Genomic DNA, 55,696 nt, shown 5'->3' on the forward strand with positions numbered 1-55,696 from the left:
CGGCGCTGCGCGGCACCGGCCTTACCACATCAATGACGCCGACGATGCAGGTGGGGAACGCATACGCCCACGTAGACTGACGTCCAACCACTGAAGCCACTTAACCGGCTGACACCCCGCAATCTGCTCTTCGCCTGGCGGCTCATCGCCGACCTACTGCACGAACCGGAGTGCCATGCTCGTCATTCTGCTTGCCCACGCGGTCGCGACCGCGTTGGCTCCCCTGCTCGTCCACCGGTGGGGTCGGCTGGCGTTCTACCCACTGGCTCTCGTGCCGCTGGCTTCTTTGGTCTGGGTGGTCTTGAACTGGCCGGCGGCCGGTGGGGCGCGGACGGCTGAGGTGTCCTGGGTGCCCGAGCTGTCGATGGACATCTCGCTGCGCTTCGATGCGCTCGCCGCGATCATGAGCGTGTTGGTGCTCGGCATCGGCGCTCTGGTGCTGTTCTACTGCGCCGACTACTTCCATCATCACGACGGGCATACCGAGAAGCGCCTGCCCAGCTTCGCCGCCGAACTGGTCGCCTTCTCCGGTGCGATGTTCGGTCTTGTCACGAGCGACAACATGCTGGTGCTCTACGTGTTCTGGGAGCTCACCACGGTGTTGTCGTTCCTGTTGGTGGGCCACTATGCCGAGCGCGCCACCAGCAGGCGGGCGGCCACCCAGGCGCTGTTGGTGACGACGTTCGGCGGCCTCGCGATGCTGGTCGGAATCATCGTGCTGGGCAACATGGCGGGCACCTACATGTTGTCGGAGCTCATCTCCGCGCCACCGACGGGCGCGGCCGCATCGGTCGGTGTGGTGCTGGTGCTCGTCGGCGCGCTGTCCAAGTCCGCGATCGTTCCCATGCACTTCTGGCTGCCCGGCGCGATGGCCGCACCGACGCCCGTCAGTGCGTATCTGCATGCCGCGGCGATGGTCAAGGCCGGCGTCTACCTCATTGCGCGGCTGACTCCGGGATTCGCCGACCTGCCACCGTGGCGCCCGACGGTGATCACGCTCGGCGTGCTGACCATGTTGCTGGCGGGGTGGCGTGCGATACGCGAATACGACCTGAAGTTGATCCTGGCGTTCGGCACCGTCAGCCAGTTGGGACTGATCACGGTGATGGTCGGCGCGGGCGGCAAGGACATGATGCTGGCCGGACTTGCGATGCTGTGCGCGCACGCGATGTTCAAAGCCGCGCTGTTCATGGTGGTCGGCATCATCGACCACGCCACAGGAACTCGTGACATCCGACGGTTGGCGTGGCTCGGCACTCGCAGCCCCGCGCTCTACGTCATCGCCATTGGGGCCGTCGCGAGCCTGGCGGCACTGCCGCCCTTCCTCGGGTTCGTCGCCAAGGAGGCCGACTTCGAAACCGTTCTGCATAGCCCGACGCTCGGCGCAGCGGCACCGTTCGTGCTCGCCGCGATCGCCGTGGGCTCGGTGTTCACCACCGTTTACAGCTTGCGGGTACTCGTAGGTGCCTTCGGCCGCAAAGGCTTACCAAAACCCAGCAGGCGCGTCGCCGAGATGCATCGGATACCGACAGGGTTCTTCGCCGCACCTGCGATCCTCGCCGCCGCCGGGCTTGTCTTCGGGTTGTGGCCCGACCGCCTCGACAGCATGCTCGACGGCTACGCGGACACGGTGCCGGGTGGCGAGGAGTACCACCTCGCCCTGTGGCACGGGCTGGGCCTTCCACTGCTGCTGTCCGTAGTCGTGCTCGCCGCAGGCACCGCGATGTTCTTCGGCCGGGCACGGCTCCGACGGTGGCGCACGGTGCGTCAACCCCTTGGCAACGCCGATCACATCTACGACGCGGCGGTGCGCAAGCTGGATCTGTTGTCGGTACGGCTGACCGCGATCACCCAGCGCGGCTCAATACCAGCCACCCAGTCGGCGATCCTGACGACTCTCGTGGTGGTACCGGCGATCGCCCTCGCGCTTGGCGCGCGCAACAATCCCGACCTGGCACTGTGGGATTCGCCGCTGCAGGTGGTGGTCGGGCTGGTGATCCTCGCGGCCGCGCTGGGCGCAATGGTGATGCGCAACCGGCTGGCGGCCGTGCTGCTGGTGGGCGTCACGGGCTATGGCTGCGGCGCCATCTTCGCTTTCCACGGAGCACCTGATCTGGCGCTGACCCAATTCCTGGTCGAGACGCTCATGCTGGTGATCTTCGTGCTGGTGCTGCGGACCCTGCCCGCCGAGGCCGATCGCACGCATATCCGGCGTTACCGGTGGCCGCGCGCCGTGCTGGCGTTGGCCGTCGGCGCGACGGTCACCACCCTCGGGGTGTACGCCATGGCCGCCCGCTCGGGTAACCCGATCGCCGCACTGATTCCCGACGCGGCCTATGAACGCGGTCACGGCGCCAACGCGGTAAACGTACTGCTCGTGGACATCCGCGCGTGGGACACCATGGGCGAGATCATGGTGCTACTCGTCGCCGCGACAGGTGTGGCGTCAATGGTGTTCCGGCACAGACGGTTCGGCATCGCGCCCAGAGTCTCCGACGTCGGGCAGCCCGACGTCGGACGGCTGCCGGCCAGTCTCAACAACAGTCCGGGAATCGGTGACATCACCTGGCTGCGAGGCAGCGAACTGCGCGATCCGCGGCACCGATCGCTGGTGCTGGAAGTCGCAACGCGCATCATCTTCCCGTTGATCATGGTGCTGTCGGCCTACTTCTTCTTCGCCGGGCACAACACTCCCGGTGGCGGGTTCGCAGGCGGCCTGACCGCCGGGCTTGCGCTGGTGCTGCGTTATCTGGCCGGCGGTCGCTACGAACTCGGCGAAACCCTGCCGCTGGACGCAGGCAAGATTCTGGGCGCAGGTCTATGCCTATCGGCAGGAACCGCGTTGGCCTCGCTGCTGGTGGGGGCGCCTGCGTTGTCATCGGCGCTGATCGAGATCGACGTCCCGGTGCTCGGCACCGTCAAATTCGTCACCGCGCTCTTGTTCGATCTCGGCGTGTACCTGGTCGTCGTCGGTCTCGTCCTGGACGTTCTTCGAAGCCTGGGAGCTCGCATCGACGTCGAAATGGCCCCGAAAGCAGACACGGTGAGAGCTCGATGACGACTTATCTCGTTCCGCTCGTCCTGGTCGGAGGCCTCACCAGCGCGGGGGTCTATCTGCTACTGGAACGCAACCTCACTCGAATGCTGTTGGGGCTGTTGCTCATCGGCAATGCGATCAACCTACTGCTCTTGATGGTCGGCGGGCCGTCGGGCAACCCGCCGGTCCGGGGACGCACGAGCAACGGTGGATCCGCCACCGCAGACCCGTTGGCGCAGGGCATGATCCTGACGGCCATCGTCATCACCATGGGCGTTGCCGCGTTCGTACTGGCGATGGCCTACCGGTCGTATCGGTTGACCACCGAAGAGGAAGTCGGCAACGACCCCGAGGATGCGAAGGTCTCTGAGAAGGCCGCGAAAGACGCCGCCGCCGTCGAGGAGGATCGACCTCAACACGTACCGGAACGCGACACCGACCAGGCCGACGAGCTGGACGCCCTGCCGGGATACGAGGGCTCCAAGTGACTCTCGCCTCGGTACTGACGCCACTGCCCGTGCTGATCCCGACCATCGCCGCCGCGGTGACGCTGTTCGCTGGCCGCAAACCCCGGTTGCAGCGCGCCCTGGCTCTGGCTGCGCTGTCCTTCGTCGTGGTGGTGTGCGGTGTGCTGCTCTACCTCGCCGACCGGGACGGCACCCTCGTCCTGCACGTCGGCGGATGGGGCCAGTCGGTGGCCGGCATGGGGCCGCTAGGCATCACCTTGGTGGTCGATCGGTTGTCGGCGTTGATGCTCGTGGTGTCATCGGTCGTGCTGCTGGCCGTGGTCTTCTACGCGATCGGCCAGGGTATCCGGGACGGGGACGAACGCCAGCCCGTCTCGATATTTCTGCCGACGTATCTAGTCCTGTCGGCGGGCGTCTGCACCGCGTTCCTGGCCGGTGACCTGTTCAACCTGTTCGTCGGGTTCGAGGTGCTGTTGTCAGCCAGCTTCGTCCTGCTCACCATCGGCGCAAGCAAGGACCGCGTGCGCGCGGGCATCTCGTACGTGATGGTGTCGATGGTGTCGTCGATGGTGTTCCTGTTCGGCATCGCGCTCGTCTACGCCGCCGCCGGAACGCTGAACATGGCCGAATTGGCGGTCCGACTCGACGACGTGCCGGCCGGCACACGTTCAGCCCTGTTCGCGGTGCTGCTGGTGGCGTTCGGCATCAAGGCGGCAGTCTTCCCGCTGTCGGCCTGGCTGCCGGACTCCTACCCCACCGCACCGGCACCCGTGACCGCGGTGTTCGCCGGCCTGCTGACGAAAGTCGGTGTGTACGCGATTATCCGGGCACATTCCCTACTGTTTCCCAGCGGCGGTCTGGACCCGTTGTTGTTGGTGGCGGCTCTGCTGACCATGCTCATCGGAATCCTCGGCGCCATTGCGCAGAGCGACATCAAGCGACTGTTGTCGTTCACCTTGGTCAGCCACATCGGCTACATGGTGTTCGGCATCGCACTGTCGAGCCAGCTCGGCATGTCCGGTGCGATTTACTACGTGGCCCATCACATCTTGGTGCAGACGACACTGTTCCTGGTCGTCGGACTCATCGAACGTCAAGCCGGAGCGTCGACAATGCAACGGCTGGGCGGGCTGGCTGCGGCCAGTCCTCTGCTCGCGTTCGTCTTCGTCGTGCCCGCCCTCAATCTCGGTGGCATACCGCCCTTCTCCGGCTTCATCGGCAAAGTCGCGCTACTGGAGGCGGGCGCGCAGAACGGCTCCGCGCTGGCCTGGGTGCTGGTCGGCGGGGGCGTGCTCACCAGCCTGCTGACGCTGTACGTCGTGACCCGGGTGTGGACCACGGCATTCTGGCGATCCCGGGAGGACGCACCCGAGGGCCACCTTTCGGCCGCGGTGCCCTCGGCGCTGCTGCACGAGCCCGAGGACATCCAGTTCGTGGACCGCGACAACGTGGGCCGCATGCCGATAGGGATGGTGGCACCGACCGGCGCTCTGATCCTCGTGGGCCTGGCGCTGACCATCTTCGCCGGCCCGATCGTCGCCTACAGCGAGCGCGCCGCCAGTGAGGTCCTCGACCGCGACCAGTACATCTCCGCGGTGGTGGGCCCACGATGAGAGCCGTCGCGCTACGGGCCTGGGTGCTCTGCTGGCTGGTGCTGGTGTGGATCTTGTTGTGGGGCACCTTCTCTGCGGCCAACATCCTGTCCGGCTTCGTGATCGCGCTGATGATCACGAAGCTCCTGCCGCTTCCCGCGGTGCCCGTCGAGGGCAGGGTGCATGTCCTATCGCTGCTGCGGTTGATCCTGACGGTCCTATACCGCCTGATCCTGTCATCGGTGCAAGTCGCGGTCCTGGCGGTCCGGCCGGGACCTCCGCCGCTGTCCGCCGTGCTGCGCGCCCACCTGGCGGTCCAATCCGACCTCGTGCTGGCGCTGGCGGTCAACATCTTCAACCTGGTCCCCGGATCGATCGTGCTGGAGATCGACCAGGCCCGCCGGCTGCTCTACATGCATGTGATCGATGTCGGCTCGGAGCGGGCAGTCAATCGGTTCTACCGTCAGGTGACCGAGGTGGAACGACTGCTGGTCGCGACTTTCGAACGGGAACGCGACTGGCGGCCTTCGGCTTTCAAGGAGACCGAATGACAGCCGTGTGGATCATCGCCGCAATCATGCTCACGACCGCCGCCGTCTTCACGATGTTCCGGCTGCTGTCGGGCCCGAGCACCCTGGATCGACTGGTTGCGCTCGACACGCTCGTCGCCGTGACGATGTGTGGGATCGGCACCTGGGCAGCGTTCAGTCTGGACACCACGGTGACGTACGCATTGACCGCGCTCGCGCTGATCAGCTTTGTGGGCTCGGTCAGTGTGGCGCGTTTCCGCGTTCCGGACATCGAAGAGCCGGGGCGCAGCGCATGACGAACACCCTCGACATCATCACCGGTGTGCTCGTCCTCGGCGGCTCGACGCTGGCGCTCACCGCCGCGATCGGGGTAGTCCGTTTCCCCGACACATTGACAAGAATGCACGCGGCATCCAAGCCACAGGTGCTGGGCCTGCTGCTGGTGCTGGCCGGCGCTGCGATCCGGTTGCGGGGAAATATCGACGTCGGCATGCTGATCCTTGCCGGCTTGTTCACCGTCATCACTGCGCCGGTGATCGCCAACCGTGTGGGTCAGCTCGCGTATCGAGAGCGCAGCATTCGCGACGACCTGCTGACCCGGGACGAAATGCATGAGTTCACCATCGACGGGGAATCCGGTAACAGTGGTTAGAACCGAGGACGACAGCTGGGACATCACCGAGAGCGTGGGGGCCACCGCACTCGGGGTCGCGTGGTCGCGCGCCCAGGAAGCGACGTCGGAGTGCCCGTTGTTCACCGACCCGTACGCGCAGATGTTCGTCGACGCGGCGGTCGAGCGGGGCTGGCAACTGCCGCCCGCGTACGTCGTCGAGCGAATCCGGTCGATCGGGGGCTATGCCGCCTCACGGACCAAGTTCTTCGACGAGTTCTTCATCGCTGCGGGCGCCAACGGGATCGAGCAAGCTGTCATCCTGGCCGCCGGACTGGACGCCAGGGCGTGGCGGCTGCCGTGGGTGAACCGCAGCGTCGTATACGAGATCGATCAGCCGAAAGTCTTGGCATTCAAAGCAGATACGCTTCGCGCAAAGAACGCCGAGCCCGCCACCAAATACGTGCGGGTCCCCGTCGATCTGCGCCAGGACTGGCCCGCGGCGCTGCGGGATGCGGGGTTCGACCCCTCGGAGCCGGTGGCGTGGGCCGCTGAGGGGCTGCTGCCGTATCTGCCCGCGGAAGGGCAGGATCTGTTGTTCGAGCGGATTCACGGCCTCAGCGCCGGTGGCAGCCGGATCGCGGTCGAGTCCTTCGGCGCCGGGTTCTTCGATGAGGAGTATCTGGCCAGCCGCCGTGAGCAACTGCGTCAACTGCGCGAGGAGAACGGCGCCGGTGATGACAAGGATGCCTTCGACGTCGAGCACCTGTGGTACATCGAGGACCGTACTGACGTCGCGGAATGGCTCGGTGATCGCGGCTGGGAGGTGACGTCGGTCGAGGCGATGGATCTCATGAACCGCTACGGCCGCTGCGGGTCGGAAGATGCCGAGAACGTCGCACCCCGAACGGTGTTCGTGGAGGCGCACCGGGTCTGTTACTCGGCCTTGAGCTGAAACTCCACCATGGCGGTGACGGTTTCGACGGCATCGCTGAGCGCAGCGATGCGCTCGGCGACGGTGGGTGCCGCCAGAATCGCGTAGCGGTCTGCCTGCCCCATGGGTAGCCGAGCCGTCAATCCGTACAACCACATTCCGGCATCAGGGACGTCGTCGGCGCCTGCGACGATGTCGCGTGCGTCCACCTGCGCGCCGCGTGCCGCGGCGATACGCTCGAACAGCGCGACCATCCGGTCCTCGATGTCGCGGATCGCGTCGAGGTCGATCGGATCTCCCGGTTCGTCGGGCCACACCTCGACCGCCGCGCGCGGATATGGGTTGTCTGGATGCCATTCCAGCACCCGGATCCGCTCTGCCATCACACACTTCAGCCGGTAGCGCCCGTCGCCGAAGTCCGCGCATTCGGCGATGTGGGCCAGTGCGCCCACGTCGCTACGGGTGTCACCGCCGCCGACCTCGCGACCCGCCTCGATCAATACGACGCCGAAGGCGGGATCGTCCATCGCCAGGCAGTCTTTCACCATCGCGGTGTAGCGCGGTTCGAAGATCCTCAGGGGCAGTTCCTCGCCGGGCAACATCGCCACCTGGAGGGGGAACATCGGCACGACGGCCACGCTCAGATGTCCAGTTCGGCCGTGAGCGCATCCACTACCGCGCGCAGATCGCCGTCGTGCTCCTCGGCGACGCGGCGTTGCCGTTGATAGGACGCCCCTCGGTGGTAGATATCGGCGACATTGGCAAGCTCGTCGGCACAATGCAGCGACGTGGCCACCGGCTCGAGTCGGTTGAGCAGATCGTCGAGGTCCTCGGTCACAAGCCGCTCGTTGCTGTCGGCGTCCTGGATGATCACCGCGTCGAGACCATAACGCGCTGCGCGCCACTTGTTTTCCTGCACATGCCATGGCGGCATGGTCGGCAGGGACTCCCCGGCATCGAGGCGGCGGTCCAGGTCGACGATCAAGCAGTGCGTCAACGCGACCAGCGCGCCCAGTTCGCGCAAGTTGGACACGCCGTCGAAGATCCGCACCTCGACGGTTCCTATGTGTGGTGAAGGCCGGATATCCCAACGGATCTCGTTCATGTGGTCGATGATGCCGGTCTTCTTCTGATCGTCGACGAAACCTTCCCACTCAGCCCATGTCTGAAAGTGGAACGGCAGACCGGCGGTGGGCAGCTGCTGGAACATCATCGCCCGGTTGGACGCGTAACCGGTGTCCTCGCCGTCCCAGAACGGCGACGACGCCGACAGGGCCAGCAGATGCGGATAGTAGTTGAGCAGTGAGGTGTTGATCGCCATCACCTTGTGCGACGACGAAATCCCCACGTGCACATGCACGCCCCAGATGAGCATTTGCCTGCCCCACCACTGGGTGCGCTTGATCAGTTCGGCGTAACGGGGCGCGTCGGTCAGGCTTCCCGGCGACCACTTCGCGAACGGATGCGTGCCCGCACAGAACAACTCCATGCCGCGATTGCGGACGATCTGACGAGCGGTCACCAGCGTGGAGCGCAGATCATCCATCGCATCAGGGACGGAATCACAGATGCCGGTGACGATTTCGACCGTATTGCGCAGAAGCTCTTTGTGTACGTGCGGATTGTTCTCGCCGAGTTCCTCGATGACGCCTGCAGCCTCGTTGCTCAGGGCACGCGTTTCGGCGTCGACCAAGGCGAACTCCCACTCAACCCCGACCGTCGGGCGGGGTGAGCCCTTGAAGTTTATGCGGCTGCCAGCCGATGCCTTACTCGGCGGAAATGACACCGCAGGCCACGCGCTTTCCGGCATCGCCGGTGGACAGCGTCGCCTCGTCGGGCGGCGGGTTGCCATTCACCTGCTGGTAGCGCTCCGGCGGGATGTTGGCGAAGTTGTCGGCCTTCTCGTGAATGATGATCGCTGTCTTGGCCTCGCCCGTCAGATCCTCGGCGGTGAACGCGTCGGTGGTCGTCACCAACATCGCCGAGCCGTCCTCGCGGACCTGCAGCGAGGTCAGGTCGCCGCTGGCGGGGTGCCCGCTGTGGCCGGCAACCTGGAAATGTCCACCGGCGGAGTTGAAGTCACCGGGCGCGCCACCGGTCGGTGCCACCGAGCTGGCCTCACATTTGCCGACCGAGTGAATGTGGATTCCGTGGAATCCCGGCGTCAGCTGGCCCGAAGCGGTAGTCCGCACGGTGACGGTGGCGTACCCGTTGGCAAACGCGATCTCGGCGGTGGCCACCGATGTCCCGTCCGGGGACTTCAGATCGGCGGTCAGCGTTTCGCCACCACCCTCCCCTTCGGCGGGTGCCGCGGCTTGTCCCTCTTCACCGGCCGGCGCCGCAGGCTCCGGGGAGCCGGTCCAGATCGACGGCGTGGTGCCCGTCGTGCTGGCGGGCTCTTCGGGTGCGGAGCAAGCGCTCAACGCAAGAGCGGGAACGGCGAACAAGGCAGCGGCAGCGGCAGTCTTGAGCATGAGCAAGAGCCTAGCCGGTGACCACCACGACCACGCCGGGCGGCTGGTCGGCGACTTCGGGGACCCGCGGCTCGACCGGCGCGTCCAGCAACCGGCCGACGTCCTCGGCTGCTTCCCGTTCGCCGGGAGCGTCGCTGAAGTACACCGTCGTGGCGGTGACGTCCGGGAGCTCTAGGTTGCCGGTGTCGGCGACGTTCCAACCGTCCTCACGAAGCCGGTTGGCCGCGCCTTCTGCGGCGCCCTGCACCGTTGAGATGTTGAAGACGCGCACCTCGGGACGCGCGGGCGCGGCGGATTCGGCAGGTTTCGCGGCTGTGGTGGTGGCTGTCGTGGCGATCGGCGCCTGTTCGCTGTCGTCGTCGCCGTCTGAGCCCAGTGCCTGCAAGCCGACCAGCAGAAACACGACTCCCAGAAAGAGGAGCACCATCACGATGGCGCGAAGGGGAAGGCCGGTCGAGTTCCGCTGGTTCATTGCGCCCACTGTATCGAGCGGTACCCGAAAGACCTCAGGTGACGTCGAAACCGAGACGGCGCGCCGCACGCGCCTTCTGCCGGCTGGCGCGCAGCCGTCGGAGCCGCTTCACCAGCATCGGGTCCGCTGCCAGCGCCTCGGGACGGTCCACCAGCGCATTCAGCACCTGGTAGTAACGCGTGGCCGACATCGAGAAGAGCTCTTTGATCGCGTCCTCTTTCGAGCCGGCGTACTTCCACCACTGACGCTCGAACGCCAAGATGTCGTGCTCTCGTCGGGTCAGGCCATCGGTGAGCTCAGAGTCGTCCCCGGATTGCTCAGTCCGCGCAATCGCGCCGTCCATTTCGCTCCTGGACCCTTCCGACACTCGAATGACATCGCTGTGGTTCGGCGCTCATTCAACCACGGGTTTGGAGGGTCAGGCGTCCGACATGCCCGCGAGTCGGCGCATTAGCTTGCCGACTTAAGCTTGCCCGATGGCTGTCGTACCCATCCGCATCGTGGGAGATCCCGTCCTGCACACCGCGACCGAACCGGTGCCGGTGGCGCAGGATGGTTCGCTGCCCGCCGATTTGGCGGAGCTGATTGCCGATCTGTACGACACGATGGACGCCGCGAACGGTGTCGGGTTGGCCGCCAACCAGATCGGTGTCGCGAAACGAGTCTTCGTATACGACTGCGCCGACGAGCGCGGCCGCACCACCCGGCGGCGCGGTGTCATCGTCAATCCGGTGCTGGAAACTTCCGAGGTGCCCGAGACCATGCCCGACCCCGACAACGATGATGAGGGCTGCCTGTCGGTGCCGGGCGAGTCGTTCCCGACCGGGCGCGCGGAGTGGGCGCGGGTGACGGGGCTGGACGCCGACGGCGCACCGATAACGCTCGAGGGCACCGGCCTCTTCGCGCGAATGCTGCAGCACGAGACCGGCCATCTCGACGGATTCCTCTATCTGGACCGGCTGGTCGGCCGGCACGCGCGTGGCGCCAAGCGTGCGGTGAAGTCGCACGGCTGGGGCGTGCCCGGGCTGTCGTGGATGCCGGGCAAGGACCCCGATCCCTTCGGGCATTGATGCCGCTGCCTCCGGTGGGGACGCGGGTGGTGATCCGATATCGCCTGCCCGCCGGGTCGACGCCACCGCTCACCGACGTGATCGGTCATCTGCTTTCGACCGGTGCGGCAGTGCGGGTGCGCACCAAACGTGGCGACGTGGTGTCAGTCGACTCCGATGATGTGGTGACCATCAAGGAGCTGGCAGCGGCACCGGTGCGCACGTCGGACATTCGCAATGTCGAGCATGCGGCGGCGCTGGCGTGGCCGGGTTTGGAACATCAGTGGCTGGACGGCTGGCTGCTACGTTCCGCCCGTGGTGTGACGCATCGCGGCAATTCGGCTGTGCCACTGGGTGTAGAGGCTGACGTGTCTGCGCTGCCCGCGATCGCCGAGCATTACACAACGCGTGGGTTGACGCCGTGGTTGTCGTTGCCGGACAGGCTGTTTCGCTTACCGGGCGGTGTCCGTCCGCACCTCGAGACTCTTGTGATGGTCCGCGACGCCGGTGTCGAAGCGGGCGTGGACGCCGACGATGACCCGGTGCGGTTGCTGGCACAACCCGACCCGGACTGGATGCGGGTGTACGAGCGTGACGTGCCGATCGAGGTCTTGACCGCCACCGTTGATGGAGAGGTGGTGTTCGGCTCCATCCCGGGCGCGGCGGTTGGACGTGCGGCGGTGACCGACGCGCCGGACGGCACTCGATGGGTAGGGCTGTCGGCAGTGCGCGTCGCCGAGGATCAGCGCCGAACCGGGTACGCGCGCCAGTTGTGCGCAGCGCTGTTGGCGTGGGGGGCCGAACACGGTGCGGCGCGCGCTTACCTGCAGGTGCTGGTCGACAACACCGCGGCGTCAAGGCTTTTCGAGTCGATGGCCTTCACCGTCCAGCACCGGTCTCGATACGTTCCAGCAGATGCGCTCTAGAAGGGCCGCGACTGCACCGACGGTGCAACCAACGCCACCGCCGCCCCATCGCCGCCGCCTCCCCACCCAGGAAGGTGATCAACCCCGCAGATCCGCCGGTGGATCCGCCTCCGTACTCTCGGTTTGTGCGGATCGCTACGTGGAACGTGAATTCGATTCGCGCGCGGGTCGACCGCGTGGCGGACTGGCTGGAGCGCGCCGAGGTGGACGTACTCGCGATGCAGGAGACGAAGTGCTCCGACGAGCAGTTTCCGATGATGCCGTTCATGGCGGCCGGCTACGACGTCGTGCACTGCGGGTTCAATCAGTGGAACGGAGTGGCGATCGCGTCACGTGTCGGCATCGACGACGTGGAGGTCGGCTTTGACGGCCAGCCGACGTGGAGCGACAAACCCGACGTCGCGGCCGCGGCGGAGGCGCGCGCACTCGGCGCGACTTGCAACGGGGTGCGGGTCTGGAGTCTGTACATTCCCAACGGGCGCTTCGTCGGCTCCCCGCATTACCAATACAAGCTGGAATGGCTTGCGGCGCTGCGTAATGCGGCGCAGAAGTGGCTGACTCAAGACCCGGATGCGCCGATCGCCCTTGTCGGCGACTGGAACATCGCGCCGACCGACGAGGACGTGTGGAGCGTCGATTTCTATGCCAACAGCACGCACGTCACTCCGGCTGAGCGAGCGGCTTTCGAGGCGATAGTCGACGCGCAGTACACGGACGTGGTGCGGCCGTACACCCCGGGCCCCGCCGTGTACACGTATTGGGATTACACCCAGTTGAGGTTTCCGAAGAATCGCGGGATGCGTATCGACTTCATTCTCGGTTCGCCGGCGCTGGCCGATCGCGTCACCCGCGCCGAGATCGTGCGAGAGGAACGAAAAGGCAAGGGCGCCAGTGATCATGCCCCAGTGCTCGTCGAACTGACATAGCACCCTCGCGCCGTTAGCGCCTAATCGTCCTCGCCCTCACTGCCGGCCTTACCCGGCTGACCCGCTGCGCCGTCGTCACCGGCTTTACCCGCCGTACCCGACGCACCCGCACTACCGGCCTTGCCCGCAGTGCCCGAAGCGCCGGTGTTTCCAGTAGTGCCGTCAGATCCTGACTGTCCCGACTTGCCTGTCTGACCGTTGGCACCTGTCGAGCCGGTGCCGCCGTTGCTGCCGAAGAATCCGCCGGATCCTCCTTGGCCCGCAGCGCCGCCCTGACCTCCGGCGCCGCCCGCCCCCGCAGCGCCACCTTTTCCAGCGGCGCCCCCGCCGCCTCCGGCACCGCCTTCACCCGCGGCGCCACCATTCCCGCCTGCGCCGGCTTCACCGCCTTCGCCGCCTTCGCCTCCTGCGCCCGCTTTTCCGGCAGCACCACCTTTCCCAGGCGTCGCTTCACCGACGAACGTCGAGGCCTTGCCACCGTTTCCACCATTACCGCCGTTGCCGCCGTCGTCGCCGTCGCCGCCATCACCGCCGTTGCCGCCGATCCCTCCGTTGCCACCGTCGCCGCCGTTGCCGCCGGCGCCACCATTGCCTCCGCTGCCGCCGTCTCCGCCGGTGCCGCCAGTTCCGCCGTCGCCGCCAACACCGCCGCTGCCGCCGACGCCGCCGGAACCGAAGAACCAGCTCCCGGCGCCACCCTTGCCCCCCGCACCCGCGGGCGTACCGGCGCCGCCCTTGCCGCCGGCGGTGCCGCTTGTTCCGGCTTGGCCGGCACCTCCGGCCGTGCCGTTACCGCCGGCAGCGCCTGCACCACCTTGCGTCCCGTTGGCACCTGGCTGACCCGCTGCGCCTTGGCCGCCGTCGCCTCCATTGCCGCCGTTGCCGCCGACCGCGGAGCAGCAGATCCCGCTGGACGCAAGGCCTCCTTCTCCACCGTTGCCACCATTGCCGCCCGTGGTGCCTGCGCCGCCGTTGCCGCCGTTGGCTCCCTTGGCATCGCCGAAGATGATGCTGCTGCCGCCGCGTCCGCCATTGCCGCCGGGGCTTCCCGGTTGACCGTTTGCGCCGGGTGTGGGAGGTGTGCTTTCCCCGGGCAGGCCATGTTCACCAGGCGGGCCTGCGGGATTGGCACCGTCGGCGCCGTCGACACCATGACCGCCCGGTCCACCGTTCGCACCGTCTCCGCCGTCGGTGCCGTCGTCACCGTCCTGACCGTCGGTACCGTTCTGACCATTGGTGCCGGCCGTTCCCGTTATCCCGTTGCCGCCGTTGCCTCCTGCGCCGCCATTGCCGACCAACGTGCCCGAGAAGCCACCGTCACCTCCGTTGGCCCCGATGCCGCCGTGACCGCCGGCGCCGCCATTGCCGACGAAGAACCCGCCGTTGCCGCCGGCGCCCCCGGCCACACCCGCTGTCAAGCTGTCGCCGCCGCGTCCGCCGTTACCCCACAGGCCGGCATTGCCGCCCTTGCCGCCATTGGCACCGGCGCCGCCGTTGCCGAACAGGATTCCGCCGTTGCCGCCGTTGCATGCATCGCCGGTGCAGTCGGCCGCCGCGTCCTGACCGTTGCCGACGAAGAAGCCGACGGCCCAGCCGAGCAGATCTGCGGCCGGGTCGACGTATGCCAAAGAGATCGTGGCAGACGAAGGAGAAGAAGCGGCTGCCCGCGCCAAGCCTGGACGAGTCCTGGCGGAACCAACCGCGAATGTCGATGTACGGGTAGGGCGGAAGTCTGTGATCGACGATGTGCGGGGACCACTGAGATGTTCGACGCCTGCGAGAATCTCGGCGAATGACAACGGCCCGTATACACCGAGTGGACGGGCTGGATCCGGTACCGACTCTGCCGGCGCCGGCCCACGGCCGGGCAGCAGCCACGGCACCGACACGGCCGCGGGCGCGACGTGAGCACTGCGGACCTCGCGAGCCGCGGTCGCGGGTGTTGGTTCGGGTGGCCGGATCAGTAGGACGTTGGCACCGGCGATCATCACACCGCTGACCAACAGCGGCGCAACCGCCAACGACACATGCTTACTAACGGCCATGTCAAATTCCCCTTGCCTGACCCGATTCGGGCGATATCGACGCTAAGGAGGCGGCCCATAATTTGAATTAGGGAAATCCCTAAAGATTCGGACCAGACGTGCCGCATCTGGAATCCGCGCACCCGGCGAGCGGCAAAGCCGATGACCCGACGGCTCGAGGAGTCCAGCCATTGCAGGTCATCATCGCAAGCAGCACAGGCGAAATGGCCTGCGACTCCGTCGGACGGTTGGCCACGAGCGCGGACATGCCGAATTCCTGTCAGCGGCGACTGATTTGTCTGCCCGCAGCCGCTATCCGTCGTCGGCGTAGCGGCCCGGGTTGAACAGCGAGGCGATCAGGCCGATGACCATCATCGCCGCCGCGGCGATGAACACCACGACAAGACCAGAGTGGAACGGCTCGATGATCAGGTGCGGGAAAAATGTCTGCCCCGTCAGCACTTCGGCGTTCACGCCCGGCTGTTGCAGTGCGTGATACGGCTCGAGGAGCTCTTCGATCGGGTTGTAACCGAGGAATGCAGCGAACAGGCTGCCGACCGGCGGCAGATTCGACACCTCGTGCGCGACCGCGGCAGAGACGCCCTGCTCCTGTAGCCCCGTGCTCAACGCGCCAGGCAACGTGTTCGCCAGGCCGACAATCATCAAAGAGAAGAAGATGCCGATCGACAGTGATGAGCCGGCGTTGAAGAATGTCGCGCGAACACCCGACGCCGCACCGCGTTCGGCGGGAGGAACACTCGACATGATCGCTGCGGTGTTGGGAGCGGTGAAGATTCCGCCGCCGAACCCGTTGAGGAAGATCAGCAGCGCGAACACCCAGTAGTCGAAATCGACGGGAATCATCACCAGGGCGACGAAGGAGACACCCATCAACAGCATGCCGCCGACGGTGAACGGCCGGGCTCCGAAGCGATCCGACAGTGAACCTGCCAGCGGACCCGCGATCAGGAACCCGATGGTGATCGGCAGCATGTAGATGGCCGCCCACAGCGGCGTTGACTCGAAATCGAAGCCGCGCAACGGAAGCCAGATACCCTGCAGCCAGATGATGAGCATGAACTGCAGACCGCCGCGTCCGACCGACGACATCAGGCCTGCCAGATTGCCCATCCCGAACGCCGTCGACCGAAACAGGCGGATGTTGACCATCGGCTGTGCCACACGCAATTCCACGAGGCAGAACACCACCAGCAGTAGCAGTCCCGCGCCGATCGCGCCGAGCACCCACGGATTCGTCCAACCGGTCGTCGATGCGCCATACGGCTGGATGCCGTAGGTGATGCCGACCAGCAGCAAGGTCAGCCCGACCCCGAACGTCAGGCAGCCCGGCCAGTCGAGCCTTCCCGGTGTGCGGACGCCGAGTTCCTTCAGCGAGCGCATGCTCCAGATCGTCCCCACGATTCCGATCGGCACGCCGACCCAGAAAATGGCCTGCCAGTGAATCTCGGCCAGCACACCGCCGATCAACAGACCGAGGAACGATCCCGCCACTGCCGCCACCATGTTCACGCCGAGCGCCATGCCGCGCTGGTTCGCCGGAAACGCGTCGGTCAGGATCGCCGACGAGGATGCCATCAGCATCGCGCCTCCGACGCCCTGGGCGACGCGCCACGCGATCAGCCATAACGCGCCGCCGTCGAGGTGAAACGGGTCGAAGGACAGCGCGATGGCAGAGAAGGTGAAGACGACGAACCCGATGTTGTAAATGCGCACCCGGCCGTACATGTCGCCGAGTCGACCGAACAGCACGACGAGCACCGCCGTCACCACGAGGTAGCCCATCAGCATCCACAGCAGGTAACTGACATTGCCCGGCGCCAGCGGATTCAGGCCGATCCCACGGAAGATGGCGGGCAGCGAGATCAACACAATGGATGCGTTGATGGTCGCCAGGAGCGTGCCCAGGGTGGTGTTCGACAGCGCGACCCACTTATAGAGCGGGTGGTCGTTATCCATGCGCCGCCGCCGGCGCGCCGTCTCGACGACGGCCACCTTCGCATCCGTAACCAGCGGGGGTTTGGTCTTTTCGAGTTCAGTCGCCATCAGCTTCGCTTCTCCGCAATCGCAAAACACATATATTAGCTATACAAACCAACTCGCGGCAATTCCTGGTTCCCGCCGAGGCCATCGGCGCGCTAACGTGACAAGCGTCCACACGGGAGCGCACACCCAGTGCGCTGAGAGGACAGCTGGAGCCGAGTCATCGGCTCGCCGAAGGTGCTGTCGACCGTACGAACCTGACCGGGTAATGCCGGCGTAGGGAGATGCAGTAATGACTGATGTTGTCGTCGATCCGTCTGTGACCACCGGTCCCATCGCGGGCAGTACGAAGATCTACCGCGAGCTCGACGCTGTGCCGGGCGCCAAGGTTCCGTTCCGCCGCGTGAACCTGTCCAACGGTGAGCACCTCGACCTGTACGACACCTCAGGTCCCTACACCGATACGAACGCCACCCTCGACCTGCATGCCGGCCTGCCCCCGCGGCCCGGAGTCGTGCGCGACCGCGGCACGCAACTGCAGAGGGCCCGCGCCGGCGAGGTCAGCGCCGAGATGGCGTTCATCGCCGCGCGCGAGGGCGTGGCCGCTGAGTTGGTGCGCGACGAGGTGGCGCGGGGCCGCGCGGTCATCCCCGCCAACCACAACCATCCAGAGGCCGAACCGATGATCATCGGCAAGGCGTTCGCGGTGAAAGTCAATGCCAATCTTGGCAATTCGGCCGTGACCAGCTCGATCGCCGAGGAAGTCGACAAGATGGTGTGGGCCACCCGCTGGGGCGCAGACACGATCATGGACCTATCGACCGGCCGCGACATCCACATGACCCGCGAATGGATCCTGCGCAACTCACCGGTGCCGGTCGGCACCGTCCCGATCTATCAGGCGCTGGAGAAGACCAACGGTGACCCTGCTGCGCTGACCTGGGAACTGTACCGCGACACCGTGATCGAACAGTGCGAGCAAGGTGTCGACTACATGACCGTGCACGCGGGTGTGCTGCTGCGCTACGTGCCGCTGACCGCTAAGCGGGTCACAGGCATCGTCAGCCGCGGCGGCTCCATCATGGCTGCATGGTGCCTCGCGCATCATCAGGAGTCGTTCCTGTACACCCATTTCGAGGAACTGTGCGAGATCCTGCAGCAGTATGACGTGACGTTCTCGTTGGGTGACGGCCTTCGGCCCGGCTCGATCGCCGACGCCAACGACGCCGCCCAGTTCGCCGAACTGCGCACACTGGGCGAACTGACCAAGATCGCGAAATCTCATGGTGTGCAGGTGATGATCGAAGGTCCGGGCCACGTGCCGATGCACAAGATCGTGGAGAACGTGCGTCTTGAAGAGGAGCTCTGTGAGGAGGCCCCGTTCTACACCCTCGGCCCGCTGACCACCGACATCGCTCCGGCCTACGACCACATCACCAGCGCGATCGGGGCTGCGATGATCGCGCAGGCCGGCACCGCGATGCTGTGCTACGTCACGCCTAAGGAACATCTCGGGCTGCCCGATCGCAAGGACGTCAAAGACGGCGTGATCGCGTACAAGATCGCCGCGCACGCCGCCGATCTCGCGAAGGCGCATCCCCGGGCACAGGAGCGCGACGACGCGCTGTCGCGCGCCCGGTTCGAGTTCCGCTGGAACGACCAGTTCGCACTGTCGCTCGACCCCGACACCGCACGCGCGTTTCACGATGAGACGCTGCCCGCTGAACCTGCGAAGGCGGCACATTTCTGCTCGATGTGCGGACCGAAGTTCTGCTCCATGCGCATCACCCAGGACGTCCGCGATTACGCGGCCAAGCACGGTCTGGACAGCGAGGAGGCCATCGAAGCGGCCATGGCCGAGAAGTCACGAGAATTCGCCGAACACGGCAATCGCGTCTACCTGCCGCTCGCATGACCTACCTGCCGCTGCCCCAACCCCGCACCACACCGGTGCGGGTGATGACCATCGCGGGGTCGGACTCCGGGGGCGGGGCAGGTATCCAGGCCGATATGCGGACGTTCGCGTTGCTCGGCGTGCACGGACTGGTTGCGGTCACCGCGGTGACGGTGCAGAACTCGATGGGAGTGAAGGGCTTTCACGAGATCCCGCTCGACGTTATCGCCGGCCAAATCGACGCCGTGGCATCCGATATCGGTGTGCAGGCCGCGAAGACCGGCATGCTCGCGTCGTCGGCGATCATCGACACCGTCGCTGGCGCATGGCGACAGCAAGGATTGGCGGGAGCCGTCCCACTCGTGGTCGACCCGGTGTGCGCATCCATGCACGGCGACCCGCTGCTGCATCCCAGCGCGCTGAATTCGCTGAAGGAGCAACTGTTTCCGTTGGCCACCGTGGTCACCCCCAATCTCGACGAGGTGCGTTTGATCGTCGACGTCGAGGTGGTCGACGACGCGTCACAACGCGATGCGGCCCGCGCCCTGCACGCGCTGGGACCGCAGTGGGTGCTGGTCAAGGGCGGGCATCTCCGCACCTCGTCGAGGGCCCCCGACCTTCTCTTCGACGGTACCGAGTTCCGCGAATTCGACGCGCCCCGCATCGACACCGGCCACGACCACGGTGCGGGTGACACGCTCGCCGCCGCCGTCGCCAGCGCCCTGGCTCACGGCTACACCGTGCCCGACGCGGTCGCGTTCGGGAAACGATGGGTCACCGAATGTCTGCGCGCGGCATACCCGTTGGGCCAAGGACATGGCCCGGTCTCGGCCCTGTTCAGGCTCAACGAGTGACCCTCGAGCAGATCGCGGGGGTGGCCCACGAGCCCGACGGCAAGGCCAGCGGCGTCGTGGTGCTGACGCACGGCGCGGGCGGCAGCCGGGAGGCTCCGCTGCTGAAGAAGATTTGTGATGAGTGGGCACGCCGCGGTTGGCTCGCGGTGCGGTACAACCTGCCGTATCGACGGCGGCGGCCCAAGGGTCCACCGTCAGGTTCCGCGACCGCAGATCAGGCGGGCGTCGTCGAGGCCATCGAGGTGGCTCGCGGCCTGGCCGAGGGCCCGGTGATCGCGGGTGGCCACTCCTACGGCGGCCGGATGACGTCGATGGCGGTCGCCGACGCGGCCGCCGACGTCGACGTGCTGACGCTGTTCTCCTACCCGCTGCATCCGCCCGGCAAGCCCGAACGCGCTCGCACCGAACATCTCCCGCGGATCATCGCCCCGACCGTCTTCACCCACGGCACCTCCGACCCGTTCGGCACGATTGATGAGTTACGTCCCGCCTCTGCGCTCATCCCCGCAGCCACCGAGATCGTCGAAGTCACTGGCGCCCGCCACGATCTCGGCTCCAAGACTCTCGACGTCCCCGCACTCGCCGTCGATGCGGCACTACGTTTATTGGCTGCGGGCGAACGCCGGGCATCCACTCGCAACTGACGCTACTGTCACGAGGTGACCACGCCGCCGGGCCCCCCGCCGTACGGCCCCCCGCCGTACGGCCCGCCGCCCTACGGACAGCAGCCACCACCCGGACAACAACAGCCACCGTTCGGGCAGCAGCAGCCGCACTATCCACCGCCGGGCGGGCCGTATCCGCCGCCGGGGCCCGGTTACTATCCGCCGCCGAAGAAGACGAACACCGGTCGCATCGTCCTGCTGGTGGGCGGCGTCCTCGTGGGGCTGGTGGCCCTCGTGGTCGCCGTGGGGCTCGCCTTCTACTTCTTCTCCGGAGACGACAGGGTCACCGCGACCGACGTCCAGGTCGGTGATTGCCTGTCCGAGATTCCCGACAGCACCCGGGTAATGACCGTGCGCACCGTCGAGTGCTCGGAGTCGCACGCCGGCGAGGTCTTCGCTGTGCTGACGATGCCAGACGGCGACTTCCCCGGGGCGGCCGCCATCGAGGACTTCCAGGGCAGGTGCGAACCGGCGCTGGCCGCGTACTCGCCTGAGTCGATGACCGACGACAGCGTCCAGCTGTACGTGCTGTACCCCACCCCGGAGACGTGGGAGCAGGGCGATCGGGCGGTGACCTGCATCGCGACCCTGGATCCGCCCCGCTCGGGCTCCCTCAAGAGCTGACTCCGTCGCGGAAGTTTGCGGTACCTGAGGTACCGTCAGGGCATGACTCCGGAGCGTTTCGACGCGGTCATCGTGGGCGCGGGGTTCGGCGGGATCGGCGCGGCCATCCAGCTCAAGCGCATGGGAATTGAGGACTTCGTTCTTCTCGACCGCGAGGACGACCTGGGCGGCACCTGGTACGTCAACCACTATCCGGGACTCGCCGTCGATGTTCCCACCACGACGTACTCCTACTTCTTCGAACCCAACCCGAACTGGTCTCGGTTGTTCTCCACGGGTGACGAGATCAAGCAGTACGCCGATGACGTCGCCGACAAGTACGGCGTGCGCAAGCACATCAGGTTCAACACGACCGTCGAGGGCGCGCGCTGGGACGAGGACGCCAAGGTCTGGCGGATCGCCCTGGCCGACGGTGACACGCTGACCGCCCTCTACCTCATCACCGCCACCGGATTCCTGTCGCAGCCGAAGACCCCCGAGATTGCAGGCATCACCGACTTCGCGGGCAAGATCATCCACACCACCGACTGGGACGACTCTTACGACCCCCAGGGACGGCGCGTGGCGATCATCGGAACGGGCGCAACGGCGGTTCAGCTCATTCCCGAACTGGCGAAGAAGGCAGCGGACCTCACCGTGTACCAGCGCACGCCGATCTGGGTGGTGCCCAAGCTCGACTTCCGCATCTCCGAGCGCATGAAGCGCATGTTCGCACGAGTCCCGCTGGCGCAGCGCGCAGTTCGGGCCGTCACGGACGCCATCTACGAATTCTTCATCTACGTCGGTCTGCATCATCGGCAGTTCCTCTTCCGGCGACTCAACATCGGGGCCTCCGACGTCGCCAAGCTTCACCGGTTCATCTCTATCCGCGATCCCGAGCTGCGCAGAAAGCTCACACCCGATTACGACTTCGGCTGCAAGCGACCGACGTTCTCCAACAGTTACTACCGGATCTTCACCAAGCCCCACGTGCACCTGCAGGCGGACGGCATCGACCATGTCGAGCCCGACGGGATCGTCAACAACGACGGCACCAAGACCGTCATCGACACTCTGGTGCTGGCAACCGGCTTCGATCTGTGGGAGGCGAATTTCCCGGCGATCGAAGTCATCGGCCGCGAGGGGCGAAATCTCGGAAAGTGGTGGCGAGAGAACAGGTTCCAGGCCTACCAGGGTGTGTCGGTGCCGTACTTCCCGAATTACCTGAGCCTGGCCAGCCCGTACGCGTTCCTGGGTTTGAACTTCTTCAACACTATGGAATACCAGATGCGTCACATGGACCGGCTCTTCGGTGAACTGAAGCGCCGAAAGGCGACCACGTTCGAGATCACCGAAGACGCCAACGCCCGCTATCTGGAGCGGATGACCGAACTGATCGGTGACTCGGTGTTCACGGTCGGAAACTGCGCGACGGCGCGCTCCTACTACTTCAACCCGCAGGGCGAGGCCACCCTGCTGCGACCGATGCCGACTCGCACCGCGATCAAAGAGGCCTCGAAGTACCCGTTGACCGACTATCAGATTGCGTGAGAGAGGAACACCAGCTGTGCCGAAAGAGAATTCGCGTGCCGCGACGTTGACCGGCCTTGCCCTCGCGGGCACGGGTGTGGCCCATTTCGTCGCCCCACAGCTGTTCGAGTCGATCACCGAGCCGGCGTTCCCACGAAACACCCGCAACTTCATCTACCTCAACGGCGGCATCGAGACCGCCCTCGGGCTCGGACTCGCCGCCCAGAAGACCCGCAAGGCGGCATTGGTGGGGCTTGTGGGCTACGCGGCCTATCTGGCGACGAACTCCGTACGCAACCGATAGCACCCGACGTAACAGAAGTTACGTCCACATAGCCGCCGGTTTCTATTGCGAAGTGTCTAAAAAACGGTAGCGGCACCCAGAATCGTCATTAACATATATCCATGATCGGTTCGCTTCGCCGGCTCCTCGCGTTCCACGTGACGATCGGGGAGCTGATCATGGTGGCGCTGATCCTCGGCACGCCGTACCTGATCGTCGGGGTCGTCTGGTCGAACACCCATACCGAACACCTGCAGCAGATGACGGGCCTCGACCTGGCGGTCTCCTATCTCGGGTCGATCGTGTCGTGGCCGGTGCTGCTCTTCGCAGACGTCTGCATGACTTGAACGGGAGACACCTTGCAAACCCGGCATCATCGGCTCGCCTACACCGGCGTCGTGGCATCCGTCCTATTGGCGATCGGGCTGCTGGCCATGAACTTCCCGGTCTTTCTCGACGACTACGACCAGTGGGGCTGGCAGATCAAGTGCGGAACGGGATTCGCCGCTGACCTGGCGCAAGCGACGGCCGCCGTCGGCAACGGGAACTACGCCGACGAGTGTGAAACGGCACTGCTCATGCGCCGACTATGGACGGTGCCGCTGGTGGTGGTGAGTGGGCTCGTCGGCCTCGCGGTCCTGGTGGCTGCGGCGGCGACGTCGGAGCGCGAATCGCTCGCGTCGCATCGCGAAACCGCCTGACCTAGCATCACAGGCGTGAGCACGCCGGACGGTCCTGCGCTGCGCCGGCGCCTCGGAATCTTCGACGCGGTCATCATCGGGCTGGGCTCGATGATCGGCGCCGGCATCTTCGCAGCCCTTGGGCCGGCTGCCGCGTCGGCCGGCACGGGCCTGCTCGTCGGTCTCGCCATCGCCGCGGTCGTCGCGTACTGCAACGCGACCTCGTCGGCGCGACTGGCCGCAATCTACCCGCAGTCGGGTGGAACGTACGTGTACGGGCGCGAGCGCCTCGGCCCGTTCTGGGGCTACCTCGCGGGATGGAGCTTCGTGGTCGGCAAGACCGCGTCCTGCGCGGCCATGGCCTTGACCGTCGGCGCATACGTCTGGCCGGAGTATGCGCATGCCATCGCGGTAGCCGCGGTGGTGGCGCTGACCGCGGTGAACTATGCGGGCATCCAGAAGTCCGCGGTGCTGACGCGGGTCATTGTCGCTGTGGTGCTCGCCGTCTTGGCCGCCGTAGTCGTGGTCATCCTGGGTTTCGGCGACCTCGACAGCGCGCGGTTGGCCCTCGGTGGCGACATCACCGCCGGGGGTGTACTCGAAGCGGCCGGACTGCTGTTCTTCGCATTCGCCGGCTATGCGCGCATCGCCACGCTCGGAGAGGAAGTGCGCGACCCGGCCCGCACCATCCCGCGTGCCATCCCCATCGCGCTGTTCATCGCGCTCGCCGTGTACGCGGCGGTCGCCACTGCGGTGCTGGCCGAATTGGGCAGCCAGACACTGGCGTCGGCCGCCGCACCGCTGGCCGACGCGGTCAGCGCAGCCGGCGTCCCCGGCATGGAGCCGGTCGTACGAACCGGCGCCGCGATCGCCGCGCTGGGGTCGCTGTTGGCGCTCATTCTCGGGGTGTCTCGCACCACGCTGGCGATGGCCCGCGACCGCCATCTGCCGCACGCACTCGCAGTGGTACACCCGAAGTTCGGCAGTCCGCACCGCGCCGAGATCGCCGTGGGCGTGGTCGTCGGGGTGCTCGCCGCGACAGTTGATCTGCGCGGGGCCATTGGCTTCTCGTCATTCGCGGTACTGACGTACTACGCGATCGCCAATGCTTCAGCTTTTACGTTGGGCCGCAAGGCGATTCCTGCGCTAGGCTTCATCGGGTGCCTGCTGCTGGCAGTTCTGCTCCCGCTACCGTCGGTCGTTGCAGGCGTTTGCGTGGTGGCGCTGGGCGCTGTCGCCTACCGTCTTAGACCGTGACCGCACTGACATGGAAGCGCGTCGACGCCGAGCCGACCGAGGACTTCGTCGTCGCACCCGACGAACGGTTGGGCTGGGGCCGCACCATTGGCCTCGGGGCCCAGCACGTGGTCGCGATGTTCGGCGCCACCTTCCTGGTGCCGGTGCTCACCGGCTTCCCGCCGGCCACCACGCTGCTGTTCTCCGGAGTGGGCACCGTTCTGTTCTTGCTGATCACCGGGAATCGACTGCCCAGCTACCTGGGTTCGAGTTTCTCCGTGATCGCCCCGGTCACTGCTGCGGTCGCGTCGAACGGGACCGGCAGTGCATTGGGCGGTCTGGTCGCGGTGGGCCTGGCGCTGGTCCTGATCGGCGGCGTCGTCCATTTGGTCGGTACCCGTTGGCTTGACTCGACCCTTCCCCCGGTGGTGACCGGCGCGATCGTCGCGCTGATCGGTTTCAACCTGGCACCCGCGGCCAAGACCAATTTCGAGAAGGGCCCGCTGGTCGGCATGGTCACGCTGGTGCTGCTGGTGGCCGTGCTCGCCTTCTTTCGCGGCATCGTCGGACGGTTGGCGATATTCCTCGCCGTGGTCGTCGGCTATGTGCTGGCGCTGTACCTCGGCGAGGTCGACACGGAGGCGATCGATGAGGCGCCGTGGATCGGCATGCCCGAATTTCAAACGCCGACATTCACATTCGCGGTACTACCGATGTTCCTGCCCGCCGTGATCGCCCTGGTCGCCGAGAACATCGGCCACGTCAAATCCGTCGGCCAGATGACGAACACCGACGTCGACCCCCTGATGGGCCGCGCGCTGGCGGCGGACGGAGTGGCGACAACGCTGGCGGGCTTCGGCGGCGGAACGGCGACCACCACCTACGCCGAGAACATCGGCGTCATGGCCGCCACGAGGGTGTATTCGACTGCGGCGTACTGGGTCGCGGCAGGTGTCGCCATTCTGCTGTCGCTATGCCCGAAGGTCGGCGCGACGATATCGGCGATTCCGGAGGGAGTTCTCGGCGGCGCGACGGTCGTCCTGTATGGGCTTGTCGGCGTCCTGGGCGTGCGCATCTGGTTGACGAATCATGTCGACTTCACCAAGCCACTCAACCAGATGACCGCGGCGATCCCGCTGATCATAGGGATCGCCGATTTCACTTGGCACGCCGGGACATTGACCTTCACTGGTATCGCGCTGGGATCGATAGCCGCCCTGCTGGTGTATCACGGAATGCGGATGCTCGCGTGGCTGCGGACCTTCACCGGTGCGACCCCCGGTGCCGATCGGCACGCTGCGGAACTCCGTTGACTCCTTCGACAGATTGCGCATACGTACCGACCGCGAATGCAGCGGCCGACCCCAGAAGCGAGAGCGCGTTACGGTTGATGTTGTCTACCGTGTCGCGGGCGGTGCGATAGTTCGGATCGAACGGAGCACCGGCGCTTCCGTCCCAAAGGCGCGCTTGCACTTGCGACTTCCGCTGCGAGGAGCCCGCGGTCAAGCCGCCGACCGGGACACCCGCGGCCAGGAATGCGTGGTAGTCGGTGTTGATGGACAACGGCATGTCAGCGGGTCGGACGCCCGCGAGGTTGAGGTATCCGGCCAGCGTCCGCTCGATGCCCGCCGAGCCGTCCGGCACCGTCCGCGACGGAATGGCGGGGTTGGCCTGAGCCGTCTGGTCGCCGTCGTAGGTGAAGTAGCCGGGGTTCTGTGAGCCGAGCATGTCGAAGTCGAGATACAAAGCGATGGCGTCGAGTTCGTCGGGCTTCAGTCCCTGAACGTATTTTGCCGAGCCCTGCAGTGCGTTTTCTTCCGATCCCCAGAAGGCGAATCGCACCGCATTGGCGGCGTTCGGTTGCGGTCCCAGTGCCGCAGCGATCTCCAATACCGCCGCGACGCCCGATCCGTTGTCGTTGACACCGGGGCTGGCTGCCGAGCTATCGAGATGCGCGCCGACGAGAACGACGTTGTCGGTGTTGCCGGACTTCGTCTGCGCCACCACGTTTCGTGAACGGGTCATCACCGGCTTGCTGTCAAGCACCAACCGCACAGGGGTGTCGGTGCGTCGTAACGCCGCGTCGGCGTCGGTGCCGATCACACCAACGGGGATGGACAGTTGTTGGTAATAACCTGGGGGGAACAGGCCGGCAGGGCTGCCGCCTGACCCAGGCGCGCTGACGACGAGCAGCCCGAAGGCTCCCCTGTCCACGGCGGCGTTCTGCTTGTCGACGACGGAGCAGCCCGTGTCGTCGACGACCGCAATCGCCCCCCTCACCGGCCGAGCACCGTAGTCAGCTGCCCGGCACCCCGCGGGTTTCTGCGGGCGCAGCGTGATGGCGGTCAACCCGCGTGGCGGCGTGGTCTTCAACAGCGACGCCTGGTCGACGTGATGGTCGCGACCCGCAATGGACAGCGTCGGCTTGCCGCCCTGGGTGCCGTCCAGTAGCTCGAATTCCGGCGTCTGGACGTCGAAACCCTTGTCACGGAGAAACTGCGCGACGTAGTCCACGCTGCTGTCGAAGCCGGCGGTGCCCTTGGCGCGATTTCCGTGGTTGGCGTCGGCGATCTCCTGCAGCTTGCGCAGATGCCCGTACATGCCGTCGGCGGTGATCGTGGCCGCCAGATCGCGACCGAGGTCGGCGGGGCGGGCAGGTTCGGGCGACGAGCATGCCGTCAGGGCGGCGAGGACGAGGACGGCGGTCGCCCACCGTCTCATGAGTCGAGGACGTGTCGAGTGCGGTCCTCACGGATGGGCACGCCATTGCGGCCGCCTTGATCCTGCGCGTAGATGCCGACGACATAGGCGACACCGGGACCGTTGATCTCCATCGCGGTGCGATCGATGTTCTCCAACGTGTCGGCTGCCTTGTGATAATTGGGGTCGAACGGCTGACCCGCGTCGCCTCCCCACCGCTTGGCCTGATCATCGGTCATCTTCGCTTCCGCACCGGTGAAGATCCCGCCAGCGGGAATGCCTGCTTGTGTGAAGCCGTCATAGTCGGACCGACCGTCGAAGCTGATGTCCTGCGCGGGTTTTCCGGCACCGTTCAGATAGGACACCAGTGTGCGTTCAATTCCTGCCGACCCCTCGGGTACGCGCGGAACGCCGTTCGGTTCGTCCCGGGGACCCGATTGGTCGCCGTCATAAGTGAAATAGCCGGGATTGGGGGACCCGATCATGTCGAAGTTCAGGTAGAGCGCGATGTCTTTGAGCGCCTCCACAGACAGCGACGCCACATAGCTGTACGACCCGAAGAGTCCGACTTCTTCAGCGCCCCAGAACGCGAAGCGCACCGCATGGTTCACCTCCGGCGAGGTGCCCAACTGCAAGGCGGTCTCCAGGACGGCCGCTACTCCGGATCCGTCATCGTTGATACCGGGGCCTTCCGGAACGCTGTCGAGGTGCGCGCCGACCATGACGACATCGGCCGTGGAGCCGGTCTTGGTTTGGGCTATGACGTTGCGCGACCGTTCGGTGCGTACACCGGCATTCAGTTTCAATGAAGCCTCGCCCGGTGCGGAACGCAGCCGCTCACCGGCGGCCTTGGTGATCGTGACCACCGGGATCTTGACGTCGGTCTCCTCCCCGAGCGTGCCGCCGAATCTGTCGCCGTCCTCGTTGTTGGCGACGACGAGGGCCACCGCACCCCGTTCGGTGGCGGCCGCCAGCTTCTCGGTGAACGGACACTTGCCCCGGTCGACGAGGACCACGGCGCGCTGAACCGGAAGACCGTCGTAGTCCGACGCGGTGCAGCCCGGCGAATCCTCGGCGCGCGCAGGCACCAGCGGGCCCGAGATCCCGTCGCCAGGAGTGCCGATCGTGAAGTTCATCGGGTGCGCCGTGACGCGCGCGCCGTCGACAGTCAGCAACGGCTCGTCGGCGAACGGCAGACGAACTTCGAATTCGGGAGTTTGCACGTCGAAGCCCGTGTCGCGCAGTGTTTTCGCAACGTAGTCGACGCTCGCGTCGTAGCCCGGGGTTCCCAACGCGCGGTTGCCGTCGTGCTCGTCGGCGATCTGCTGCAGCCGTTCCAGGTGCGCCATCATCGCGTCGGTCTTGACGCGACCGCGCAGCGATTCGGCGAACTCGGTCGCCGAGGCCGACGGACCGGGCGGTTTCGTCGGCGGTGAAGCCGAGGGTTCAGGATCTGTATCGCGTCCACATCCGCCCAGAAGCAGCGCGGCGGCCGCGGCCAGTGCGACGATCTTCGACAACCTTGCGTGCCCCATCGCCCACCACGTTAGCGCCTGGTTGCCAAAAACGATCAGGCGTCGCGCGCGTTGAGCACCGCCACCGCGGCACCGAACGCCACCGCGACCATTGCCGCGAAATATGCCAACGACCCGAGCTGGTCCCACGGCATGGCATAGACCGGATACAGCCACGGCACATCGATGACAATGAAGATGTTCGCGAACGGCAGATACGGCCCGATCTGCGTTCCCACGTCCGGCAGATTGGCCAGCATCGGTTCGGCCACCAACGGCCACAGCAGAAGCACCGCCACGGCGCCGGGTCCGGCGCGCAACAGTGCACCGATCGCCACGCCAAGTGTCGCGGCCAGGGCGGCGTACAGCGCGATAGCGCCTGCCACCCGCCAGACATCCGGCCCCGACAGTGACAACTGGGCCGCCATCACCGGCGTGCTGAGCAGCGCCGCCAGATACACCGACGCGACCACCATCACCGCCGCAAACACTGCCGAAAAGCATGCGGTGACAATAGTTTTTGCGACAAGTACCAAGGTTCGATTCGGCGTCGCCATGAACGTCGTGCGAATCATTCCGCTGCGATACTCCGCGGTGACCGTCATCGAGGCCAGCACCATCAACACCGGCACCCCGAACACAGCGATACCGAGCGACGCCCGTTGCGGCTCCAACGGTCCCGTGCCCGAGGCCACGCTGCCTTGCAGCGCGGCAACGGCCAAACTCAGTGCCGCGACGGCGACCGCGACCCACAGCGGTGCTCGTGTTGTGGACAGCTTGATTCGTTCGGCGTTGAGCACCGCCAGCGCGCTCATGACGACACCGTCCGATACTCGACCGCGTCGTCGGTCAGCTCCAGGTACGCCTCCTCCAGCGAGGCCTGCTGAGTGCTCAACTCGTGCAACGTGATTGCGTTGCGCGCGGCGAGCTCGCCAACCACCTCCATCGCCGCGCCCCTGACCAATATCGCCGGATCGCCTGGTGCGGGCTCGGCCCGAAGCCCGGCATCGGTGAGGACGCGCCGCAGCGTCTCCAACTGCGGGCTGCGGACGGTGACTGTGCCGGCACCCGAGCGACCGACGAAATCACTGACTGTGGTCGACGCGATCAGCTTGCCCTTGCCGATGACGAGGAGCCGGTCGGCGGTGTTGGCCATCTCGGCCAGCAGATGGCTGGAGACGAGCACTGTCCGACCCTCGGCCGCCAGCGAGCGCATCAGTGTGCGCACCCACCGGATTCCCTCCGGATCCAGACCGTTGACGGGCTCGTCGAACAACAACACCGGTGGATCGCCCAGCAGAGCGCCCGCGATCCCCAGTCGCTGGCTCATGCCCAACGACAAGGCGCCGACCTTCTTGCCGGAGACCGACGCCAGCCCTACCATCTCGAGCACTTCGTCGACCCGCGCTGCCGGTAGCCGGTTTGTCGCGGCGATCCAGCGCAGGTGATTGCGCGCCGACCGGTTGGGATGCGCCTGCCGCGCATCCAGCAGGGCGCCGACCGTGCGTAGCGGGTCGGCCAGCCTCCGATACGCCTTGCCGCCGACGGTCGCCGTACCCGAAGTGGGACGGTCCAGACCGAGGATGAGCCGCATCGTGGTTGTCTTGCCCGCGCCGTTCGGCCCGAGGAACCCCGTGACCACCCCGGGCTCGATCGTGCAGGTCAGGTTGTCGACGGCGCGTGTCGAGCCGAACACTTTCGTCAGGCCCGCCAGCGCGATCATGGGCTAATGATCGCAGGCCGCGTTACTGCCACCTCTGCTTGTTGGCGTTCTCGTTCTTCTCGAAGTCGCCTGCCACCTCGGTCAGTGTTGTGGCGAGCCGGTCCAAGATCATGTTCAGCTCGTCGGCCTGCACCTGCCAGCGCTGTTGATTGGCCTGCCAGGCCTCTTTGGCTGCGCCGTTCCACGCGCCGCCCAACGTGGTCAGGATCCCGCGCTCATCGTTGAGCAGACCCTCGATCTGATTGGCTTGCGCCGTAAGGTCTGTCGCGGCCCCAGCGACGGCCGCGAAATTCACGCGAATGCCACCATCAGTCATTCCAGACTCCTTCAGATACCCATCGCGGACCTGAGTGCGTCGGCTCCGCCGGCGTCAGTGTCGGTGTAGGCCTTCTGCGCTGAGTCGAGCTTCTCGGCAAGTGCAGCCTCCTCGTCGCGCAATGCCTGCGCGGTGGCCACGTAGCGGTTCAGAATGGTCTGCAGAGCGGTAGCGGCCTCGCCGGTGAACATGGGAGCGATCTGCGATGCGATGTCGGTGACCTGTTGCTCGTGCTGCTTGCGCCGCTGCGCGAGTTCATCGAGCTTGGCCGCGTTCGACGCAATCTGCTGCGGGTCCATGTTGAGTGGGGACGACATGACCCCATTTTCCCAGTTTCAGTCGCCGCGCAACACAGCAATTTCCCCGGGTCACATGGATGGGCTGGATGCCTGGGCCCAGAAACGCTTCGGGATCCTGCCCGCCTGTCGGGCCAGACGCCCGGCGGTGACGGCGGCGGCCATCGCCGCGGCCATGGTCGGCGGGTCGGCGGCGCGCGTCACCGCAGTGGCCAGAAGCACGGCGTCGCAACCCAGTTCCATCGCCATCGCGGCATCGCTGGCGGTACCGATACCCGCGTCCAGCACCACAGGCACAGACGCGTTCTCGACGATCATTTCGATGTTGTGCGGATTCGCGATGCCAAGACCGGTTCCGATCGGTGAGCCCAGCGGCATGACGGCCGCACAGCCGGTGTCTTCGAGTCGGCGGGCAAGCACCGGGTCGTCATTGGTGTAAGGCAGGACGACAAACCCGTCGTCGACCAATTGCTCTGCAGCCCGGATCAATTCGACAGCATCGGGCAGCAGCGTCCGCTCGTCGGCGATCACTTCCAGCTTGACCCAGTCGGTGTGCAACGCCTCGCGGGCCAACTGCGCGGTCAGCACCGCCTCCGCGGCTCCACGGCAGCCCGCTGTGTTGGGCAGCGGCGCGATACCGAGCCGGTTCAACAGGTCCAGGACGCCGGTTCCGCCGTCGGCGTCGACGCGGCGCATCGCAACCGTCGTCAACTCGGTGCCTGATGCGACGAGGGCGTCCTCGAGCACCGCGAGGTTGGCGGCACCGCCGGTCCCGAGAATGAGCCGCGAGCCGAAGGTGCGTCCCGCGATCGTCAGTTTGTCAGCCACCCTGCACCGCCGTCACCACTTCCACGCGCGCCCCTTCGGACAACGTCGTCTCCCATTCCGAACGGGGGAGAACCGACCAATCCACCGCGACCGCGATGCCCTTTTCAGGAAAGCCGAGGCTCTCCAGCAGCGCAGCCACGGTCGTCGTCTCCCCGACCTCGACGGCCTCGTCGTTGACAGTGACTTTCATCGCGCACCCACTAAACCAGCTTCAGGCACCGGCACGCCGTTCAACTCCCCGACGATGGCCTCCGCGGTCCACGGTGCGAGCAGGAATCCGTTGCGGCCGTGTCCAGCCGCAACCAGGGTGCGCGCGTCCAGGCGGCCGACGACGGGCAGCCCGTCCGGTGTCATCGGGCGCAGACCCGCGGCGATCTCGGCGAGCTCGTACTCCCCCAACGAGGGCATCACTGCGCACGCGTCGTCGAGCAGTTCACGCACCCCGGTCACCGAAGGCGCGGTGTCACGGCCGTGCTCGTACTGGGTTGCGCCGACGACCACGCCGTCGAGGCGCGGCACGAGATACACCTGACGTCCGTGCACCCGCGCCCGAATCACCCTCTGCGGCACCGGCATACAACCCTTTCGCCAGCGCAGCCGCAAGACCTCGCCCTTCACCGGGCGGATCGGCAGGCCGGGCCACAGCGCAGTCGCGTCGATGCCGTTGGCGATCACGACGGTGTCGACGTCGGCGGGCAACTCCGACGCCGGCGGCGCCCACCGCACCCCCAGCCGCTCGCAATGAGAGGTGAGCGCGTCGACCAACGCCCGATTGTCTACGGCCAGCTCGGTTTCGGCCAGCAGGCCGTGCCGAATGCCCTGCGCGAGCAGCGGTTCCAGGTCGCGTGCGGCCGACGTCGGCGTCACCGGATGCCCCTGCGCGGACAACCAGTCCCCGACGGTTTTCAGATCGGCGACATCAGCCCGGTCGACCGCGACAACCAGCGACTCCCGCGCGGTGACCACCTCGGGCGGCAGGCCGTCCAGAAATGAGCCGGTGCCCACCTGGTTCCACAAGGCCAACGACGCCAGGCCCAGCCGCAGCAACCGTTCCTCGCCAGGCCATCCCTCGCTGTGCGGGGCCAGCATGCCGCCGGCCACCCAGGACGCGCCGGGATCCTCGGCGCGGTGAACGCGCACGGCCCAACCGTCCATTGCGGCCCGGCGTGCGACCGCCAGCCCGATGACACCGCCGCCGACGACGGCCAACGATCCCTTCAACATCCCTCCCTTCGCCGGCATGACCCGGATCAGGTTCGACGGTAAGTGCAGGCGTGCTCACTCTCAGTCCCCGTACCCGGGACTCCCGTGTCGACACTTCACGGTAGTCGCTAGCGTCGCGGTGTGCACAAACCTCGGCAACGCCTGGCGAGCGCCTCGCTTTACCTGTGTACCGATGCCCGGCGCGAACGCGGCGACCTTGCCGAATTCGCCGACGCCGCCCTGGCCGGTGGTGTGGATCTCATCCAGCTGCGGGACAAGGGCTCGCCGGGCGAACAGCGGTTCGGTCCGCTGGAGGCTCGCCAGGAACTCGACGCGCTGGCCGTCCTCGCCGACGCGGCGCAGCGCCACAACGCGTTGTTGGCCGTCAACGACCGGGCCGACATCGCGCTGGCCGCACGTGCTGACGTGCTGCACCTCGGTCAGGACGACCTACCGCTGCCGGTCGCGCGAAGCATCGTCGGGCCCGACCCGGTGATCGGCCGGTCGACTCATGACCGCGCCCAGGTGGCCGCAGCGATCGCCGAAGATGTCGATTACTTCTGCGTCGGTCCGTGCTGGCCGACGCCGACCAAACCCGGCCGCCCGGCTCCCGGGCTCGAACTCGTCCGCAGCGCAGCCGAGTCGGCGACCGACAAGCCGTGGTTCGCGATCGGCGGTATCGATGCCGACCGGCTACCCGAGGTTCTGCAGAACGGCGCCCGCCGGGTCGTGGTCGTCCGGGCCATCACCGCGGCCGACGACCCCCGCGCCGCGGCGCGTCGGCTCAAATCCGCACTCACTGCCGCGGGTTGACCTCAAGCGGAATCGACGCCGTCACGCTGAGCAGAAGGCCCCAGCTTCGGGCGAACCCCGGGTGCAGCGGCAGGTCCGCGACCTCATCGACGGCGACCCAGCGCAACTCCGCGCTCTCCCGGTTCGGGACTGTCTCGAGCAGTTCGGGCGCATCCGCGATGACCGTCGTATAGCTCCAACAGGTTCCGCCCTCCCCCGCAACCTCGGTGGTGACGACGGTCTGCCGCACAGTCAACTGGTGACGGGCCAGCCCGGCTTCCTCGTGTGCCTCACGCAGGGCCGCGTCTTCGGCGGATTCGTGGCTGTCGCGGGCCCCTCCCGGCAGTCCCCAGGTCCCGCCTTGATGGCTCCAGGGCGCTCGGTGCTGCAACAGGACCGCTGCCGAACCGTCGGGCTGTGGCGCCCGCACGAGCAACCCTGCCGCGCCGTGTCTTCCCCAGAAGGCAGCACCGGTGTCGGACACCACCCAACCGTCACCGTCGCCGCGCACACATCAACAATAGGGAACCCCGGCCTACCGGAAAGTCTTAGGATTCTTTTATAGAATGGCACCCGTCGAGGACGATAGCCGGAGAGCACGCAACAGATGAGGTCCGCGCGCACGTGACTGTGGAGTTGGCGCACCCGTCGACCGAGCCACTGGCGTCGCGGTCGCCGACCACTCCCGCGCACCCACGCTGGTGGTTCCTCTGGACCACCCCCGGCCGCATCCTCACCATCGGCGTGGTGTTGTCCGCCCTGGTCATCGGCAGCGCCTTCGCGACATCGACGACCATCAACGACCGCCAGGAAGCGCTGACGACGGTCCTCAACCACACCGAACCGCTGTCGTTCGCGGCCGGGCAGCTGTACACGACGCTGTCGGTGGCCGACGCCGCGGCGGCGACCGCGTTCATCGCCGGCACCGAACCCCGGGCGGTGCGGCAACGCTACGAGCAAGCCATCACCGACGCGTCGGTCGCCGTGACGCGGGCGTCGAGCGGGCTGACCGACGAGCCGATGGTGCAACTGCTGGGGCGGGTGAACGCCCGGCTCGCCGTCTACACCGGATTGATCGAAACCGCGCGCACCAACAACCGCGCCGGAAACCCGGTCGGTTCCTCGTATCTGTCCGAGGCGTCGGCGTTGATGCAGACGCAGATCCTGCCCGACGCGCAGCGGCTCTACGAGGAGACGTCGGCGCGGGTGGACTCCGAGACGTCGGCGTCGACCAGGATTCCAGGACCGGTGATCCTCGTGGTGCTCGCGACCCTGTTGTTCGGGGCTTTCGCCAACCGCTGGCTCGCCCGCCGGACCCGACGACGCATCAACATCGGTCTCGTGGCCGGCGGGATGGCCGTGCTGATCATGCTGATCTGGGTTGGCACGGCGCTGATCATCTCGACCGCCGACAGTCGAAGCGCCAAGGACACCGCGGCGCAGTCGCTCAAGACGGTGACCAACCTCGCGATCACCGCCCAGCAGGCGCGCGCCGACGAGACGCTGTCGTTGATCCGGCGCGGCGACGAGGACGTCCGCAAGCAGTCCTACTACACACGCATCGACGTGATGCAGCAGCAGTTGTCGGACTACCTCGCCCGCGACGACGCAATCGACAAGACCGACCTGGCCGATGCCGAGCAGTTGTTGAAACGGTGGCGAGCGGCCGATGACCGGATCAATGCCTACATCGGCGTCGGCAACTATCAGGCCGCCACCCAGGTTGCGCTGGGCACCGGTGAAGACGACTCCACTCCGGCGTTCGACAAGCTCGACGCGGCGCTGAGCGAGGGCATCGAAGAGAGCCGCAACCAGTTGCGCAACGACATTCTCAACGCCCGCCGGGTGCTCTCGGGCGCCACGTTCGGCGCCGCGGCCCTATCCGTCGTCGCGGCGGTGGCGGTGTCGCTGGGGTTGTGGCCGAGATTGAGCGAGTACCGGTGATGAGCGCTCGCGCGAAGAACAGACGACCGGTGATGAGCGCTTGCGCGAAGAACAGACGACCGGTGATGAGCGCTCGCGCGAAGAACAGACGACCGGTGATGAGCGCTCGCGCGAAGAACAGACGACCGGTGATGAGCGCTCGCGCGAAGAACAGACGACCGGTGATGAGCGCTCGCGCGAAGAACAGACGACCGGTGATGAGCGCTCGCGCGAAGAACAGACGACCGGTGATGAGCGCTTGCGCGAAGAAGCTCGGGGCTCTGCTCGCGGCGGCGGCGATGCTGACCGGCTGCGGGCAGGCGGCGTCGGTGATGCCCTCGCCCATGGTGACGCTCGCGCCGCCCACCCCGGCAGGTATGGAGGAGATGCCGCCGCAACCGGCGCGCGCACCCGTCGAGCCCGAAGACGAGTGCAACCGCACCGCGAGCCTGCGGCCGTTCGACACCAAAGCCGAGGCCGACGCCGCGGTTCAGAACATCAGGGCGCGCGGACGGCTCATCGTCGGACTCGATATCGGCAGCAACCTGTTCTCCTTCCGGGACCCGATCAGCGGCGACATCACCGGTTTCGACGTCGACATCGCAGGCGAGATCGCCCGCGACATCTTCGGCACCCCGTCGCAGGTCGAGTACCGGATCCTCTCGTCGGCCGACAGGATCGCCGCCCTGCAGAACAACCAGGTCGACGTGGTCGTCAAGACCATGACGATCACATGTGAGCGCAAGAAGCAGGTCAACTTCTCGACCGTGTACTTCAGCGCCAACCAGCGGATCCTGGCGCCGCGCGACTCGACGATCGCGCAGGCGCCGGACCTCTCCGGCAGACGGGTGTGCGTCGCGAAGGGCACGACGTCGCTGCAGCGAATCCAGCAGATCACGCCGCCGCCGCTCGTCGTCGGAGTCGTGACGTGGGCCGACTGCCTGGTCGCGCTGCAGCAGCGTCAGGTCGACGCGGTCAGCACCGACGACTCCATTCTGGCCGGGCTGGTGGCGCAGGATCCGTACCTGCACATCGTGGGGCCCAGCCTCAACGAGGAGCCCTACGGCATCGGGATCAACCTGCAGAACACCGGGCTGGTGCGGTACGTCAACGGCACGCTGGAGCGGATCCGCCGGGACGGCACGTGGAACACGCTGTACCGCAAATGGTTGACAGTGCTTGGACCCGCGCCGTCGCCGCCCTACGCGAGGTACGTCGACTGATGGCCGAGATGCACGACGACTTCGAAGGCGCCACCGCGGGCACACCGTCGTCGGAGCCGACAGTTGGCACACCGTCGTCGGAGCCGACAGTTGGCACACCGTCGTCGGAGCCGACAGTTGGCACACAGCCGGCCAGCCTCGACGACCTCGAGGAACTCGACGGCGACTCGGCCTCGACGCTGCGCCCGATGTCCACCCAGGCGGTGTTCCGGCCGCACTTCGACGACGACGACTCCGATGCCGTCTCGGTGAGCACCGGTGACACCGAACCGCAGGACCACACCACTGCGACGCGCGCACTGTCGCCGATGCGCCGTCTGGGCGGCGGGCTCGTGGAGATCCCGCGGGTGCGGGCGAGAGATCCACTTCGGGCGCTGATGACCAATCCGGTTGTCGCCGAGTCGAAAAGATTCTGCTGGAACTGCGGACGTCCGGTCGGCCGCTCCACCGCCGATGGAAAGGCGATGTCGGAGGGCTGGTGCCCGCACTGTGGCAGCGCGTATTCCTTTCAGCCGCAGCTGAGTCCAGGCGAGATGGTCATCGGCCAATACGAAATCAAGGGCTGCATCGCCCACGGCGGACTTGGCTGGGTATATCTGGCGTTCGACCACAACGTCAACGAGCGGCCGGTCGTACTGAAGGGGTTGGTGCACTCGGGGGACGCCGAAGCCCAGGCCATCGCGATGGCCGAACGGCAGTTTCTGGCCGAGGTCACCCACCCGGGAATCGTGAAGATCTACAACTTCGTCGAGCATCCCGACAAGCACGGCAACCCCATCGGATACATCGTGATGGAGTACGTCGGCGGCACGTCGCTCAAACAAGCCAAAGGTGAGAAGCTGCCGGTCGCCCAGTCCATCGGCTACATGCTCGAGATCCTGCCCGCGCTCGGCTACCTGCATTCGATCGGGCTGACATACAACGACCTCAAGCCCGAGAACATCATGATCACCGAGGAGCAGCTCAAGCTGATCGACCTCGGCGCGGTGTCGCGGATCAACTCGTTCGGATACCTGTACGGCACGCCGGGTTACCAGGCGCCGGAGATCGTCCGGACCGGCCCGACGGTGGCCACCGACATCTACACCGTTGGCCGCACCCTGGCCGCGCTCACGCTGAATCTGCGCACCCGCAAGGGGCGCTACGTCGACGGCCTGCCCGAAGACGATCCGGTGCTGGCGGAGTACGACTCGTTCGGCCGGTTGCTGCGCCGCGCGATCGACCCCGACCCGCGGCGGCGGTTCGGCAGCGCCGAGGAGATGTCGAGCCAGTTACTCGGCGTGCTGCGCGAGGTGGTGGCACAGGATTCCGGCATGCCGCGGCCCGGCCTGTCGACAGTGTTCTCCCCCACCCGTTCGACGTTCGGGATCGATCTGCTTGTCGCACACACCGACGTCTACCTCGACGGCCAGGTGCATTCGGAGAAGCTGACCGCGCAGGAGATCGTCAGGGCGCTGCCCGTGCCGCTGGTCGACCCCACGGATGTCGGCGCGCCGGTGTTGTCGGCGAGCGTGCTGAGCCAGCCCGTACAGACTCTGGATCAGCTGCGGGCCGCCCGCCACGGGGCTCTCGACTCCGAGGGCATCGACGTGTCCGAATCGGTCGAGCTGCCGTTGATGGAGGTGCGCGCGCTGTTGGACCTCGGCGACGTCGCCAAGGCCACCCGCAAGCTCGACGACCTTGCCGAGCGAGTCGGCTGGCGCTGGCGACTGGTGTGGTTCCGTGCGGTGTCGGAATTGCTCACCGCTGACTTCGAGTCGGCGACAAAGGATTTCACAGAGGTGCTCGACACGCTGCCCGGTGAGTTGGCACCCAAGCTCGCCATGGCGGCCACGGCCGAGCTGGCGGGCAACGCCGACGAGCGCAGGTTCTACAAGACCGTGTGGTCGACCGACAACGGGGTCATCTCGGCAGGCTTCGGGCTGGCACGCGCACAGTCCGCAGCGGGCGAACGCGACAGTGCCGTGCGCACGCTGGACGAGGTTCCGGTGATGTCCCGGCATTTCACCACCGCCCGGCTGACAAGCGCCGTGACCCTGCTTTCCGGCCGCTCCACCAACGAGATCACCGAGCAACACATCCGCGATGCCGCCCGCCGTGTGGAGGCGCTGCCCGATACCGAACCGCGTGTGCTGCAAATTCGCGCGCTTGTGCTGGGGACCGCCATGGATTGGCTGGCCGACAACACTGCGAGCACCAACCACATCCTCGGTTTTCCGTTCACCGAGCACGGTCTTCAACTCGGCGTCGAGTCGTCGCTGCGCAGCCTCGCCAGGGTCGCGCCCACTCAGGCGCACCGGTATGCCCTGGTAGATCTGGCGAACAGCGTGCGCCCCACGTCGACCTTCTGAACCCGCGCCTCGAGTCGTCGGCGTCGCGACTGGTTGGCGAAGTTGTTGGTCTCTGATTCTGGTCAACCCCCCGGATCGGGAGTAACGTCCGCAGCAGGTTGAGTTAGCAGCCGACCGATGACGTCATCGGTGCACGCGGATTCTCCGTGTGCGGCGGCTTGAGCTACCAGAGCCCATCCCCTGACGGCATCCACAGTACGAATTGACATTCGGCTGAGGGAGCTCAGATGTCCGAAGTTGGCACATATCGAGTGTTCAGGCCCGACCCCGGCGCACTCGACCCCATCGAAGAACACCACCGCGCCACGTTCGCGGCGTGCCGTTCACCGGAATCGACGATGCTGGTCACCGTCGAAGGCGAAGTCGACGCGGCCAACAGCCGCCTTCTTGCCCGCTACGTCGAGCGGCACGTGGTGGGGTCGGAACATCTGATCCTGGACCTGAGGCTCGTCGACTTCTTCGGCACCGCAGGATTCGCCGCACTTCACAACGTCAACGTGACGTGCTCGCGCTACGGCATCAGCTGGAATCTGCGCGCGGGGCGCCAGACCCGGCGCATCCTGGCCATCTGCGATCCGGACGGCACGCTGCCGCTGGAGGAGCCGCAGTCAGTTCTCGACGAACTGGACGCAGGCGCGGGCGATCGCGAGCTCCTCGTTGGTGGGAATCACTAGCACCGTCGTCGGCGAATCCTGCGCCGAGATCCGGCGGGCCGCCCTGCCGGGGCTTGCGTTGAGGTGTTCGTCGAGTTCGATGCCCAGCGTCGTCATCCCGCTCACGGCGTCTCGTCGCACGGCCGAATCGTTCTCTCCCACACCCGCGGTGAACGTGATGACGTCGACGGAGCCGAGTAGCGCCAGGTAGGCCCCGATGTACTTGCGCAGCCGGTGGATGTAGACGTCGTAGGCCAGCCTGGCCGCCTCATCGCCGGCGTCGATGCGCTGGTGCAGAACGCGGAAGTCGATCTCGCCGCCGAGCCCACGGACGCCGGAGCGGCGGTTGAGCATCTCCTCGACGTCCTCGACGCTCATACCGGCCGTGCGAACCAGGTAGGTCAGCACGCCGGGGTCGATGTCGCCGGAGCGGGTGCCCATCACCAGCCCCTCCATCGGCGTCAGTCCCATCGAGGTGTCGATCGGCCTGCCGCCGACGATCGCCGACGCCGAGGCGCCGTTGCCGAGGTGCAACACGATCTGACTCAACGACTGCAGCGGTACACCGAGGAATTCGGCGGCCTGCTCGCTGACGTACTGATGCGACGTCCCGTGGAAGCCGTAGCGCCGGATGTCCCACCGCTCGGCGACCTCACGGTCGATGGCGTAAGTGGCTGCGGCGGGCGGCAGGTCGTGGAAGAAGGCGGTGTCGAACACCGCGACGTGCGGCAGGTCGGGCAGTGCCTTGCGAGCCACCTCGATTCCGAGCACCGCGGGCGGATTGTGCAGCGGCGCGAGCGGTGACAAATCTTCGAGAGTGTCGATCAGAGCGTCATCGATCAGGGCGGGCGCATGCAGATGTGGTCCGCCGTGCACCACGCGATGGCCCACCGCGACGACGCCTGCCATGTCGTCGGCGAGCTCGTCGAACACCACCCGCAGCGCGGCGTCGTGGTCGGGCACCTGCCCCTCGCCGATTCGCTCGATGGTGCCGTCGGCAACCATGGTGGCCGAGTCTGGTTCGACCACAGCATATTTCAGCGATGATGAACCAGAGTTCACGACGAGAACTCGGCGGGCCGTCACAGGGTCTGCGCCTGGATAGCGGTGATCGCGACCGTGTTGACGATGTCCTCCACCAGCGCGCCACGGGAGAGGTCGTTCACCGGTTTCTTGAGCCCTTGCAGCACCGGGCCGACCGCAATCGCGCCGGCGCTGCGCTGCACCGCCTTGTAGGTGTTGTTGCCGGTGTTGAGGTCAGGGAAGATCAACACGGTCGCCCGGCCCGCCACTTTCGAGTCGGGCATCTTCGTCTTGGCGACCGACGGTTCCACCGCCGCGTCGTACTGTATGGGGCCGTCGACGAGCAGGTCCGGTTCGCGCTGGTGCACCAGTTCCGTTGCCGCGCGGACTTTGTCGACGTCGGCACCGGTGCCGCTGGTGCCGGTCGAGTAGGACAGCATGGCCACCCGAGGCTCGATCCCGAAGCGGGCTGCGGTGCGCGCGGAGGAGATCGCGATGTCGGCCAGCTGCTCGGACGTGGGATCCGGCACGATAGCGCAGTCCCCGTAGGCCAGCACCCGGTCGGCCAGACACATCAGGAAGATGCTCGACACCGTGTTCACGTCGGGCAGCGTCTTGATGATCTCGAAGGACGGCCGGACCGTGTGGGCCGTGGTGTGCCTCGCGCCGGAGACCATGCCGTCCACCATGTCGTTGTGCACCAGCATGGTGCCGAAGTACGAGACGTCGTGGATGATCTCGCGGGCCTGCTCGACGGTCACACCCTTGTGCTTGCGCAGCTCGGCGTACTGCTCTGCGAACCTGTCACACAGATCGCTGGTCTGCGGGTTGAGCACGGTCGCCGCGGAGATGTCGACGCCGAGTTCGGCTGCGCGGGGGCGGATCTGGCCCTCGTCGCCGAGGATCGTCAGCTCGGCGACACCACGCTGTAGCAGTCGGCCCGCCGCGGTCAGGATTCGGTCGTCGTCGCCTTCGGGCAGCACGATGTGCTTGCGGTCCGAACGCGCCCAGTCCAGCAACTGGTAGGTGAACATCTGCGGGGTGACGACGTCGGGGATCGGTGTGACCGACTGCGCCAGCAGATCCGCGGTGTCGACGTGGGCGTCCATCAGGGCCAGTGCCGTGTCGATCTTGCGCAGCGACGTGGCTGTGACGCGGCCACGCGCGCCAGCAACGCGACTCGCGGTCTCGAAGGTGCCGAATCGGGTGGCAATAATCGGCAGGCGCAGCCCGAGGCCGGCCACCAGCGTCGCGATCGACGGGTGCAACTCAAGGCCGCCGTTGAGGATGATGCACGACAACGACGGGAATCCCTCTGCCGCATGCGCACTCACTACCGCGAGTACCACGTCGGAGCGGTCACCCGGCGTGATGACGGCCACGCCCTCCTTCAAACGCTCGAGCACGTGTTCGGCCGTCATGCCCGCCACCAGCACCTCGAGCGCCTCGCGGTTCAGCAGCGCGGGATCGCCTGCGATCACCGTGCCCTCGACTGCGTCTCGCAGTTCGGCGACCGACGGGGCGACCAGTAACGGCTCTTCGGGCAGCACGTAGCACTTCGGCACGAACGGTTCCAGCGCTGCGGACACCGCGTTCAGTTGGGCGGGATCGCACCTGTTGGCGACGACGGCGGCGGTGTGCGCATGCTGAGCGGCCACTTCACCGAGGCAGATGTCGACGATGTGGGCGACCTGCTCGGGGGTACGGTCCTTCGCCTTGACCGCGAGAACGACGGGAGCGCCGAGGTTGGCGGCGATGCGGGCGTTTGTGGACAGCTCGCTGGGCGCGGCGACGTCGGTGTAGTCGCTGCCGACGATGAGCACTGCGTCGCACCGGTCGGCGACACGGTGGTACCTGTCCACGATGTCGGCGAGCGCCGCGTCGGGGTCCTCGTGCAGCCGCTCATAGCCGACGCCCACGCAGTCGTCGTAGTCGAGGCCTGCGGTGCTGTGGTCGAGCAGTAGCTCGAGAATGTAGTCGCGGTCTTCGCCGAGCCGGGTGATGGGCCGAAACACGCCGACTTTCGCCACCGTCGCCGCCAGTCGATGCAGGATGCCCAGCGCGACGGTCGACTTGCCGGTGTCCCCCTCCGGCGATGCGACGTAGACCGCGCTCGAGCGCTCGCGCGAAGACAATGGCCCCGTGGACACGGGTCCCAGCCTGCCAAACCATCACGGCTCGCGCAGCGGCGGATCCCGGAACTCCTCGGTGAGGTCGACGAGGCGGTCGAGATAGGCCAGCGCCGCGTCGGCGTCGAGGCCTGCGTCGCGGAAGAAGACGCACTCGTCGACGCCGCCCTCGGCAAGGACCGCCAGCTCGCGCTTGTTGAGCGGCGCGATGGTCTTCTCGGAGCTGTCGAAACCGCGCCGGTCGGCACCGATCAGGGTCACCGGAAGTGCATCGCGGCCCACGTCGACACCGCGCCGACGCAACTGGGCGATGTCGGCCACCAGCGACTCGGGCGGGCCGACGAGGTTTGGCGCCCAGCCATCGCCGTACTCGAGAACCCGGTCGAACACCGTGGGCCCGTTTCCGCCGACCAGAATCGGAACATGCGGACGCTGCACCGGTTTCGGCCATGAGTAGATCGGGCCGAAGGAGACGAACTGCCCGTGGAAATCCGCGCGCTCGTGTGTCCAGATCTGCTTCATCGCCAGCACGCGTTCGCGCATCAGGGCCATCCGGGTCTTCGGATCGGTGTCGTGGTTCACCATCTCCTCGCGCAGCCAGCCCGCACCGATGCCGAGCTGGAAGCGGCCGCCGGAGAGGACGTCGAGCGAGGCGACCTCTTTGGCGAGGATGATCGGGTCACGCTGCACGACCAGAGCGATCCCGGTGCCCAGCGTCAGTCGCTCAGTGGCCATCGCTGCCGCGGTGAGCGCGACGAAGGGGTCCAGCGAGCGTAGATAGTCGCGGGGCGGCAGGTCGGTGTCCGGGGGCGGCGGCGCCGCGACCGGATAGTGGGTGTGCTCACTGACGTACAGGGAGTCGAACCCGCGTTGCTCCAGCGCCGCGGCGAGGCGGTCGGGCCGCAACCCCTCATCGGTGATAAACGAGCAGACGCCGAACCTCATGGCAGTCAGCGTGCCGCGCTGCGTCCGGAGCCGACAGTGCCTGTCGATGGTGGGACTGCAACCACCACCAACATCTCGGCCTACAGTCGAGGACATGTCCGTCGAGCAGATCCGTCGCGGGCCGCGGCGGGCCGAACTGCGCGAGTTTCTCCGGTCCCGACGCGCCAGGCTCACTCCTGCCGACGTCGGCCTGGCGGCAGGCGGCCGCCGTCGCACCCCGGGCCTGCGGCGCGAAGAGGTGGCCATGCTGGCCGGTATCGGTATCTCCTGGTACACGTGGCTCGAACAGGGCAGGGACATCTCGGCCTCGGTCGACGTGCTTGACGCGATCAGCGCGACGCTTCGCTTGAGTCCCGCGGAGCGGGCGCACCTGCATCGCCTCGCCGGGGCCGTCCCGCCGTCGGACGTCCACCTCGACGCGGGCCCGGTACCGCCGGAACTCGGTCGACTGATCGACGCATGGTCTCCGCGCCCGGCGATGCTGCAGGATCGGCACTGGAACCTGCTGGCGATCAACGACGGCACCCGGGAGGCGTTCGGCTACACCGATTCCGACCGCAACTGCCTCGTCAGCTTCTTTACCAACACCCGCTACCGCGAGATGTACGTCGAGTGGGCCGCCGCGGCACCCGGCGTAGTCGCGGCGTTCCGCGCCGACGCGGGTCGATACCTCGACGACCCTGAGTTCGCGCGCATTGCTTCCGAATTGCGCACCCACAGTGCCGAATTCGCCGAGCTGTGGGATCGCAACGACGTCGGCCCGCACCTGCAGGCGGTCAAGGCGGTCCGTCACCCCGAGGCGGGTGAACTCGTCTTCGACAAGACCACTCTCGCGGTGACCGACCACCCGGACTGGCATCTGGTGCTCTACAACCCGCGGCCCGACACCTCGACCGAGTCCCGCCTGATCGGGCTTCTGACCGGGTAGCCCCTCAACTGACGGTCGGGTCCACCGGAATCTCGATAACGGTCGACAGGCCGCGGTGGTCGGATCCTGGCAACACCACCGTCTGCGCCGCGGTGGCCGAGCAGTGCCGGACGAGCACGTGGTCGATGCCGACGACCGGCGGGCGCCACGGGCGGCTCGGATAGGTGAGCGTCAGTCCGGCGCCTGCCTGCTCGGCGGCATCGCGGTAATGCTCTTCCAGCAGCCGGCGGAACGGCCGCATGTCGTAGGTGGCATTCAGGTCACCCGCCACGATCACCGCGCCGGAGCCCGAATTGCGGCCGATCTCGCCCAGCGTCGCGGGGAGCTTCTCGATGTCGCCGCGGAACCAGCGCAGCGGCTGCACCCACGGTGCGGCCAGGTGCACCGCGAGCACCGTCGCATCGAATCTGACGCCGGGCACCCGGATCTGGGCGCTGAGCATGGGCATCTGATAGCCGCCGATGGACGTCGCGCTCACGATCGGATGACGGCTCCACACGCCGATGCCCGCCGCCAACGGGTGCGGATCGATCGCCCGGTGCGGGAAGACGCCGTCCAGGCCGGCCGCCGACATCGCGCCGGCCGCCTCGGGGGTCATCTCCTGAACGACGAGCACATCGGCCGATTCGCCGGCGAGCGCGACGACCGCACGCGGATCAGCGCGGCCCATCCCGAGATTCGCGCTGAGCACGCGCACCGAGACCGTCGGCACCGTGAGTTTCTCGGGCCCGACGAATCGCGGCAGCAGGACGGCCAGCATCACCGCGCACAACAGCGAAGCCGCGATCGTCAGGATCCACCGCCGAGAAACAGCGAACAGCACCATGGCCACCAGGCCTGCCACCGTCAGGTACGGCGAAGCGGCGGCGACGACCAGCACCACCTCGTTGCTGATCGCTAGATACCGCGACGCCAGTCCGACGGCGGCCACGGCGAACGCGAGCACGCCGAGGGCGGTCGCCAACACACGAAACATGTTGTGCTGGAACGTCTGCTAGCCGTATCAGCCGAGGCGGCGCAGCCGCGGCTCCAGGTCCTTCTGGAAGAGTTCGAGGAACCGACGCTGGTCGTGGCCCGGGGCGTGGAAGACGAGGTGGTTGAGCCCCCAGTCGACGTAGTCCTTGACCTTCTCGACGGCCTCGTCGGGGTCCGACGCGACGATCCAGCGTTTGGCAACCTGTTCGATGGGCAGCGCGTCGGCGGCCTTCTCCATCTCGATCGGGTCGTCGATGCTGTGCTTCTGCTCGGCGGTCAGCGACAGCGGCGCCCAGAACCGCGTGTTCTCCAGCGCCAGTTCCGGATCGGTGTCATATGAGATCTTGATCTCGATCATCCGGTCGATGTCGTCGGCGTTGCGGTCGGCCGCTTGGGCGCCCTCCTTCACTGCGGGGATGAGCTTGTCCTTGTACAGCTCTTCGCCCTTGCCCGACGTGCAGATGAATCCGTCGCCTGCGCGGCCGGCGTACTTGGCCACCACGGGTCCGCCCGCGGCGATGTACACGGGGATGCCGCCCTCGGGCACGTCGTAGATCGACGCGCCCTTCGTGCGGTAGTACTCGCCGTCGAAGTCGACGCGGTCGCCGAGCCACAGCTCGCGCATCAGCCGCACCGACTCACGCAGACGGGCGAAGCGTTCTTTGAACTCCGGCCAGTCGCCCTCGTACCCGGTGGCGATCTCGTTGAGCGCTTCACCGGTGCCGACTCCGAGGAAGATCCGATCGGGGTACAGGCAGCCCATCGTCGCGAACGCCTGCGCGATGACGGCGGGGTTGTAGCGGAACGTCGGTGTCAGCACCGATGTGCCGAGGAGCAATCGCTCGGTGCGCTCGCCCACGGCCGCCATCCACGCCAGCGACCATGGCGCGTGACCGCCTTCGTGGCGCCACGGTTGGAAGTGGTCGCTGACGGTCGCGCTGTCCATACCGTGCTCTTCGGCGGCCACGGCCAGTTCGACGAGTTCTCGCGGCGCGAACTGCTCCGCCGACGCCTTGTATCCCAGTTTCAGTTCAGGCACACGTTCTTTCTACCCTTCATGCCTAAACTCGGCTGATGGCGCCGTCCCTGACAGCCGTCACCGAACATGTCCACTTCGCCCGCACGGATCTCGTCAACTGGACACTCGTCACCGACGGTGACGGCGTGATGCTGATCGACGCCGGTTTCCCCGGGAACCGCGACGAGGTGGTGAGCTCGCTACGCCAGATCGGCTTCGACGCGGACGACCTGCGGGCGATCCTGCTGACCCACGCGCACGTCGACCACTTCGGTTCGGCCATCTGGTTCGCGAAAACCCATGGCACACCGGTGTACTGCCACGCCGCCGAGGTCGGACACTCCAAGCGCGAATACCTCGAACAGGCTTCGCCCGCCGACGTCGCGAGACGCATCTGGCAACCGCGCTACCTGACGTGGTCGCTGGCGATCGCCCGCAAGGGGGCGCTGACCCACGAGGGCATCCCGAGCACGCAGGCGCTCACCGAAGACCTCGCCGCCGGGCTGCCGGGCAAGCCCATGGCGATTCCGACTCCCGGGCACACCGGTGGGCACTGCTCGTACATCGTCGACGGCGTGCTCGTCAGCGGCGACGCCCTGGTCACCGGCCACCCCCTGCTGCCGCGCGGCGGGCCGCAACTGCTGCCCACACTGTTCAACCACGACCAGGACGGGTGCGTGCGCAGCCTGGCGGCGCTCGGGCTGCTGAACACGGACATCCTGCTGCCGGGACACGGGCCGGCGTGGCACGGTTCGATCCGCGAGGCCGTCGATCAGGCCACCGCCGGCTGAGCCGGGAGTCAGGCCAGGGTGTCGTAGCCGAGCAGGAAGATCGCGGTCAGGCACAAGCCGCACGCCACGACGACGGACGGCATCAGAATCATCGTGTCGAGTTCCTCGTCGTCGAGCACGTCGCTGTCGAATCGTCCGAACAGCACGCGGGCGATGCCGGTCCTGCGAAATGCGTGCACCATTGCCCGCACTGCTCTGGTGTCGCGGCGTCTGCCGACGAACACCCGCGAGGCGAAACCTGCGATGAACGTCAGCACGGAAGCCGCGAGCAGCAGCCAGCCGATAGTCGCCTGTGTGAGAGCCAACACCACCCCCGGTGTTCGGTTATCGGGTGACTACCCCGTCGAGATCTTTCGCGAACGCGATCGGGTAGACCTCGCCCTCGGACGGTAACGGTTGCGCCAGCCGGGTGTATCCGGCTGCGAGGTACAGCGCTTCCGCTTCCGGCTGACGATCGCCGGTCGTCAGATACACGCGGCGGTATCCCCGGGTGGCGATCTCCGCCTCGAGTGCGGCAAGAAGCGCTCGCGCGTGGCCCCGCTGCCGTTGCCGGCTGTCGGTCCAGATCCGCTTGAGTTCGGCGGTTGTCTCGTCGAATCGGCAGAATCCGCCACCGGTGACAGGACGGCCGTCCAGTAGGCCCACCAGCAGCCCGCCGCCGGGTGGGGTGAACTCGGCGGGAGCGGAGCGCAGCCACCGCGCCACACCCTCGACCGTGCCGCCGTAACGCTGCGCGTATTCCACAGCGAGTTCGGCCAGCAGGGGCTCGGCCAGCGGATCATCCTGCTCGACGGGCACGAAACGCAGCGGGGTCGCAACGGTCACGCATTCGAAGATAGTCCACTTCCACTCCAAACTTGACACGTGTAAAGTTTGGCCGCATGGACAACATCAGGGGTAAGACCATCGCGATCACCGGGGCCGCGCGCGGCATCGGATTTGCCACCGCGAAGGCACTGCTGGCTCGCGGCGCGCGGGTCGTCATCGGCGACCGGGATGTGGCCCTGCAAGAGTCGGCCGTCGCACAGCTCACCAATCTGGGCTCCGCCTCGGGCTATCCCCTCGACGTCACCGACCGGGAGTCGTTCGCGACGTTCCTCGACAAGGCGCGCACCGACGGCGGTGGCCGGATCGACGTGCTGATCAACAACGCGGGCGTGATGCCGATCGGGCCTTTCCTGCAAGAAACCGAGCAGTCGATCCGATCTTCCCTCGAGGTCAACCTGTACGGGGTGATCACCGGATGCCAGTTGGCGCTGCCGGAGATGGTCGCGCGGCGCAGCGGCCACATCATCAACATCGCGTCGCTGTCGGGGCTGATTCCGGTGCCCGGCCAGGTGGTGTACGTCGGCGCGAAGTTCGGGGTGGTGGGCCTCTCGGCGGCACTGGCCGACGAGGTCGCACCCCATGGCGTGCAGGTGTCGGTGGTGATGCCGCCATTCACGAAGACCGAACTGATCTCCGGCACCAAGGAGACGATCGGCACCAAACCGGTTGAGCCGCATGAGATCGCCGCGGCGATCGTCAAGACGCTCGACAAACCCAAGACGCATGTGGCGGTACCGCCGTTTCTGCGCTTCACCGCTCAAGCCGCACAGATGCTGGGGCCGCGCGGCAGACGCTGGATGAATCGAAAGCTCGGACTCGACAACGTGTTCCTCGAGTTCGACACCACCGCGCGTCAGAACTACGAGCAGCGCGCCCGCGGGGCGCAGGGCGTCGTCGAGGGCCAGGACAAGAGTTAGGGGTCGTCGCGGAGCTTGCTCGCGACCGCCGACTCTCGACCAGAGCACTGTCCGAAGTGCCCGGCTATCACCGACAAAGTCGATGACAGCGACAATGTCGTTGTTAGGTGGGCACGAAGGCCGGTGTTCCAGGAACGGTGTCGTTTCACTGTGCGGCGAACGTCGGCGGCGGATTCCCGGCGCGGAACCGCTCGATCGTCTCGACGTGGTCGAGGAACGCCTCGGGTGCGAACTCGGTATCGTCCGAGGTGCCTGCGAGCATCAGGTGCACGACCTCGGCATCCTCGTCCGCCGACATCCAGATCGTCGTCACCGCAGCGACTTCCATCTCGTCGGCATCCTCGACACTCGACGGCTCGTAGTACCAGAAGGCGAAATCCTCGTCGGACTCGTCCTCGTCGAATGTCCAGCCGCGCTCGGTGATTCGCTGATCGAATGCTTCCAGATCAGTGGCGATCGCGGCCTGCGTGGTGACCAGGTCGTCGAGCACGTCGGCCGGTAGCCAGTTCGCGCCCCGCGTCGCCCGCCGCTTGTTGCGGCGCGCTTTCTTCTGCTCGGACCGCCGCGACACTAACTCAGAGCCCGGTCCAGATCGGTGATGAGATCGTCGGTTCCCTCCAGCCCCACCGAGATTCGCACGACGCCGTCGCCCAATCCGATCGAGGCGCGGCCGTCTGGACCCATTGCGCGGTGCGTCGTGGTCGCGGGGTGGGTGATCAGGGACTTCGAATCTCCGAGGTTGTTGGAGATGTCGACGATCTGCAGCTTGTCGAGAACCTCGAAGGCCCGCTCCTTCGTGCCGCCCGCGAGTTCGAACGTCACGACGGTGCCGCCGCCGGTCATCTGCCGCTTCGCCAGGTCGTACTGCGGATGCGACTCCAGGAAGGGGTAGCGCACCCAACTCACCGCCGGATGACTCTCCAGGAACTCGGCGATCCGCTGCGCCGACGAGTTCTGGTGCTCCACCCGAACCGCGAGTGTCTCAAGCCCTTTCAGCAGCGTCCACGCGTTGAATGGGCTCAGAGCCGGCCCGGTGTGGCGCATCAACTTCTGCACCGGTTCGTCGATGTACTCCTTGTCGCCCAGGATCGCGCCGCCGAGCACACGCCCCTGCCCGTCGATGTGTTTGGTACCCGAATACACGACGACGTCGGCGCCGAGCGGGAAGCCCTGCTGCAGAATGGGAGTAGCGAAGACGTTGTCCAGCACCACTTTTGCGCCCGCAGCATGGGCCAGGTCGCACACTGCCGCGATGTCGACGAGCGACTGCATCGGGTTGGACGGCGTCTCGAAGAACACCGCCTGCGTCGGGACCGACAGCGCCTCTTCCCACTGCGAGAGATCCTCGCCGTCGACGAACACCGTCTCGACACCCCAGCGCGGCAGGATCTCGTTGCACACCACGAAGCACGATCCGAACAGGCTACGCGCGGCCACCAACCGGTCACCGGCGCCGAGCAACGCGCCCAACGACGTGAACACCGCCGCCATTCCGGTCGCCGTCGCGAAACACGCAGGCGCACCCTCCATCAGGCGCAACCGCTCCTCGAACATCGAGATCGTCGGGTTGCCGTAGCGCGAGTACACATAGCGGTCGATGTCGCCGGTGAACGCCTTCTCTGCCTCACCCGCCGAGGCGTAGACGTAGCCGGACGTCAGATACAACGCCTCGCTGGTCTCCTCGAAGCCCGACCTCAGCAGGCCGCCGCGCACTCCGAGAGTCGCCTGGCTGACGCCTTCGGGCAGTTCAGCCGGCTTGCGGACGCTGGGCACCTCTGAGGTCATGACTGCTTCCAGGGCAGGCCGACAGCCTTCCACCCGGTGCCGCCGCGATGCCGCTGGGCGTCGAGATTGCCCTCGAACCCGTCGAGCACGTTGTAGGACGGGCCGATCCCCGCTTCGGTGGCGGCCTCCGCCGCACCGATCGAACGGTTGCCCGACCGACACAGGAACACCACCGGACGCTGACCCGTGACGCCGGCCGCCTGCAGATCGTCGACGAAGGCGTCGTTGTGCGTACCGTCGCTGCGGCTCCATTCGATGAACACGACATCGCGTTGCAGCGGCGACAGATCAGGCACCCCGACGAAGCGCCATTCGGCGTCGGTGCGGCAATCGACCAGCACCGCCTCGGGATCATCGCTCAGCAGCTTCCAGGCCTCCTCAGGCGTGATGTCTCCGGCGTAGCTCACGGACCGAAGTGTCCCACAGCTAGCTGGGACCGGGTGAACAGACCTTCCAGGCCCCGTCCTCGCGTACGAACGACATTTCGACTGCCTTTCTGTCGTCCGGCGCCCTGTCGAAGTGGTAGGTCACCTTGGCGGTGGCGCGGTCACCGTCGATCGCCACGTCGGTGACATCGTCGACGTACCGATCACCGAGCTTGTCGACCGATTCCCGTTGTCCGGCAAGCACATCGGTTTCGGTACCGTGTTCGGCGGCGCACGTGTAACCGCGGTAGTCGGCATAGTTGCCTCGCTGCAGCGCGTCGTTCTGGCCGACCGCCGCACGAGCCACCTGGCGGTCGGCAGGCAGCTCGTCCTCGCCCCCGAACAGGTTCAGCAGACCGATTGTGATCACGACGAGAACAATGATTGCCAGCGCCGCTAGAAACGGCGTCGCGGTCGGCCGGTCGGCCGCGGGCGGTTCGGACACGGCCTACCAGAGCCTGCGCAGCGCGGCCGAGACCCGACGGGCGCGGTCTCTGGCCACGATCGGATCGGGCGCGGTCGCGAGCGCAACACCGAGTCGGCGGCGGGTCTCGCTCTCGTCGGGGCGGCCGAACAGCCGCACATCGCTTTCGGCGACGGCCAGCGCGTCGGCGAGCGCGGCGGTGGTGTCGACGGCGCTCTCGGCTGTGGCCGCTTCCGCTGCGGCGTAGGTGACCTCGGCGGCGGCGGGAGAGATCATGATCGTGTCGACCGAGAGCCCCAGGATCGCCCGGGCGTGCAACTCGAACTCCGAAAGACGTTGCGAGCGCAGAGTCACCAGCCCGCTGTCGTAGGGCCGCGGCCGCACGTTGTCGAAGTACACCTCGTCACCGCGCACGAGCAGTTCGACGCCGAACACGCCCCGGCCGCCCAGCGAGTTGACGATGCGCGCGGCGATCGACTTCGCGATGCCGAGCGCCGCCGGCGACAACTGCTGCGGCTGCCACGACTCCAGCACGTTGCCGTCCGCCTGGCGGTGCCCGATCGGCTCACAGAAGTGGACGGCGGGCCCCGTCGGCCCCGTAGTGCGAACCGTCAACAACGTGACCTCGACATCGACCTCGACCACGCTCTCGGCCATCACCCGGTTGTGCGGAATCCGGCCGGCCGCGACGGCGCGCTGCCACGCGGGCTCGACGTCTTCGGGCCGCACGAGCACCGATTCGCCCTCGCCCGGCGCCGCCGCGATCGGCTTGACCACCAGCGGGTATCCGGCGTGCTGCGCGACGGCCGTCAACTCCTCGACCGAACCGGCGAACCAGAACGGCGCGGTGGGCAGTCCGAGTTCGTTAGCGGCCAGCCGCCGGAGGCCCTCCCGGTCGACCGACAGCCGGGTACTGCGCGGCGTCGGGAACACCTCGACGTCGCCGCGTTCGGCGACCGCGATCAACGCGTCGGCGGCGATCAGCCCCGCCTCGGTCACGACGTACCGCGGCTTCTCCTTGCCGATCAGCGCGGTCAGTTCCTCGGCGTCGGTCATCTTCACGACCGCGGACCGGTCCGCCACGCCGTGAGCAGGCGCGTCGGCGTAGCGGTCGACGGCGATGACGTCGGCGCCCAACCGTTGGAAGGCCAGCGCCAATTCGCGGCTCAGTTCGCCGGAGCCGAGCAGCATCACCGTCGACCTTTGGGGCGGCGACGTGGATTCGCCGGGGTCGGTCTGCGCGTCGCCTTCGGTGGATTCACTCATCGCGCGTCAAGCCTGCCAGATCGTCAGCCCAGCCGGACGTCGATGTAGCACCACCGCCAGTTCTCGCCCGGCTCGACCGAGCGCATCACCGGATGACCCGTCGCATGGAAGTGCGCGGTGGCGTGCTGATGAGGGCTCGAGTCGCAGCAGCCGACGTAGCCACACATCAGGCACATCCGCAGATGCGCCCAGGCGTCCGTACCGTCCTCTTTGCAGTCCTGGCAGTGCCCGGGGGTGAGCGGACGGGGATCGGCGGCTTCGTCGGCGGCCACGAGATGTTCACACGTCTGCGGATCGGCCGGGGCGCTCGCGGCGCGCCGGCGTGCTCTGCTGCGCATGCTGATCAGGGTACGGCGAGATTTCGAGGAGGCTGGGCGACGTGGGTGGCTCTCTGCTGACCGCACTGGTGTTGGCGATCCTGCTGGCCGCGGTGGCTCGACGGTTCGATGTCTCGGCGCCGCTCGCGCTGGTCATCGCGGGTCTGGCCGCGAGCAACATCCCCGGGCTGCACGACGTGCTGCTCGATCCTGAGCTGGTGCTGTACGTGATCCTGCCGCCGTTGCTGTGGTCGGCCGGACTCGAGAGCAGCTATGTGACGCTTCGCAAGAACATCCGTCCGATCAGCCTGCTGGCGGTCGGGCTGCCGCTGGCGACGACCTTCGCGGTCGGCATCGTCGCGTACAAGACGGTGCCCGAGTTGACACTGGCCGCGGCGCTCACGCTCGGGGCGATCGTCGCGCCGCCCGACGCCGTGTCGGCGACGGCGATCGGCAGGCGGCTGGGCTTGCCCCGACGAACCATGGCGCTACTCAGTGGCGAGAGCCTGTTCAACGACGCGACGGCGCTGACGGCATACAAGGTCGCGCTCGCCGCGGCGATCGGCACCGCCACCACCGGAACCTCCGCCGTGGCGACGTTCGCGCTCGCCGCCGCCGGCGGCGTGGTGGTCGGTGTCGCACTGGGCGCCGTCATCGCATTCGTCCGATCCCGGCTCGCCGACCCGGTGGTGGAGAGTGCGATCGGACTGGTCGCGCCGTTCGTCATCTACTTCGTCGCCGAACAGGTGCACGGGTCCGGAGTGATCGCCGTCGTGGTCGCCGCGCTGATCCTCGGGCAGCGTTCGACGGACGCCGGGTACGCGACGCGCCTGCAGGACTTCGCGCTGTGGCAGGCCGTGCAGCTGATCCTGGAGTCGTTCGCGTTTCTCCTGATCGGACTTCAGCTGCCCGGGGTCATCAGCGAACTGGCGGGCATCAGCGCGTCGGTTCTGATCTCGTCGTCACTGGCCGTGTTCGCCACCGTTATCGTCGTCCGGATCGTCTGGGTGTACCTGTTCGCCTACCTGCCTCCGCTGCTGTCGCGCCGGCTCCGCGATCGCGAGCCCCCGCCGCCCGCCGGGCAGGTGTTCGTGGTCGCATGGGCCGGCATGCGCGGAGTGGTGTCGCTGGCCGCCGCTGCCGGCGTCCCGCTGATGACGCTGTCGGGTGACGAGTTCCCCGGCCGGCCGCATCTGGTGTTCCTGACGTTCGTCGTCGTGGTCGGGACGCTGCTGCTGCACGGGTTGACCCTGCCGTGGGTCATCCGACTCCTCAACGTCGAGGGCGACGATCCGCAGAAGGACCGGCTCGCCGCGGTTCAGGCGCAGGACCGGGCCGCGCGGGCGGCCGCGGAGCGCCTCGACACACTGCTCGCCGAGGCAGCGGACTCGACCGATGTTCCGGAGCGTGCCGCCGATGTATTGCGGCACTGGAACACCCGCCGCCTCAACAGCGCCTGGGAACGGCTCGGCCGCACCGACGACGAAATCGGCGAGAGCCCGACGGCAGCCTTTCGACGTCTGCGCCTGGAGATGCTGGCCGCGGAGCGGGCGACGTTCATCGCCGAGCGCGACGCGGGACGGATCAACGACGAGGTGCTGCGGTCCATGCTGCAC

60 protein-coding genes and 1 riboswitch (2 of these 61 only partly in view) are annotated in these 55,696 nt (G+C 66.9%); of the genes, 30 read left to right on the forward strand and 30 right to left on the reverse strand.

Annotation, left to right across the window (positions count from 1 at the left end):
* The 8 genes from N4S67_RS09300 to N4S67_RS09335 all read left to right on the forward strand — a co-directional run.
* A protein-coding gene (locus N4S67_RS09300; protein WP_260992657.1) for a hypothetical protein crosses the window boundary here: on the forward strand, window positions 1-80 show its 3' portion. Its footprint begins 49 nt before the window's first position; 80 of the gene's 129 nt are visible here — the last part of the coding sequence; its start codon lies off the left edge, out of view; the stop codon is at window positions 78-80.
* Window positions 81-175: 95 nt separating this feature from the next.
* Entirely contained in the window at window positions 176-3,058 is a 2,883-nt protein-coding gene (locus tag N4S67_RS09305) for a Na+/H+ antiporter subunit A (RefSeq protein ID WP_260992658.1), read from the forward strand.
* On the forward strand, window positions 3,055-3,525 hold the full coding sequence (locus N4S67_RS09310; RefSeq protein WP_260992659.1) for a Na(+)/H(+) antiporter subunit C: 471 nt from the start codon (window positions 3,055-3,057) through the stop codon (window positions 3,523-3,525). Before N4S67_RS09305 ends, N4S67_RS09310 begins: the two co-directional genes overlap by 4 nt.
* Complete coding sequence (locus tag N4S67_RS09315; RefSeq protein ID WP_260992660.1) at window positions 3,522-5,117, forward strand: Na+/H+ antiporter subunit D; 1,596 nt, start codon at window positions 3,522-3,524, stop codon at window positions 5,115-5,117. The genes N4S67_RS09310 and N4S67_RS09315 overlap by 4 nt, the downstream gene beginning before the upstream one ends.
* Window positions 5,114-5,647 (forward strand): Na+/H+ antiporter subunit E, encoded by a 534-nt coding sequence (locus tag N4S67_RS09320; protein ID WP_260992661.1) that lies wholly within the window; start codon window positions 5,114-5,116, stop codon window positions 5,645-5,647. Before N4S67_RS09315 ends, N4S67_RS09320 begins: the two co-directional genes overlap by 4 nt.
* A complete protein-coding gene (locus tag N4S67_RS09325) occupies window positions 5,644-5,922 on the forward strand; it encodes a monovalent cation/H+ antiporter complex subunit F (RefSeq protein WP_260992662.1) in 279 nt (92 codons plus the stop codon). Before N4S67_RS09320 ends, N4S67_RS09325 begins: the two co-directional genes overlap by 4 nt.
* Window positions 5,919-6,278, forward strand: a complete 360-nt coding sequence (mnhG, locus tag N4S67_RS09330) for a monovalent cation/H(+) antiporter subunit G (RefSeq protein ID WP_260992663.1) — start codon at window positions 5,919-5,921, stop codon at window positions 6,276-6,278. The genes N4S67_RS09325 and mnhG overlap by 4 nt, the downstream gene beginning before the upstream one ends.
* Window positions 6,271-7,191 carry an SAM-dependent methyltransferase gene (locus N4S67_RS09335; protein ID WP_260992664.1) on the forward strand — a complete coding sequence of 307 codons (921 nt, stop codon included), beginning with the start codon at window positions 6,271-6,273 and terminating at the stop codon, window positions 7,189-7,191. Before mnhG ends, N4S67_RS09335 begins: the two co-directional genes overlap by 8 nt.
* On the opposite strand, the gene N4S67_RS09340 is transcribed toward N4S67_RS09335, so the two are convergent.
* Genes N4S67_RS09340 through N4S67_RS09360 form a run of 5 tightly spaced genes read right to left on the reverse strand, consistent with a single transcriptional unit; the run spans window position 7,173 to window position 10,459 of the window.
* Complete coding sequence (locus N4S67_RS09340; protein WP_260993062.1) at window positions 7,173-7,793, reverse strand: LON peptidase substrate-binding domain-containing protein; 621 nt, start codon at window positions 7,791-7,793, stop codon at window positions 7,173-7,175. The genes N4S67_RS09335 and N4S67_RS09340 overlap by 19 nt on opposite strands.
* 17 nt (window positions 7,794-7,810) lie before the next feature.
* The gene (locus N4S67_RS09345) at window positions 7,811-8,980 is read right to left on the reverse strand and encodes a glutamate--cysteine ligase (protein WP_260992665.1); all 1,170 of its coding nucleotides are present in this window, start codon (window positions 8,978-8,980) and stop codon (window positions 7,811-7,813) included.
* Window positions 8,937-9,644: a superoxide dismutase[Cu-Zn] gene (gene sodC, locus N4S67_RS09350; RefSeq protein WP_260992666.1), complete on the reverse strand. Its 708-nt coding sequence runs from the start codon at window positions 9,642-9,644 to the stop codon at window positions 8,937-8,939. The genes N4S67_RS09345 and sodC overlap by 44 nt, the downstream gene beginning before the upstream one ends.
* A gap of 10 nt (window positions 9,645-9,654) precedes the next feature.
* A complete protein-coding gene (locus N4S67_RS09355; RefSeq protein ID WP_260992667.1) occupies window positions 9,655-10,116 on the reverse strand; it encodes a LytR C-terminal domain-containing protein in 462 nt (153 codons plus the stop codon).
* A 34-nt stretch (window positions 10,117-10,150) separates the two neighbouring features.
* Window positions 10,151-10,459, reverse strand: a complete 309-nt coding sequence (locus N4S67_RS09360) for a DUF3263 domain-containing protein (RefSeq protein ID WP_067805391.1) — start codon at window positions 10,457-10,459, stop codon at window positions 10,151-10,153.
* A gap of 133 nt (window positions 10,460-10,592) precedes the next feature.
* Here N4S67_RS09360 and N4S67_RS09365 point away from each other — a divergent pair, with 133 nt between their 5' ends.
* The 3 genes from N4S67_RS09365 to N4S67_RS09375 all read left to right on the forward strand — a co-directional run bounded on the left by N4S67_RS09365 (window position 10,593) and on the right by N4S67_RS09375 (window position 13,017).
* Complete coding sequence (locus N4S67_RS09365) at window positions 10,593-11,186, forward strand: peptide deformylase (protein WP_260992668.1); 594 nt, start codon at window positions 10,593-10,595, stop codon at window positions 11,184-11,186.
* A complete protein-coding gene (locus tag N4S67_RS09370) occupies window positions 11,186-12,091 on the forward strand; it encodes an N-acetylglutamate synthase, CG3035 family (protein WP_260992669.1) in 906 nt (301 codons plus the stop codon). The genes N4S67_RS09365 and N4S67_RS09370 overlap by 1 nt, the downstream gene beginning before the upstream one ends.
* Window positions 12,092-12,216: 125 nt before the next feature.
* Window positions 12,217-13,017 (forward strand): exodeoxyribonuclease III, encoded by an 801-nt coding sequence (locus N4S67_RS09375; protein WP_260992670.1) that lies wholly within the window; start codon window positions 12,217-12,219, stop codon window positions 13,015-13,017.
* A 20-nt stretch (window positions 13,018-13,037) separates the two neighbouring features.
* On the opposite strand, the gene N4S67_RS09380 is transcribed toward N4S67_RS09375, so the two are convergent.
* Window positions 13,038-15,062, reverse strand: a complete 2,025-nt coding sequence (locus N4S67_RS09380; RefSeq protein WP_260992671.1) for a collagen-like protein — start codon at window positions 15,060-15,062, stop codon at window positions 13,038-13,040.
* Window positions 15,063-15,353: 291 nt separating this feature from the next.
* Entirely contained in the window at window positions 15,354-17,018 is a 1,665-nt protein-coding gene (locus N4S67_RS09385) for an MFS transporter (RefSeq protein WP_260993063.1), read from the reverse strand.
* Between the two features lie 189 nt (window positions 17,019-17,207).
* A riboswitch (TPP riboswitch) is annotated at window positions 17,208-17,343 on the forward strand.
* Between N4S67_RS09385 and thiC the strand changes: the two genes are divergently transcribed.
* The 10 genes from thiC to N4S67_RS09435 all read left to right on the forward strand — a co-directional run bounded on the left by thiC (window position 17,335) and on the right by N4S67_RS09435 (window position 26,100).
* On the forward strand, window positions 17,335-18,957 hold the full coding sequence (gene thiC, locus N4S67_RS09390) for a phosphomethylpyrimidine synthase ThiC (RefSeq protein WP_260992672.1): 1,623 nt from the start codon (window positions 17,335-17,337) through the stop codon (window positions 18,955-18,957). Its footprint overlaps the riboswitch before it by 9 nt.
* The gene (thiD, locus tag N4S67_RS09395) at window positions 18,954-19,790 is read left to right on the forward strand and encodes a bifunctional hydroxymethylpyrimidine kinase/phosphomethylpyrimidine kinase (RefSeq protein ID WP_260992673.1); all 837 of its coding nucleotides are present in this window, start codon (window positions 18,954-18,956) and stop codon (window positions 19,788-19,790) included. The genes thiC and thiD overlap by 4 nt, the downstream gene beginning before the upstream one ends.
* A complete protein-coding gene (locus N4S67_RS09400; RefSeq protein WP_260992674.1) occupies window positions 19,787-20,434 on the forward strand; it encodes an alpha/beta hydrolase family protein in 648 nt (215 codons plus the stop codon). Before thiD ends, N4S67_RS09400 begins: the two co-directional genes overlap by 4 nt.
* Before the next feature lie 15 nt (window positions 20,435-20,449).
* Complete coding sequence (locus N4S67_RS09405) at window positions 20,450-21,079, forward strand: septum formation family protein (RefSeq protein WP_260992675.1); 630 nt, start codon at window positions 20,450-20,452, stop codon at window positions 21,077-21,079.
* 42 nt (window positions 21,080-21,121) lie between these two features.
* Entirely contained in the window at window positions 21,122-22,609 is a 1,488-nt protein-coding gene (locus N4S67_RS09410) for a flavin-containing monooxygenase (protein WP_260992676.1), read from the forward strand.
* A gap of 16 nt (window positions 22,610-22,625) precedes the next feature.
* The gene (locus tag N4S67_RS09415; RefSeq protein ID WP_260992677.1) at window positions 22,626-22,892 is read left to right on the forward strand and encodes a hypothetical protein; all 267 of its coding nucleotides are present in this window, start codon (window positions 22,626-22,628) and stop codon (window positions 22,890-22,892) included.
* 101 nt (window positions 22,893-22,993) lie between these two features.
* Window positions 22,994-23,218, forward strand: coding sequence for a hypothetical protein (locus tag N4S67_RS09420; RefSeq protein WP_260992678.1), 225 nt, complete (start codon window positions 22,994-22,996; stop codon window positions 23,216-23,218).
* Window positions 23,219-23,269: 51 nt separating this feature from the next.
* Window positions 23,270-23,572: a hypothetical protein gene (locus N4S67_RS09425; RefSeq protein WP_260992679.1), complete on the forward strand. Its 303-nt coding sequence runs from the start codon at window positions 23,270-23,272 to the stop codon at window positions 23,570-23,572.
* A gap of 15 nt (window positions 23,573-23,587) precedes the next feature.
* Complete coding sequence (locus N4S67_RS09430; protein WP_260992680.1) at window positions 23,588-24,808, forward strand: APC family permease; 1,221 nt, start codon at window positions 23,588-23,590, stop codon at window positions 24,806-24,808.
* Window positions 24,805-26,100: a uracil-xanthine permease family protein gene (locus N4S67_RS09435; protein ID WP_260992681.1), complete on the forward strand. Its 1,296-nt coding sequence runs from the start codon at window positions 24,805-24,807 to the stop codon at window positions 26,098-26,100. Before N4S67_RS09430 ends, N4S67_RS09435 begins: the two co-directional genes overlap by 4 nt.
* On the opposite strand, the gene N4S67_RS09440 is transcribed toward N4S67_RS09435, so the two are convergent.
* From N4S67_RS09440 to thiO, 9 genes are read right to left on the reverse strand one after another with little or no spacing between them, the layout of a single operon-like run.
* Window positions 26,051-27,508 (reverse strand): M20/M25/M40 family metallo-hydrolase, encoded by a 1,458-nt coding sequence (locus tag N4S67_RS09440; protein ID WP_260992682.1) that lies wholly within the window; start codon window positions 27,506-27,508, stop codon window positions 26,051-26,053. The two genes, N4S67_RS09435 and N4S67_RS09440, sit on opposite strands and share 50 nt — an antisense overlap.
* Window positions 27,505-29,022, reverse strand: coding sequence for a M28 family metallopeptidase (locus N4S67_RS09445; RefSeq protein ID WP_260992683.1), 1,518 nt, complete (start codon window positions 29,020-29,022; stop codon window positions 27,505-27,507). Before N4S67_RS09445 ends, N4S67_RS09440 begins: the two co-directional genes overlap by 4 nt.
* A 35-nt stretch (window positions 29,023-29,057) precedes the next feature.
* Complete coding sequence (locus tag N4S67_RS09450) at window positions 29,058-29,816, reverse strand: ABC transporter permease (RefSeq protein WP_260992684.1); 759 nt, start codon at window positions 29,814-29,816, stop codon at window positions 29,058-29,060.
* Window positions 29,813-30,724, reverse strand: a complete 912-nt coding sequence (locus N4S67_RS09455; RefSeq protein WP_260992685.1) for an ATP-binding cassette domain-containing protein — start codon at window positions 30,722-30,724, stop codon at window positions 29,813-29,815. Before N4S67_RS09455 ends, N4S67_RS09450 begins: the two co-directional genes overlap by 4 nt.
* Before the next feature lie 22 nt (window positions 30,725-30,746).
* Window positions 30,747-31,040, reverse strand: coding sequence for a WXG100 family type VII secretion target (locus tag N4S67_RS09460; RefSeq protein ID WP_260992686.1), 294 nt, complete (start codon window positions 31,038-31,040; stop codon window positions 30,747-30,749).
* Between the two features lie 11 nt (window positions 31,041-31,051).
* Window positions 31,052-31,357 carry a WXG100 family type VII secretion target gene (locus N4S67_RS09465; RefSeq protein WP_260992687.1) on the reverse strand — a complete coding sequence of 102 codons (306 nt, stop codon included), beginning with the start codon at window positions 31,355-31,357 and terminating at the stop codon, window positions 31,052-31,054.
* Between the two features lie 51 nt (window positions 31,358-31,408).
* Entirely contained in the window at window positions 31,409-32,164 is a 756-nt protein-coding gene (thiG, locus tag N4S67_RS09470) for a thiazole synthase (RefSeq protein WP_260992688.1), read from the reverse strand.
* Window positions 32,157-32,354, reverse strand: a complete 198-nt coding sequence (gene thiS / locus N4S67_RS09475) for a sulfur carrier protein ThiS (RefSeq protein ID WP_260992689.1) — start codon at window positions 32,352-32,354, stop codon at window positions 32,157-32,159. The genes thiG and thiS overlap by 8 nt, the downstream gene beginning before the upstream one ends.
* Window positions 32,351-33,388 (reverse strand): glycine oxidase ThiO, encoded by a 1,038-nt coding sequence (gene thiO, locus N4S67_RS09480; RefSeq protein WP_260993064.1) that lies wholly within the window; start codon window positions 33,386-33,388, stop codon window positions 32,351-32,353. Before thiO ends, thiS begins: the two co-directional genes overlap by 4 nt.
* 120 nt (window positions 33,389-33,508) lie before the next feature.
* On the opposite strand from thiO, the gene thiE reads away from it, so the two are divergent.
* Window positions 33,509-34,180 (forward strand): thiamine phosphate synthase, encoded by a 672-nt coding sequence (thiE, locus tag N4S67_RS09485; protein ID WP_260992690.1) that lies wholly within the window; start codon window positions 33,509-33,511, stop codon window positions 34,178-34,180.
* Here the strand turns inward: thiE and N4S67_RS09490 are convergent.
* Window positions 34,164-34,670, reverse strand: coding sequence for an NUDIX hydrolase (locus N4S67_RS09490; protein WP_260992691.1), 507 nt, complete (start codon window positions 34,668-34,670; stop codon window positions 34,164-34,166). The genes thiE and N4S67_RS09490 overlap by 17 nt on opposite strands.
* A 113-nt stretch (window positions 34,671-34,783) precedes the next feature.
* Here N4S67_RS09490 and glnX point away from each other — a divergent pair, with 113 nt between their 5' ends.
* From glnX to N4S67_RS09510, 4 genes are all read left to right on the forward strand, one after another.
* Window positions 34,784-36,103: a protein kinase G-activating protein GlnX gene (glnX, locus tag N4S67_RS09495; RefSeq protein WP_260992692.1), complete on the forward strand. Its 1,320-nt coding sequence runs from the start codon at window positions 34,784-34,786 to the stop codon at window positions 36,101-36,103.
* A gap of 197 nt (window positions 36,104-36,300) precedes the next feature.
* Window positions 36,301-37,305, forward strand: coding sequence for a glutamate ABC transporter substrate-binding protein (locus tag N4S67_RS09500; protein ID WP_260992693.1), 1,005 nt, complete (start codon window positions 36,301-36,303; stop codon window positions 37,303-37,305).
* Entirely contained in the window at window positions 37,248-39,656 is a 2,409-nt protein-coding gene (locus N4S67_RS09505) for a serine/threonine-protein kinase PknG (protein WP_260992694.1), read from the forward strand. The genes N4S67_RS09500 and N4S67_RS09505 overlap by 58 nt, the downstream gene beginning before the upstream one ends.
* 227 nt (window positions 39,657-39,883) lie before the next feature.
* Window positions 39,884-40,330: an STAS domain-containing protein gene (locus N4S67_RS09510; RefSeq protein ID WP_260992695.1), complete on the forward strand. Its 447-nt coding sequence runs from the start codon at window positions 39,884-39,886 to the stop codon at window positions 40,328-40,330.
* Here the strand turns inward: N4S67_RS09510 and N4S67_RS09515 are convergent.
* From N4S67_RS09515 to N4S67_RS09525, 3 genes are read right to left on the reverse strand one after another with little or no spacing between them, the layout of a single operon-like run.
* Window positions 40,265-41,395, reverse strand: a complete 1,131-nt coding sequence (locus N4S67_RS09515; protein WP_260992696.1) for an acetate kinase — start codon at window positions 41,393-41,395, stop codon at window positions 40,265-40,267. The genes N4S67_RS09510 and N4S67_RS09515 overlap by 66 nt on opposite strands.
* Window positions 41,392-43,482 (reverse strand): phosphate acetyltransferase, encoded by a 2,091-nt coding sequence (gene pta, locus N4S67_RS09520; RefSeq protein ID WP_260992697.1) that lies wholly within the window; start codon window positions 43,480-43,482, stop codon window positions 41,392-41,394. Before pta ends, N4S67_RS09515 begins: the two co-directional genes overlap by 4 nt.
* 21 nt (window positions 43,483-43,503) lie before the next feature.
* A complete protein-coding gene (locus N4S67_RS09525) occupies window positions 43,504-44,406 on the reverse strand; it encodes an LLM class F420-dependent oxidoreductase (RefSeq protein ID WP_260992698.1) in 903 nt (300 codons plus the stop codon).
* 94 nt (window positions 44,407-44,500) lie between these two features.
* Here N4S67_RS09525 and N4S67_RS09530 point away from each other — a divergent pair, with 94 nt between their 5' ends.
* Window positions 44,501-45,334, forward strand: a complete 834-nt coding sequence (locus N4S67_RS09530; RefSeq protein ID WP_260992699.1) for a helix-turn-helix transcriptional regulator — start codon at window positions 44,501-44,503, stop codon at window positions 45,332-45,334.
* A gap of 4 nt (window positions 45,335-45,338) precedes the next feature.
* Here N4S67_RS09530 and N4S67_RS09535 read toward each other — a convergent pair whose 3' ends face one another.
* Together N4S67_RS09535 and fgd are read right to left on the reverse strand one after the other, a co-directional pair.
* Window positions 45,339-46,310, reverse strand: coding sequence for an endonuclease/exonuclease/phosphatase family protein (locus N4S67_RS09535; protein ID WP_260992700.1), 972 nt, complete (start codon window positions 46,308-46,310; stop codon window positions 45,339-45,341).
* A 27-nt stretch (window positions 46,311-46,337) separates the two neighbouring features.
* Window positions 46,338-47,348, reverse strand: a complete 1,011-nt coding sequence (fgd, locus tag N4S67_RS09540; RefSeq protein ID WP_260992701.1) for a glucose-6-phosphate dehydrogenase (coenzyme-F420) — start codon at window positions 47,346-47,348, stop codon at window positions 46,338-46,340.
* 35 nt (window positions 47,349-47,383) lie between these two features.
* Between fgd and N4S67_RS09545 the strand changes: the two genes are divergently transcribed.
* Window positions 47,384-48,118, forward strand: a complete 735-nt coding sequence (locus N4S67_RS09545; RefSeq protein WP_260992702.1) for an MBL fold metallo-hydrolase — start codon at window positions 47,384-47,386, stop codon at window positions 48,116-48,118.
* A gap of 8 nt (window positions 48,119-48,126) precedes the next feature.
* Here the strand turns inward: N4S67_RS09545 and N4S67_RS09550 are convergent, their stop codons facing one another.
* Complete coding sequence (locus N4S67_RS09550) at window positions 48,127-48,423, reverse strand: hypothetical protein (RefSeq protein WP_260992703.1); 297 nt, start codon at window positions 48,421-48,423, stop codon at window positions 48,127-48,129.
* A 19-nt stretch (window positions 48,424-48,442) separates the two neighbouring features.
* Complete coding sequence (locus N4S67_RS09555) at window positions 48,443-48,943, reverse strand: GNAT family N-acetyltransferase (RefSeq protein ID WP_260992704.1); 501 nt, start codon at window positions 48,941-48,943, stop codon at window positions 48,443-48,445.
* Window positions 48,944-48,999: 56 nt separating this feature from the next.
* Here N4S67_RS09555 and N4S67_RS09560 point away from each other — a divergent pair, with 56 nt between their 5' ends.
* On the forward strand, window positions 49,000-49,863 hold the full coding sequence (locus N4S67_RS09560; protein ID WP_260992705.1) for an SDR family oxidoreductase: 864 nt from the start codon (window positions 49,000-49,002) through the stop codon (window positions 49,861-49,863).
* Between the two features lie 145 nt (window positions 49,864-50,008).
* Here the strand turns inward: N4S67_RS09560 and N4S67_RS09565 are convergent, their stop codons facing one another.
* The 6 genes from N4S67_RS09565 to N4S67_RS09590 are packed head-to-tail and all read right to left on the reverse strand — an operon-like array spanning window position 50,009 to window position 54,101.
* Window positions 50,009-50,434, reverse strand: coding sequence for a hypothetical protein (locus N4S67_RS09565; RefSeq protein WP_260992706.1), 426 nt, complete (start codon window positions 50,432-50,434; stop codon window positions 50,009-50,011).
* Entirely contained in the window at window positions 50,434-51,648 is a 1,215-nt protein-coding gene (locus N4S67_RS09570; protein WP_260992707.1) for an O-succinylhomoserine sulfhydrylase, read from the reverse strand. The genes N4S67_RS09565 and N4S67_RS09570 overlap by 1 nt, the downstream gene beginning before the upstream one ends.
* Window positions 51,645-52,055 carry a rhodanese-like domain-containing protein gene (locus N4S67_RS09575; protein WP_260992708.1) on the reverse strand — a complete coding sequence of 137 codons (411 nt, stop codon included), beginning with the start codon at window positions 52,053-52,055 and terminating at the stop codon, window positions 51,645-51,647. Before N4S67_RS09575 ends, N4S67_RS09570 begins: the two co-directional genes overlap by 4 nt.
* A 19-nt stretch (window positions 52,056-52,074) precedes the next feature.
* Entirely contained in the window at window positions 52,075-52,518 is a 444-nt protein-coding gene (locus N4S67_RS09580) for an Rv0361 family membrane protein (protein WP_260992709.1), read from the reverse strand.
* A gap of 3 nt (window positions 52,519-52,521) precedes the next feature.
* The gene (gene purT / locus N4S67_RS09585) at window positions 52,522-53,763 is read right to left on the reverse strand and encodes a formate-dependent phosphoribosylglycinamide formyltransferase (RefSeq protein WP_260992710.1); all 1,242 of its coding nucleotides are present in this window, start codon (window positions 53,761-53,763) and stop codon (window positions 52,522-52,524) included.
* A 23-nt stretch (window positions 53,764-53,786) separates the two neighbouring features.
* Entirely contained in the window at window positions 53,787-54,101 is a 315-nt protein-coding gene (locus tag N4S67_RS09590) for a UBP-type zinc finger domain-containing protein (RefSeq protein WP_260992711.1), read from the reverse strand.
* A gap of 41 nt (window positions 54,102-54,142) precedes the next feature.
* Here N4S67_RS09590 and N4S67_RS09595 point away from each other — a divergent pair, with 41 nt between their 5' ends.
* Window positions 54,143-55,696: the 5' portion of a Na+/H+ antiporter gene (locus tag N4S67_RS09595; RefSeq protein WP_260992712.1), read on the forward strand. Its footprint extends 39 nt past the window's final position; only the first 1,554 of its 1,593 coding nucleotides appear in the window; the start codon lies at window positions 54,143-54,145; the stop codon falls past the right edge of the window.

It is taken from the genome of Mycobacterium deserti (assembly GCF_025345615.1).
In the GTDB taxonomy this organism is placed as follows: Bacteria; Actinomycetota; Actinomycetes; order Mycobacteriales; family Mycobacteriaceae; genus Mycobacterium; species Mycobacterium deserti.

Bases quoted from the DNA above. Each gene is read 5' to 3' on its own strand.
- N4S67_RS09305 (WP_260992658.1), top strand. From the start codon at position 176: ATGCTCGTCATTCTGCTTGCCCACGCGGTCGCGACCGCGTTGGCTCCC.
- N4S67_RS09310 (WP_260992659.1), top strand. From the start codon at position 3,055: ATGACGACTTATCTCGTTCCGCTCGTCCTGGTCGGAGGCCTCACCAGC.
- N4S67_RS09320 (WP_260992661.1), top strand. From the start codon at position 5,114: ATGAGAGCCGTCGCGCTACGGGCCTGGGTGCTCTGCTGGCTGGTGCTG.
- N4S67_RS09325 (WP_260992662.1), top strand. From the start codon at position 5,644: ATGACAGCCGTGTGGATCATCGCCGCAATCATGCTCACGACCGCCGCC.
- mnhG (WP_260992663.1), top strand. From the start codon at position 5,919: ATGACGAACACCCTCGACATCATCACCGGTGTGCTCGTCCTCGGCGGC.
- N4S67_RS09340 (WP_260993062.1), bottom strand. From the start codon at position 7,793: ATGTTCCCCCTCCAGGTGGCGATGTTGCCCGGCGAGGAACTGCCCCTG.
- N4S67_RS09345 (WP_260992665.1), bottom strand. From the start codon at position 8,980: ATGCCGGAAAGCGCGTGGCCTGCGGTGTCATTTCCGCCGAGTAAGGCA.
- sodC (WP_260992666.1), bottom strand. From the start codon at position 9,644: ATGCTCAAGACTGCCGCTGCCGCTGCCTTGTTCGCCGTTCCCGCTCTT.
- N4S67_RS09355 (WP_260992667.1), bottom strand. From the start codon at position 10,116: ATGAACCAGCGGAACTCGACCGGCCTTCCCCTTCGCGCCATCGTGATG.
- N4S67_RS09360 (WP_067805391.1), bottom strand. From the start codon at position 10,459: ATGGACGGCGCGATTGCGCGGACTGAGCAATCCGGGGACGACTCTGAG.
- N4S67_RS09365 (WP_260992668.1), top strand. From the start codon at position 10,593: ATGGCTGTCGTACCCATCCGCATCGTGGGAGATCCCGTCCTGCACACC.
- N4S67_RS09370 (WP_260992669.1), top strand. From the start codon at position 11,186: ATGCCGCTGCCTCCGGTGGGGACGCGGGTGGTGATCCGATATCGCCTG.
- N4S67_RS09380 (WP_260992671.1), bottom strand. From the start codon at position 15,062: ATGGCCGTTAGTAAGCATGTGTCGTTGGCGGTTGCGCCGCTGTTGGTC.
- N4S67_RS09385 (WP_260993063.1), bottom strand. From the start codon at position 17,018: ATGGATAACGACCACCCGCTCTATAAGTGGGTCGCGCTGTCGAACACC.
- thiC (WP_260992672.1), top strand. From the start codon at position 17,335: ATGACTGATGTTGTCGTCGATCCGTCTGTGACCACCGGTCCCATCGCG.
- thiD (WP_260992673.1), top strand. From the start codon at position 18,954: ATGACCTACCTGCCGCTGCCCCAACCCCGCACCACACCGGTGCGGGTG.
- N4S67_RS09410 (WP_260992676.1), top strand. From the start codon at position 21,122: ATGACTCCGGAGCGTTTCGACGCGGTCATCGTGGGCGCGGGGTTCGGC.
- N4S67_RS09420 (WP_260992678.1), top strand. From the start codon at position 22,994: ATGATCGGTTCGCTTCGCCGGCTCCTCGCGTTCCACGTGACGATCGGG.
- N4S67_RS09440 (WP_260992682.1), bottom strand. From the start codon at position 27,508: ATGAGACGGTGGGCGACCGCCGTCCTCGTCCTCGCCGCCCTGACGGCA.
- N4S67_RS09445 (WP_260992683.1), bottom strand. From the start codon at position 29,022: ATGGGGCACGCAAGGTTGTCGAAGATCGTCGCACTGGCCGCGGCCGCC.
- N4S67_RS09450 (WP_260992684.1), bottom strand. From the start codon at position 29,816: ATGAGCGCGCTGGCGGTGCTCAACGCCGAACGAATCAAGCTGTCCACA.
- N4S67_RS09455 (WP_260992685.1), bottom strand. From the start codon at position 30,724: ATGATCGCGCTGGCGGGCCTGACGAAAGTGTTCGGCTCGACACGCGCC.
- N4S67_RS09460 (WP_260992686.1), bottom strand. From the start codon at position 31,040: ATGACTGATGGTGGCATTCGCGTGAATTTCGCGGCCGTCGCTGGGGCC.
- N4S67_RS09465 (WP_260992687.1), bottom strand. From the start codon at position 31,357: ATGTCGTCCCCACTCAACATGGACCCGCAGCAGATTGCGTCGAACGCG.
- thiS (WP_260992689.1), bottom strand. From the start codon at position 32,354: ATGAAAGTCACTGTCAACGACGAGGCCGTCGAGGTCGGGGAGACGACG.
- thiO (WP_260993064.1), bottom strand. From the start codon at position 33,388: ATGTTGAAGGGATCGTTGGCCGTCGTCGGCGGCGGTGTCATCGGGCTG.
- N4S67_RS09500 (WP_260992693.1), top strand. From the start codon at position 36,301: ATGAGCGCTCGCGCGAAGAACAGACGACCGGTGATGAGCGCTTGCGCG.
- N4S67_RS09505 (WP_260992694.1), top strand. From the start codon at position 37,248: ATGGTTGACAGTGCTTGGACCCGCGCCGTCGCCGCCCTACGCGAGGTA.
- N4S67_RS09510 (WP_260992695.1), top strand. From the start codon at position 39,884: ATGTCCGAAGTTGGCACATATCGAGTGTTCAGGCCCGACCCCGGCGCA.
- N4S67_RS09525 (WP_260992698.1), bottom strand. From the start codon at position 44,406: ATGAGGTTCGGCGTCTGCTCGTTTATCACCGATGAGGGGTTGCGGCCC.
- N4S67_RS09530 (WP_260992699.1), top strand. From the start codon at position 44,501: ATGTCCGTCGAGCAGATCCGTCGCGGGCCGCGGCGGGCCGAACTGCGC.
- N4S67_RS09535 (WP_260992700.1), bottom strand. From the start codon at position 46,310: ATGTTTCGTGTGTTGGCGACCGCCCTCGGCGTGCTCGCGTTCGCCGTG.
- N4S67_RS09545 (WP_260992702.1), top strand. From the start codon at position 47,384: ATGGCGCCGTCCCTGACAGCCGTCACCGAACATGTCCACTTCGCCCGC.
- N4S67_RS09560 (WP_260992705.1), top strand. From the start codon at position 49,000: ATGGACAACATCAGGGGTAAGACCATCGCGATCACCGGGGCCGCGCGC.
- N4S67_RS09570 (WP_260992707.1), bottom strand. From the start codon at position 51,648: ATGACCTCAGAGGTGCCCAGCGTCCGCAAGCCGGCTGAACTGCCCGAA.
- purT (WP_260992710.1), bottom strand. From the start codon at position 53,763: ATGAGTGAATCCACCGAAGGCGACGCGCAGACCGACCCCGGCGAATCC.
- N4S67_RS09590 (WP_260992711.1), bottom strand. From the start codon at position 54,101: ATGCGCAGCAGAGCACGCCGGCGCGCCGCGAGCGCCCCGGCCGATCCG.